Origin of the sequence: Sorangium sp. So ce693, assembly GCF_051521375.1 — a bacterium.
In the GTDB taxonomy this organism is placed as follows: Bacteria; Myxococcota_A; Polyangia; order Polyangiales; family Polyangiaceae; genus Sorangium; species Sorangium atrum.
Genome location: NZ_CP150347.1, coordinates 3,387,672 through 3,445,342, shown reverse-complemented (window position 1 = coordinate 3,445,342; position 57,671 = coordinate 3,387,672). Strand labels below are relative to the sequence as shown.

The window sequence follows — 57,671 nt, the reverse complement described above, 5'->3', positions numbered from 1 at the left end:
GCACCCGCTTCGGAGACGGGCCCATCTCGACGTTTTCGGTGCTCGGCGCACCGGAGTGCGCCTGCGCGCCGAAAACGCCGATCTGGATCCGTCTCCTGTGCGGGTGACCGCCGCTCTGTGACGCAGGGGGCCTGGGCGGGGAGATTAGAACGACTGATTTGGGACAGCTGATCTCGGGCCGCGCTGACGCGGGGCGATCGCTGTTCGCAGATAGGCGTGTGTCGTCATGCCGGCGATCCGCGCCATGAACGATGGCCCATTGAAGATGAGGATGAAATCCATGAATTCGATGTCGACAAAGTCCAGTACGCTGCTTCTTCTGATCGCCGCTGTCACCGCCGCGGCGGGCTGCGGGGAAGCTTCGATCGACGGCGGCGACGCGATCGAGGGCTCCCTCGGCGAGGCGGACGGCGCGATCGAGGGCGAGATCGAGGACGGCAGCGACAGCCCGATCTCGCCGCCCGTGGCGCGGGTTCCGACCGGCGTCGGGGTCTTCCGTGGGCCGAGCACCTTCGTGCTCGATCGCAACCGCAACGGGTGGGACGGCGACGTCGGGATCGGCTTCTCCGTCACCGGCAACACAACGCCTGTCGTGGGCGACTGGACCGGCGACGGCCACTCGAAGCCCGGCGTGTTCCGCGACGCCGACGGGATGTGGTTCCTCGATCTCGACGGCAATGGGTGGTCGCCCGGGGTCGATCGGCAGATCCAGTTCGGGCTGCCCGGCGACGTGCCCGTGGTCGGCGACTGGACCGGCTCCGGCAAGACGCGCGTCGGGGTCTTCCGGGCCGGCGTCTGGTACCTCGATCTCGACGGCGACGGCTACGACTCGTCCGATCGCGTCCTCCAATGGGGCAGTCCCGGGGATACGCCGGTCGTGGGGAGCTGGGACGGCAGCGGCAAGACGCGCCCCGGCGTCGTCCGCGTGCTGCCCGATGGCATGATGTACTGGCTCCTCAACCTGAGCAGCGATGGGCTGAACGGCTCCTACCGCGTGCTCCAGTTCGGCCTGCGCGGCGACGTGCCCCTCGTCGGCGACTGGACCGGCACCGGCAAGCCGCGCGTCGGCGTCTTCCGCAACGGGGAGTTCCACCTCGATCTCAACGGCAACGGGTACGACGGCGAGGTGCCCATCCTGCTCGGCCAGGCAGGCGATATCCCCGTGGTCGGACGCTGGAGCGGCACCTCCCGGAGCCTCGTGGGCGCCTGGCGGCCGGCGAACGGGATGTGGCTCCTCGACATGAACGGCAACGGCTGGGACGGCGCTGACCGCGCCCTCCAGTTCGGCCTCACCGGCGACGTCCCGATCACCGGCGCATGGTGATCGCTGGGAGGGCGCGCGCGTAGAGCCGCGCCACGGCCCCGGCCGGCGCCGCCTCGAGCCCGAGCCCGTCGAGCAGCGCCGGCGTCGCGAGGTCGAGCAGCGCCGGCGTCGCGAAGAGGCCGGCGGGCAGGCCCTCCGGGAGCCACGCCGCGACGTCGAGCAGCGGGCCCCCAGCCGGCGCGCCGCCGTCGAAGCGCGCCGGGGCGGCGTGCAGGCACAGCGCGACGTGCACCCGCGGATCGCGGGCGGGACGCGCCTCGAGCGCGCCGAGGAGCGCGCGCGCCGCGTCGATCGCCGACCGCCGCGCGGCGCGCTCGCCGCCGGGGAACCCGCCCGGATCGACGACGTAGAGCGCGGCGTGGCCGGCCTCGACCGCGGCACGGAAGCCGCGCTCGGCGAGCCACGCCTGGGCGGCGGGCAGGATCGCCTCCAGGTCGTCGAGCAGGCTCGGCTCCGCGTCCTCCAGCGCCGCCGCGTCGGCGCGCGCCTCGACGTGGAGGGCGACCGCGAGCCGCTCGGCGCCGGACGGGAGGCCAGCGCGACCCGCCGCCTCCCGGAGCTCGGCGAGCAGCGCCGCCGCGCCCTGCTGGCGCCGCCCCGGGTCCTTGCTGAGCGCCCGCAGCACCACCTCGTCGATCGCAGGCTCGACCGGCGCGCGCGCGCTCGGGCGCGGCGGGCGGGCGTGGAGGTGCAGCTGCGGGAGCAGCGCCGACGTCGCCGGGAAGGGCGGCTCGCCGGTGAGAAGGGCATAGAGGAGCGCGCCGAGCGCGTAGACGTCGGTGCGCTGATCCGTCGGCAGGCCGCGGATCTGCTCGGGCGCCATGAACGCCGGCGTGCCGACCATCTGCCGCGAGCCGGTGATCGACGGCCCCGGGTCGTCGAGCAGCTTGGCCACGCCGAAGTCGAGGAGCACGACGCGCCGCGCGCCGCCTTCGTCCGCAAGGAAGACGTTCGAGGGCTTGATGTCGCGGTGCACGATCGCCTGCGCGTGCGCGGCCGAGAGCGCTGCCGCGAGCGGATCGAGGATCGAGAGCGTCTCGTCGAGCGACAGGCGCCCGGCCGCCGCGAGGTGCGCCCGGAGATCCACGCCGTCGAGCAGATCCATCGCGAAGTACGGGTTCCCGTCCGGAAGCTCGCCGACCTCGTGGACGGCGATGACGTTGGGGTGCCGGATGCGGCCGATCGCGCGCACCTCGCGCGCGAAGCGGAGCGCCGCCTCGTGGCTCGAGACGAGATCGGCGTGGAGCACCTTGAGCGCGCGCGGGGCGCCGCCCCGCTCCGCGGGGACCACGCGGTACACAGCGCCCGCGCCGCCGTGGCCGAGCAGCGATGCGACGACGTAGTCGCCGACGCGATCCCCAGGCGAGAGCACGCGCCGGTCCCCGGAGGAGCATCCCCGCGCCACGACCGTGGTGAGCGGCACAGGGTCGGTCGCGTCGCACTTCACAAGACATACAGCGTAGCATGCGGGGCGCGCGGAGCGCCGCCGGGCGCGCTCCGGATCTCAGCTTCTCGTACTCTTCTCGTACTCTTCTCGTACTCATCCCCTCGCCCTCGCCCTCGCCGCACCGGACGCCGCCGCCCGAGAGGTCCTTTGCCTCGCTGCCCACGTTGCCACATCCGGGTCTCCGCCTCGCGCCCGTGTCCCCGCGACGGCTTCACGGCGCCCGCGGTCACGGAGGCGGGCGCCGGGGCGCCGTCGCGCATCGAGGGCTTCGCGGTGGGCGGCGAGCTCGGCCGGGGCGGGTTCTCGGTGGTCTGGGAGGCCACGCGCCGCGACGACGGCGCGGCCGCCGCCATCAAGGTCGCGCGCGCCAGCACCGGGCTCGCGCGGGCGCGCTTCGCGCGGGAGGCAGCGGCGATGTCCCGCGCCGGCGCGCCGCCCGCGCCCGCGCTCCACGCGCGCGGGCAGCTCGACGACGGGCGGCCTTACCTCGCGATGGAGCGGGTGCGGGCGCCGACGCTCGCCCGGTGGATCGAGGACCGCGCCGCGGGCGCAGGCGCGGCGGCCACCCCCGACGGCGCGCTCGCGGTGGCCGCGGCGGTGCTCGAGGCGCTCGGCGCCGTCCACGCGCGCGGCGTCGTGCACCGCGATCTCACGCCCGACAACGTGGCGATCGACGCGACCGGACCCGCCGTGCGCGCGACGCTGCTCGACTTCGGCCGGGCTTGCACGCTCGGCGTCGACGCCGCCTCCGCGACGGGCGACGGCGCGGCGTGGGCCGGCGCCGAGCGGACCGGCGCGGGCTTCGCGCTGGGGACGCCCGAGTACATGGCGCCCGAGCAGATCCGCGGCGAGGCGGCGGCGGACGCGCGGACGGACCTCTATGCGTTCGGCGTGATCCTCCACGAGCTCTTCGCGCTGAGGCCGCCCTTCGTCGGCGATCGCAGCGCGATCGAGCACGGCCACCTCCACCTGCGCCCACCGCGCCTGCCGGAGGAGGCAGGCGCCTCCGACGCGTTGCAGGAGCTCATCCTCGCCTGCATGGCCAAGGATCCGGCCGAGCGCCCGCCGAGCGCCGACGCCCTCCGGCGCGCGCTGGAAGACGCGCTCCCGCGCATGCTGGACGATGCGCGCCGCCGCGCGCCGTACGCCCTGCCCGTGGCCGCCGCCGCGCCCGCAGCGGCCGAGACGCCCGCAGCGGCCGAGACGCCCGCAGCGGCCGCAGCAAAGGCGCCGGCCGCGGCGCTCATCGCGGAGGGCCGCCGGCTGATGGCGCTCGTCGCCGTCGAGACCACGGCGGACGCCGCGCAGGTGAGCGCCGCCGTCGCGCGGCGCGCGGGCTTCGTGGCGCGGCGCCGCGGCCGACGCTTCGTCGCGGTCTTCTCGGGCGCCGACGTCGAGGCGCCGCTCGCGGCCGCGCTCGCCGCCGCCGAGGACCTCACCCGCGGCGGGGAAGCGCGCGCCGCGGTCCACCTCGCCCCGCTCCGCAGCCGCCCGCGCAGCGACGGCCCGCCCGCCGTCTACGGCGCGGCGGTGGAGCAGCCCGAGACCTGGATCCCCGAGGGCGCGGCGGGTCCCGTGGTGCTCACCGAGGCCGCCGCCCGCGCGCTCCCGGCGGCGCGCGCCGGCGCTGGCGCCGAGACGGACCTCCTGCGGCAGCGCGCGGGACCGCCGCTCGTCGGCCGAGACGACGTCCTCGACGCGCTCGCCGCCAGCGCCGGCGCCTGCTTCGCGCGCGGCGCGCCTGGGCTGTTCACGCTCCTCGGCGAGCGCGGCCTCGGCAAGTCCCGCCTCCTCGCGGAGGCGGCCGCGCTGGTGCAGCGCCTCTGGCCCGACGCGGCGGTGATCGCCGCCGCCGCGGAGCCGCCCGCGGCGGGGGATCCGGCGCGGCCGCTGCAGGAGCTCCTGCGCCAGGCGCTCGCCGGAGCGCCGCCGGGCGACGAGCACGGCCCGCGCGCGCTCGCCTCGGCGCTGCGCGCGCGCGCGCGCAGCGGGCCGATCGCGGTCGTCCTCGACGACGCGCACTGGGCGCCCGACGGCCTCCTCGACGCGCTCGAGGTCGCCACCCTGGACCGCGAGCGCGGGCCCTGCTGGGCGCTCGTCGCCGCGGATCCGCGGCTCGCCGCCGCGCGCCGGGGGTTCGGCGCGCGCGCCGCCCGGAGCGACGCGGTCACCCTGGCCCCGCTCGACGCGGCCGCCGGGGTCCGGCTCGCCGCCGCGCTCCTCGCGCCCGCCGAGTACCCGCCCGCGGCCGCGCTCGACCGGCTGCACGGCTGGGCCGCCGGCAACCCCGCGGCGCTCGTGGAGCTCGCCGCCGCGCTCAAGGAGGCCGGCATGGTGCGCCGGCGCGCGCGGACAGGCAGCTTCTACCTCGCCACCGCGGCGCTCGACCGCATCCCGCCCTCCCCCGCGTGGCAGTGGCTCGCCACGCGCCAGCTCGACCTCCTGCCGCGGGAGATCTCGGCGTGCGCCCGCCTGTGCGCGGTCCTCGGCGTCACCTTCAGCGCCGCCGAGGTCGAGCGCGTCCAGGGCGCGCTCGAGCGCGGCGGCGGCGCGACCACGCCCGTCGACGCGCGCGCCGGCCTGCGCGCGCTCCGCGACCACGGCCTGCTCGAGCAGCGCGCGCCCGATCGCTTCGCCTTCCGGAGCGCCGCGCTCCGCGACGCGCTGTACGGGATGCTCGACCCGTCGCACCGCCGTCGCGTCCACCAGGCTGCGCTCGAGGTGTGGCGGGACGCCCGGGATCCGGGTGCGGACGCGCTCGAGCGCCTCGCCCTGCACGCCGCGGCGGTGGGCGCGCGCGCGGAGGCCGCGGCGGCGTCGATCCGGCTCGCCGAGGCAGCGCTCGCGGCGCACGAGCACGTGGCCGCCGACGCCCATGCAACGCGCGCGATCGAGGTGATCGAGGTGATTGACGTGATCGACGTGGGCGACGTGATCGACGCGCCGGGCGAGGCTCCGGGAGGTGTGCCTGGCCAGGCGCTCGGCGGCGCCGACGGCCTGGCCAGGGCGCGCGCGCTCACGCTGCGGGGCGCGGCGCGCTACCGGATGTCGCGCACGCGCGAGGCGCTCGAGGACCTCACCGCGGCGGCCGCCGCCGCGCGCGCGTCGGGCGCAGACGCGCTGCTCTGCGAGGCCCTGCTCGAGGAGGCCGCGGCGCTCGATTGGGACAACGACTTCGCCGGCTCGGCGGCGCGCGTGGAGGAGGCGCGGCCGATCGTCGCGCGCCTCGGCGACCGCCGGCTCTCGCGCCGCTTCCTCGTGGCCGAGGGGCGCTGCGCGTGGCGCCACGCGCGCGTGCCCGAGGCGGTCGAGCAGCTCGGCCGCGGCGCGGCGATGGCCGAGGCGGACGGAGATCACGAGGCGCGCGTCGTCGCGCTCCTGCTGCTCGCGTGCGCGCTGGTCGTGGCCGGTCGGCTCGCGGAGGCCGAGGCCCGCTTCGACGAGGTGATCGCGCTCGCGGCCGGGGCGAAGGACAGCGTCCACCTCTGCGTCGCGTACTGCAATCGGTTCTTCCTGTGGACCGCGATGGAGGCGCTGGACCGCGCGATCGACGATCTCCGGCGCGCGGTCGATCTGGCGCGCGAGGTGGGCAACCCGTGGCCCGAGCGCGCGGCGACCGGCAACCTCGCCGAGCAGCTCTTCTGGAACGGGAGCGACGACGAGGCGCTCGAGCTCGCCCGCCGAGGCCGCGCGCTCGAGGAGCGCTTCATGGAGCGCCCGGTGGTCGAGCTCTCGCTGATGCTCGCCCGGCTCCACGCCGCGCGCGGCGAGGACGCCGAGGCCGCGGCGGCGGTCGCGTGGATCCGCGCGAGCTGCCCGCCCGGCCCGGCGGCGCCGAACGCGCAGGCCCTGCTGGACGCCGTGGCGCTCGCGATCGGCGCGCCCGGCGGCGCGAGCTGGGAGGAGACGCTCGCGCGCTCGCGCGGCCTGCTCCCGATCGAGCGGCTCGAGGCGCTCTACTTCCTGGCGCGCGCCGCCCGCCGCGCCGGCCGGGAGGCCGACGCACGCGCGGCCTTCGCCGAGGCCCGCCCGCTGCTCCCGTCGGGCCTCTCGTTCGCCCGGCGCTTCGCCGCGCTGGGGATCGACGGATAAGATCCCCTGATGCCGAAGGAGAAGGCCAGGCCGGGCGAGACGCTCATCGCGCGCAACAAGCGCGCAGGCTTCAATTACGACCTCGGCGACCGGTTCGAGGCGGGGATCGTCCTCAAGGGGAGCGAGGTGAAGATGCTTCGCGCCGGCAAGGCCGACTTGACCGACTCGTTCTGCACGGTCCTCCGGGGCGAGGTGTTCCTGCACGGCGTGAGCATCGCCGCGATGGCCAGCGCCGCCTTCGGCCACGTGCCGAAGGGCGCGCGCAAGCTCCTCCTCCACCGGCGCGAGATCGAGCGCATCGATCTCTCGATCGCCCGCGAGGGCATGACCGCCGTCGCCACCCGGCTCTACTTCAAGAGCGGTCTTGCCAAGGTCGAGATCGCGCTGGCGCGGGGGAAGAAGAGCCACGACAAGCGCGAGACCATCAAGGAGCAAGACGCCGAGCGCGAGATGCGCGCCGTGGTGGTGCACGGACAACGAGGGTACGGACGCGCGTGACGCTCCGCGAGCTCGCGGAGGACCCAGCTCGGGTGTCGATCGCAGGCCGGCAGCCACCCCGGACGAGGCGGCTCGTCTCGCTGGAGGTCTCTAAACGTCTTCGCGACGTTTTCGCGACGTTTTCCCCCGGAACGCCGCCCGCCGTGGAGCGCGCGGTGAAGTAGGATGCCCGCGTTGGCCCGCCCGAAACGCCCGCCGTCAGGCCCCCACCCGCTCGAGCTGCCGGGCGACGCCATGCGCGAGATGGTCGAGCTCGCGATGGACCGCATCGTCCAGCACATCGAGAGCCTGCCGGAGCAGCCGATGCACGCGACGCGGGGAGGCAAGCGGGTCGCGCGCTCGCTCCGCGAGCCGCTGCCGGAGCGCGGCGTGCCTTATGAAAAGCTCCTCCGGAAGCTCTTCGGCAAGCTCATCCCGATGAGCCTGAACACGGCGTCCCCCGGTTACATGGGGTACATCCCGGGCGGCGGGCTCTTTCACGCGGCCGTGGCCGATCTGATCGCGGACGCGGTGAACAGGTATGTGGGCGTCTTCCAGGCCGCCCCCCTGCTCGTGCAGATCGAGGCGAACGTGATCGCCTGGTTCTGCGCCATGCTCGGCCTGCCCGAGGGTTCGGGGGGGATCCTCACGACGGGCGGCTCGCTCGCGAACCTCGTCGCGGTGATCACCGCGCGCCGCGAGCGCCTCCCGCCGGACTTCCTGCGAGGGACCCTCTATGCCTCGGAGGAAGCGCACCACTCGGTGACGAAGGCCGCGCTCCTCGCCGGCTTTCCGCCAGAGGCCGTGCGCGAGATCCCGGTGGACGGGCGCTTTCGCATGCGGCCCGGCGCGGCGGCGGAGGCTGTCGCGCGCGACCGGGCGCGCGGCCTCTCCCCTTTCCTCCTCGTCGCCTCCGCGGGCACGACGGGCACCGGCGCGATCGACGAACTGCCCGCCCTCGCCGACCTCGCCCAGACCGAGCGCCTCTGGCTGCACGTCGACGCGGCGTACGGCGGCTTCTTCGCGCTCACCGAGCGAGGGCGCGCGGCGATGCGGGGGATCGAGCGCGCCGACTCGGTGACGCTGGACCCGCACAAGAGCCTCTTCTTGCCGTACGGGACAGGCTGCCTCGCGGTGCGCGATCGCGAGGCGCTGCGGCGCGCGCACGCGCTCTCCGCCTCGTACATGCCGCCGATGCAGGCGGAGGACGATCTCGTGGATTTCTGCGCGATCAGCCCCGAGCTGTCGCGCGACGCGCGCGGGCTGCGGGTGTGGCTGCCGCTCAAGATGCATGGGGCCTCGATCTTCCGGGCCGAGCTCGACGAGAAGCTCACGCTCGCCCGCGGCGCGGCCGACGCGCTCCGGCAGATGGCGCACATCGAGGTCGTGGCGGAGCCCGAGCTGTCGCTCCTCGCGTTCAGGGCGCGGCCGCCCGGCGTCGACGACGGGCCGGCGCTCGACGCGCTGAACCGGCGCCTCCTCGCGCGGGTGAACGCGAAGCAGCGGGTGCTGCTCACGGGGGTGGTGGCCGGGGGGCGGTTCCTGCTGCGGATGTGCATCCTGAGCTTCAGGACACACGCGGACCGCGTGAACGCGGCGCTCGCCGACGTCGCGACGAGCCTCGCGGAGGTGCTGGAAGAGCTCCGCGATGGGCGGCTTTCGCCCGCGCGCGGAAGCGATCGGCACGGAGGAGCAGACGACGACTGAAGGGGCGCAACAGCCCCGCTCGCCCGGCGATGGCTCAGCTCGGTCTCGTGGAACGGCCAGCCATCTCGACACCCACCGGCGAGGAGATCCCTAAGCTGCTCACGGTGGTTTGGCTCCGGCGATCCATCTACGATCGAACCGAGGAGGTTCTCCATGCGCACACAGCGACCTGTCTTGTTCGCGACGCTCCTATCGGCCGTCCCCGTCGCGATGTCCGCCGTGCCCGGATGCGGGGATGACGAGGCGCGGGCGCGGGCAGGCAGCGATTTCCTCTCCAGCTATGCGAAGGCCCTCTGCGACCGCACCTTCGCGTGCTGCGACGCGGCGACCCGCGCTGCGCACGACCTGGACGCGAGCTCCGCCGACGCGTGCGCCTCGGAGCTCGAGGAGATCCTCGTTGCCGTCAGCGACGGAGGCGAGGTGAAGGGCACCTTCGTCCCGGAGAAGGCGGAGGCGTGCCTCGCCGAGGTGGACGCGGCCCCCTGCGCCGAAATTCAGATCGTCAGCGTGCTTCTGGGGGTGAACGCCAAGTTCACGCCGTCCTGCCCCGGTGCGTGGGACGGCTCCGTGCCCGAGGGCGGGACGTGCGGCAACAACTGGGACTGCGCCCGGGACCGCTGTTTGCACACCGTCGACGCGAGCGGACAGTCGACGTCGGCGTGCAGAGCGAGGGCGGTGGCCGGAGAGCCATGCTCGTCGAGGTTCGACTGCGACGACGGGCTCCGGTGCGACCAGCCCTCGGCGCCCGACGCGGGGACGTGCGCGCCACGGCTCGCCATGGGCGAATCGTGCAAGGGAAGCCTCGACTGCCAGGACGAGCTTCGCTGCGGCGAGGACAGGACGTGCCAGGCGCGCGAGCAGGCGGGTGGTGCATGCGCGTCGGACGAAGACTGCGCGGCCGGCGCGGCGTGCGATGGCGCCACGTGCACGCCGCTCGGCGCCGCCGGCGCGCCCTGCTCCGCCGATTCGGACTGCGCGTCCTTCGCGTGTGCTGATGCGACGGGCACCTGCGCCGACGTGTGCAAGGGCAATTGATCTGGATCTCACCGGCGTCGAGCCCCGCGCCGGCGTCGTCGCGTCAAGCGGGCGCCTTGACGGGCGACGCCGCCTGGTCGAGGAGCGTGAAGGCGCGGAGCGCCTCGCCGACGCTCCACGCCTGGGCGATGCAGCCGCGCGGCACGAAGGGGGCGTCACCATCGAAGATCTCGCTGATCGAGCCGAGGCCGGCAGCGTTGATGTGATCGCCCATCGGCGCGAGCAGCCGGCGAGCCGCATCGGGATCGCGGTAGACGCGGAGGTGCGCCTCGATGAACGGGCCGATGAGCCACGCCCATACAGTGCCCTGGTGGTAAGAGGCGTCGCGGCGCTCCTGATCGCCGACGCAGACCCCCTGATAGGCCGGCTCCGACGGGGCGAGCGAGCGCAGCCCGTGCGAGGTCAGGAGCGCCCGCGCGCACGCGTCGACAACGGCGCGCTGTCGCTCGGGGGAGAGCGGGCTCTCGGGGAGCGACACGGCGAAGAGCTGGTTCGGCCGGAGCGCCGCCTCGGCGCCGGAGGGCCCGTCGAGGACGTCGTAGCAGTGGTCCGCGGCGGCGTTCCAGAAGCGCTCGAAGGACGCGAGGGCCCTCGCCGCCATCCCCTGATACGGCTCGGCGGGCTCGCCGAGGCGGGCGGCGAAGGCGACCATCGCCCGCAGCGCGTTGTACCAGAGGGCGTTGATCTCGACCGGCTTGCCGATGCGCGGCGTGATCACGCGATCACCGACCTTGGCATCCATCCAGGTGAGCTGGACGCCTTCCTGCCCGCCGCGGAGCAGACCATCGCCCGGGTCGACATGGATCCCGTAACGCGTGCCCTTGATATGCCAGTCGATGATGTCCTGCAGCACCGGGAACAGATCGCGCAGGAGCCCGTCGTCGCCGGTCGCCTCGTGACAGGCGCGGATGGCCTGGAAGTACCAGAGGGTGGCGTCCATCGTGTTGTATTCAGGGACCGTGGCACCGTCGGGGAACCGGTTGGGCAGCATCCCCTGATCCACGAAGGCGGCGAACGTGCGGAGGATCGGCGCGGCGATGCTCGCCTGTCCTGTCGAGAGCGCGAGCCCGGGGAGGCTGATCATCGTGTCGCGGCCCCAGTCCTCGAACCAGGGATACCCGGCGATGATGCTCTTGCCGGGGCTGCCGCCGGGGCTCTTACCGGGGCTGCCGCCGGGGCTCTGCGCGCGGTCTACGACGAACTGGTCGGCGGCGAGGACGAGCTGTGCGACCCAGCCGGGGGCGGCGGGCGCGCCCGACGGCCTCGCCCCGCTCCACGCCGCGAGGAGGGCCCGATCGCGCGCGCGGCGGCGCGGAAGCGCCTCCGGATCGACAGCGGTGGTGCCGTCTCCGGCGGCGGCGAGGAACACCACCGTCTCGCCGGGCAGGAGGGTCGTCTCGAAGGTCGCGACGTGGATGTGGTCGTCGCGATCGAGGAGCCCGCGCGCCGTCTCGGCCGGGAGCGCGAAGCCGCGGTAGAGCTCCGTCGCGGGGGTGGCCGCGCCGCCTTCCAGCTTGAGGAACAGCGGCAGCGCGTCGCCGGCCGTGACGACGCGGACGCCGCCCGAAGCGGCGCTGACCCCGGCCGGCCACGCGACGGTGCCGGTGTTGTGGAAGACGCGGTTGTTGGCGATGGCGCGCGCGGTGAAGCGCAACGGCTCGCGGGCCCGGAGCGCGGTGTAAGCGATGTAGGTGGTGTTCTGGCCGTGCTCCATCCAGATGCGCTTTTCGAGCAGCGCGTCGGCGCAGGCGTAGCGCCAGCAAGGGATCGAGCCGTCGAGCGCGAAGTGCTCGATGTTGACGAAGCCGCTCGGCGCGACGGCGCCGCTCGCCCAGCGGTTGGTCGCGAGGTCCCAGGCTGCGCCGCGGTACGTGACGATCTCGTCGAGCTTGACCAGCATCAGCCGCCGATCGACGGGCGGCCGGAGGGCAGCGACGAGGAGCCCGTGGTAGCCACGCGTGAGCGAGCCGGCCACCGTCCCGGAGCCATAGCCGCCGATGCCGTTGGTGACGAGCCACTCGCGCTCTTCGGCGATCCCCAGGTCGCCGCAGATCTCCCTCCCCATCCCGACCATGCGCTCCTCCTCCGGGACATCTATAGCTGACCGAGCGGGCTCGACGCGACCCTCGAAATCGCCGAGACGTCCTCGGTCGGCCTCGCCATCGGCCGGTCCCTCCCGACACCACGTTGCCCCCCGCGACGCGCCATCGCTCGCCGACGACGGGCGGCGACCGCTTTGTCACGCCATCCGCAATTGCGCCATGCCGGAAGGCCGGCTCCACCCTTCGCGGATTCACGACACACTTGTTACTCTCCGCTTTCGCGGCTGCCTGCTAGAGACCTCTCCTAGCTCGTTGACCACCAGCCCATGGAGAGAGACATGACTGACCGCAACTACACGACCACTTTCACGGTACCCCAAAAGCCAGCCGAGGTGTTCGCCGCCATCAACAATGTGCGCGCGTGGTGGTCTGAAGGCATCGAAGGCGAAGCCCATAGAATCGGAGCCCGATTCACGCACCGCGTGCTGAACCTGCACCGGTGCGATATCGAGGTCAAGGGCCTCGTCGCGGGCGAGAAGGTCGTCTGGACCGTTCTCGACAATCACTTCAGCTTCACCAAAGACGAAACGGAGTGGAAGGGCACCGACATGGTGTTCGAGATCGCCAGGAGAGGCGACAAGACCGAAGTGAAGTTCACCCACGTTGGGCTGGTGCCCGAGTACGAGTGCTACGAGGTCTGCAAGGACGGGTGGCGCACCTACATCAACAGCCTGTACGCCTTGATCACTACCGGAAAAGGACAGCCCAACGTCGGCGAAGCCAAGACGGAGAGCGAGCAGGCGCTCGCCCGTTCGGCAAAAGGTGTTTCGTGAGATCGATCCGGTTGCGAGCGCCAGGAGGCTTACACCAGCTCCACCTGGTCGAAGAAGATCGTCCCGAGCCGGGGCCGGGCGAATTGCTGATCAGGGTCCGGGCGAGCTCGCTGAACTTCCATGATCACATGGTGGTGCTGGGAAAGATCCCATGCGCCGATGACCGCATCCCGATGACCGATGGCGCTGGAGAGGTGATCGAGGTCGGCGCCGGTGTCGATGAATTCCATCCCGGGCAAACGGTCGTCAGCACCTTCTATCCGCACTGGCTGGCAGGCGAACCGACGCCGACGGCCAAGCGGGACATACCGGGAGAGATGGTGGACGGCTATGCCCGCGAGTATGCGTGCATGCCGGCGCACGCCTTCACGAAAGCACCGACCGGCTACACGCCTGTCGAAGCGGCGACGCTCCCCTGCGCGGGTGTCACTGCCTGGCGAGGCCTGGTGGTGGCCGGCCGGGTGAGGCCCGGGGACACCGTGCTGGTCCTTGGCACGGGCGCGGTGTCGCTCTTCGCGCTGCAGTTCGCGAAAGCCGCAGGCGCACTGGTCATCGCGACCTCTTCGTCCGAGGAGAAGCTGGAGAAGCTCAAACGACTCGGGGCCGATGCGGTCATCAACCACAAGGCCATGCCGGAGTGGGGTCGGAAGGCCAGGGACTGGACCGACGGACGCGGTGTCGATCATGTGATCGAGGTCGGCGGGCCCGCCACCCTGGCGCAGTCGATCGCAGCCTGCAGGACAGGCGGGCACATCGCCTTGATCGGCCTCTTGACCGGGTTTGTGGCAGAGGTGTCGATCCCGACCCTGTTTTCAAACCAGATTCGCATCAGCGGGATCTCCATTGGCAGCAGGGCAGACCAGGAGGACATGATCCGGGCGATAGAGGCCAATCGTTTGAAGCCCGCGATCGACCGCTCATTTCCGCTGCATGGAATCGCCGACGCCTTCAGACACTACGAATCTCAAAGGCACTTCGGGAAGGTTTGCCTCGAGCTTTGAGCTATCGCCGCGGACATCCCCGGGTTCAGCCGCCGGCCCGCAGCTCGATGAGCAGCTCGTCGCAAACGGCGATCCGCGGATCGGCCGGATTGCACACCCACCCGCCTATCACTGGCAGCGCGATCTTGGTGCCGCTCGGCCCGTGGGTGAACACCGACATCGTGCCGACTTCCAGCGCCCAATCGGCGAGCTCCGGCGCCGCGAAGTCGGCGACCTCCTCCAGGCTTCCCTCGACGCGCTCCTCCTCACCGCTCGCGAGCGTCCAGATCCGCCAGTCCTTGGCGCCCACGCGCGCGGCGACGCGCCTGCCGTCGAGCGAGAACCGCGGCGCCGGCTCGGAGAGCCGCGGCCGCCGGCCCGATGCCGTCGCCCGGCCGCAGCGCCGCACCATCGCGCCGTCTTCGGTGCGGACCTCGATCTGCCCGCCCTGCTGCACCGCGAGCATGCTCGCGTCCTCGGCCATCCCCAGCGCCCAGCCGGCGAGCTCGAACGCCACCGTGCGGGTGCAACGCCCGTGCGGCAGCTCGTGCAGCGCCACCGTCGTCTCTTCCTGGCGCAGCGCCGCCAGGCGCGACCCCTCGCGGTCGTACGCCAGCGTGTACCAGTGCGGAAAGCCGAGCGGCTCCTCCATCACCAGCGGCTCCCCGCTGCGCGCGTCCCACAGCTGCAATCCGCCGTGCGTGCAGATCAGGTGACGTGTCCCGAAGTGCAGCCATGGCTGCGCCGGCCCGCCCTCCAGATACGGTTCCAGCTCTGGACTGAGCCGCGCGATCCGCCGCCCGGTGCGACCGTCGAGCAGCTCCCGGTCGCACAGCAGCCGCTCGCCGCTCGGATCGAAGCGCGGCGGGAACCCTGGCAGCGGCGGCCGCGTCCTCTGGCGCACGAGCTCCGCCAGTGACCAGATCCGCAGCGCCGCCCCGACCGTGGCCACGTGTTTGCCACTCGGCGACAGGCAGATCGCATGGCCGCCGATCGGCAGCACGTGTGCGCGGCCGTCGATCCACCCGATCGTCCCGCTGCGGTACGTCGATACCACCATCTGCCCGCCGCCATCGGTGACATCGGAGACCGGCGAATCGGTTGCGAGCTGCCGCTCGACGGCCAGCGTCTCGGGATCGACGACGTACACGAATCCTCCGGCGTATTCGTCGAGCGTCCCGTACACGATCAGGCGCGAGCCGTCGGCCGAGAGCTGCGCGTGCGCGCTGCCCTCCTCCGGGCACGGCAATGCCACCCGCAGCGCGCCTTCCGACCGGACCAGATACGCCGGCCCCCACCCGTCCGTCACGAACCGCGGATACGCCGGCGCGGCCGCGTCGTCCGGCGGCTCCGGCTCGATCACGGCGCGGCTCTCGGTCCAGCGCCAGCGCAGACGCTCCCGCCGGCGCTCCTCGGGCGGCTGCGCGTTCGGGTGCAGCCGCCTCGCCGCCAGCACCACCTCGTCCTCCGACGCGAAGCGCGGCACCTGCAGCCCGGCGAGCGACAGCTTCTCGTCAGGGTACAGCTCGGCGAGCAGACCGTCGTGCATCGGCAGCCCGCGCAGCGGGCGGATCCACGGCCGCCCGCGCGCCGCGAGCTCCTTCGCCCACGCTTGGTGTAGCGATGCCAGCGCCTTGACGCCGAACGTCCGCGCCAACAGGCAGCTCCCCAGCGAATCGGGGTACTGCGTCCACAGCCTGCGATCGGCGTCCAGCGCGCGACGGATCTGCGATCGAACCGCCTCGTCGCGCAGCTGCGCCAACCACGCCTCGAGGGAGCCGGTGGCGAGGGCGGACTCGAGCGCAGCGAGGGCGGCGGGCATGCCTCGCTTATCGCACGGACCCGCCCACGTGAGCAGTCGTTCTCGGGCCTCCTCGGCACCTCCGCAGGCGCCAGCGAGGAGCGCCGTGAGGAGCAGGCAGGGGGGCCTTCATGGTACGACAAGCGCACCGTGCCCCAACCGACAGGGGCAGGCGAGTTCGCGACATGCTCGAACGCGTTTCACACGCGCGCTGGGCCTCTGGTAACCGGCGCGATTCGAGCGGTCAACTCATCGACACGTGCAGTCGACCGAGATGGTGTAGCTGCCTTCGGCCCCGGCGTAGCCGTCCACCACCAGGTAGGATGTCTGGCCTGGCGCGCTCGTCCAGCTCACGGTCTCGACGGTCTGTAGATCCTGCGGGGTCGAGGAAGCCATCTCGTTCGACCGGATGGGGTCGCAGGCGGAAAGCAGCAGCAGGTCCAGGTCCGTCGCGAGGTTCTCGAGCTTTGCGACCACCATGCACTCGGTCGTCGAGGAGAAGGCATAGACCGTCTCACGCCCGGACTCGGCACGAGCGGTCCGGCCGTAGCCCGTCCACACATTCGCGCGCCCCTGGCTCGTCGTGCTGTGATTCAAACGATCGCCACAGGTGATCGGCAACGCTCCCCCACACGGGTCGGCCGCACCATCCCCGCCCCCGCCCGCGACACCGCCCCCGGTGCCGCCCGGGTCGCCGCCGGCGCCGGTGCCGCCGTGGCCGCGCTCGCCGCCGGCCGTTCCCGCCGAGCCGGCGGCACCGCCCTCCCCGCTGTTCGCGACGGATCCGCCGCCGCCACCGGTGGCGCCAGAGCCATTGCCGGCAGCACCACCCGGCGCGCCAGCCTCGGGCACATCGTTGCCGCACGCTGCAACCATGAAAACCGCGTAACCAAGAGCCAGGTGAAATCGAAGCACATTGCCTCCTTCCGTTCCGCCTGCGCCCCGCAGCCTATCATGCCAATTCGGTGATCTGCCCCGAGGCGTTCCTTGCCGAGCGCGGCCTCCTGCGCGCTATGCTCGGTCATGCTCGCGTCCAGAGGTCACCTCATGTCCCGCGCGCATATCGCAGCGGTCCTCCTCGTTCTCCTCCTGCCAGCCGCGTGCGCTCACGGCCCGGCGCCGTCGCAGCCCGCCGACATCGCGGCGCTGCGACTCGCGGACTGGCAGCCCACACCGCTTGTGGCGCTCGAGCGCACCGCGATCACCCACCTGGCCGTGCCCGCCATCGATGTCCACACGCACCTGCGCCGGGTCGTGGACGTGGCCGCCGAGGTCGCGCGCATGGACGCGTTTCACGTCGAGACCATCGTCAACCTCGATGGCTTCTCGGGCAAGCGCCTGGCGCGCGAGCTCGAGCGCTTCGACCGCGCATATCCAGGGCGCTTCCTGACCTTTGCCAACCTCGACCTCACGCTCGTGGGCGGGCCGGGGTGGGGCGAGCGCGTGGCCGCTCAGCTCGCGACCGACTTCGAGGCCGGGGCCAAGGGGCTCAAGATCTTCAAGGAGCTCGGGCTCACGGTGCGCACGCCCGAGGGCCGGCGCGTCGCGCTCGACAGCCCGGAGCTCGAGCCGGTCTGGCGCACGTGCGCGCGCTACCGCAGGCCCGTGCTCTGGCACGTGGCCGACCCGGCGGCGTTCTTCGTCCCGCTGGACGCGAAGAACGAGCGCTGGCACGAGCTGCGCGAGTTCCCGGGCTGGTCGTTCGCAGACCGGACGCGCTTTCCCACGCGCGCGCAGCTCTTCGAGGAGCGCAACCGCGTCCTCGAACGCCACCCCGACGTCACCTTCGTGGGCGCGCACATGGGCAGCTCGTCCGAAGACCTGAAGCAGCTCGCGGGCTGGCTCGATCGCTTCCCCAATTTCAACGTCGACATGTCGGCCAGCATCAGCGAGCTGGGCCGGCAGCCGCGCGCGGCCCGCCGCTTCTTCGCGCGCTACCAGGACCGCGTGCTCTTCGGCACCGACCTCAAGAGCGCAAAGACAGCAGGCTACGAGGTCTACGCGCGCTTCCTCGAGACCGAGGACGACTACTTCGACACCGAGGCAGCGAACGGCCGCCAGGGGTTCTGGAGGATCTACGGCATCCAGTTGCCCGCGCCCGCGCTGCAGAAGATCTACCGCGACAACGCCCGCCGCCTGCTCTGGCCCGCAGAGGCCGATCGGCCCGCGGCACGCCCGTGATGCTCGGCGCCCGGCGCGATATACGATGTTCCGTCCGGCGCGACACGCGATGTTCCGTCCGTCGTTCCGCGCGGTGTGCGTCGCTCCGCCCGTCACGCGCGTTGTTTCACTTGCCGTTCATTCCATCGTCTGCTCGCTCGTTTCGCCCGTCCTCCTGGCCGCGGCGAAACGCTCGATCGCCATGCCGGCGGCCATCGCCGCGACGAACGCGAGGACGGCGCTCGATCCGGTCGACAGCGAGACGAGCGCCGGCCCCGGGCAGTACCCGGCGAGACCCCAGCCGACACCGAAGAGCCCGGCGCCGGCGACGAGGCGCGCGTCGATATCGGCGCGCGTCGGGACGACCGCCCGATCGGCCAGGAGGGGAAACCTCGGCGCGCGGGCAAGGCCGGGCGCATCGGCGCTGCCCCCGCGCCGCCGCCGGCGAAGGACGCGGTACGCCAGGAAGTGCACGGAGACCGCGCCGGCCATCACGAACGCGAGGCTCGGGTCCCAGTCGCCGGCCACGTCGAGGAAGGCGATGACCCTGGACGGCTGCGTCATGCCGGAGACGCCGAGCCCCACGGCGAACAGCAAGCCGGCCAGGAATGCGGCCGCGCCCTGCCTCATCGCGCCGCCCCGAGCAGGTGCCGGCTGACGTACACGGTGACGGCCGCGGTCGCCATGAACGTCACCGTGGCGACGAGAGACCGGACCGAAAGGCGGCTGAGGCCGCAGACTCCATGGCCGCTCGTGCACCCGCTGCCGAGCCGCGCGCCGCACCCGACGAGCAAGCCGGCGACGATCACGAGGCCGAGCGAGCCGCCGCCCCCCGCCGGAGGGAAGGCGCGCGGGTGCGCGGCGACGAGCGCGAGACCGCCGAGGAGGAGGCCCCCGACGAACGCCGCACGCCAGGCGGTATCGCCAGGCTTCCGGAAGAGGAGCCCTCCGAAGACGCCGCTGATGCCAGCGACCCTCCCGTTGAAGAGCAGGAGGAGAGACGCGCCCAGGCCGATGAGCACGCCGCCGAGGAGGGGGCCTATCGCGCCTATCGCAGTGAATTCATTCACGATGAGACCTCGCTGAGGAACCGGTGGCCAGCATAGCAATGCGCGTCATCCACGGAAGACGAACCACCACGCGGTGCGCAATGCCGGAGCCCGCTCGGCGTGTGTCGACCGGCCCCGCCGGCTCGCGCGCCCCTCGCCCCTCGTCCACCGCCGCTCGCCGCGCAGCCGCTGCTGCCAGCGCGCGGTGCCACACCCCGCCACGATCGCCGCCCGACAGAGCGGGTGGGGCTGGAAGCGGGCGTATCGCACACGGCGCCGGCAGGCGGCCGAGATTCTGCCGGGTCCCAGAGGTGCTGGTGTATACTGACGGCCGATGGCCCACGCAGGCTCGGACGCGGCGGAACCGGCTTCATGGCGCAGGATTCCGCGCGTCGGGGATGTCGTCGGCGGCAAGTACCGCGTCGAGCGGGTGCTCGGACGCGGCGGCATGGGGATCGTCGTCGCGGCGCACCACCTCTCGCTGCGCCATCGCGTCGCGCTGAAGTTCCTGCTGCCCGAGGGGCGCACAACCCCCGGCGCCACGGAGCGATTCTTCCGAGAGGCGCAGGCCGCGGCGGCGATCGCCAGCGAGCACATCGCCCGCGTCATCGACGTGGGGCAGACCGACGACGATCTGCCCTATTTCGTGATGGAGTACCTGAATGGCATCGATCTGGAGGCGCTGCTCGAATCGCGGGGCCCGCTGCCCGTGGAGCACGCGGTCAGCTACGTGATCGAGGCCTGCGAGGCGCTCGCCGAGGCGCACTCGCTCGGGATCGTCCACCGCGACCTCAAGCCGGGCAACCTCTTCCTCGCGAGCCGCAAGGACGGCTCGACCCTGATCAAGGTGCTCGACTTCGGCATCTCGAAGGCGTCCGAGGAGGGCGTGCTCGGCTTGAACGCCCAGCTGACCGCATCCGCCGTGGTGCTCGGCTCTCCCCGCTACATGTCGCCGGAGCACATCCGCAGCACCCGCACGGTGGACGCCCGCAGCGACATCTGGGCGCTCGGCATGACGCTCTATCAGCTCCTGACAGGGCGGCTGCCGTTCGAGACCGAGTCCGTCTCGGCGCTGTTCGTCAGCATCGTGACCGACGTGCCCGTGCCGCCGCGCAGCCACCGGCCGGAGATCCCGCTCGCGCTCGAGTGGATCATCCTGATGTGCCTCGAGAAGGATCCAGCGCGCCGTCCCCAGACGATCGCCGAGCTGGCCACGCTGCTCGAGCCGCTCGGGTCGGAGTACGCGCGCCAGACGGTGGCGCGCATCCTGCGCAGGGCGATGGGGAACGAGGCCGTCGACGCGCCGCCTCCGCCGGATCGCCCGCGGGCCATCGACGAGGAAGCCGAGACCCTGACCGGGCCGATCGGCCCCACGCGTGGGTCCCGGCACAGCTTGAGCGAGCAGGCGAAGGAGCGCGCCCCCTCGATGCCGCCCACGCAGGCGTCCGTCGCTCCACCCGCCCTCGCGATGGCGGCCTCGCCCTCGATGCCGCCTGCGCGGGTGTCCGTCGTTCCTCTCACGCTCACCGCGACAGCCTCGCCGTCGGTGACGCCCGCGCGGGCGTCCGTCGCTCCTCTCACGCTCACGGCGGCGGCCTCGCCGTCGGTGCCGCCGGCGCAGACGTCGGCTGCCGGACCTCCCTCCGTGCACGCGTTGCCCCCGGACGAGTCGCTGGCGCCGACGGCGGCGCCGTCCAGGCGGGGCGAGCGCGTCGCCGCAGGGGATCCACAGGAGCGGCGCCGGCGAAGCATGGTCGCGCCCATCGCGGCGGCGGCGCTCGTCGCGCTCCTCGGGGGCATGGCGGCGACCGCGTGGCTCGGGCGCGGCGCGGCGCCGGCCGCGGGCGCGCCGCCTGCCGGCGAGGCGGCCTCGCAGGTCGCGCCGGCGCAGGGCGAGCCTTCTGCGCCCTCGAGCGAGGATCCCGGGCCCTCGTCCCTCCCGCCGTCCGAGGCCGCCTCGCCGCCCACGGCCGCGGCGGCCGCCGCGGCGAGCGGGTTCGCCACGGCCGGGGCCGCGCTCACGCCGCTCGGCTCGGCGAGGGCGGGCCGCCCGCGCGCGGTGCTCGCGCCGTCGTCGCCGTACCCGGCCAGCAGCGAGCCGGCGCCGACGAAGGCGACGCGCCTGCGCGAGCACCGCTAGCGGCATGCGTCGAGCGCCCTCGAGCACGCGCGCTCGCCGGTGGAGGCTCGCCGCGGTGCCCCTCCTCGCGGGCGCCCTGCTCCAGGCCCCCGCCGCCCGCGCCGACGGCGAGGGCCAGGCCGACGAGGCCGACCTCCACTTCGACCTGGGCCGCGATCTCTACAAGCAGGGGCGGTTCCAGGCCGCCCTCGAGCACTTCCTCGCGTCGAACCGGCTCGTGCCGAACCGCAACGTGGTCTTCAACATCGCGCTCACCTACGAGGAGCTGGGCCGCTTCGCCGACGCGCACCGGTACTACGACGACGCGCTCGAGGGCGAGACCGATCCGGAGGTCGTCGCCGAGCTCCAGGCCGCGCTCCAGCGGATCGCGCCGCGCGTGGCCGTGCTCCAGATCGTCACGTCGCCGCCGGGCGCCAGGATCTACGTCGATCGCAAGGACCTCGGCGCGCGCGGCACGGCGCCGCGCCGGCTCGCCATGTCCGAGGGGCGCTACCGGATCCTCGTCGAGCTCGCGGGCTACGAGCCCGTGGCCGTGGACGACGTCCCGGTGAAGCTCGGGCAGAGCAAGGAGGTCCTCATCGTGCTCCGCCGCATCGTCGGCACCGTGCGGGTGGACGTGCGCGGCGCGAGCGAGGCCACGGTGCACGTCGACCACGAGGGCGCGCCGCCCGCCTGCACCGCCCCGTGCGATCTCGATCTGCCGCCGGGCCGCCACGTGCTCCATTTCTCGCGCCCGGGCTTCGAGGCGGCGCCGCAGCCGCTGACGCTCGCCGCGCACGAGACGGTGCCGATCACGGCGACGCTCAGCCCGCTCACCGGCTCGATCCTCGTGCGCGCCGACGAGCCCGCCGCCCTCGTCGAGATCGACGGCCGCCCCATGGGCTTCACGCCGTCGGTGATCCAGGGCGTCCCCGTGGGCCGGCGCCGCGTCCGCGTCAGCCTGCGGGGCTTCACGCCCGTCGAGCGGACGATCGAGGTGGCGGCCGGCCAGCAGGCGGAGCTGCGCGACGTCACGCTGGCGCCGCTCCGGGAGGTGTCGTCGGCCTCACGCGTCCTCGAGCGCCTGGAGGACGCGCCCGCATCCATCAGCGTCATCGACCAGCAGGAGCTGCGCGCCTTCGGGTACCCGACCATCGCCGAGGCGCTGCGCGGCACGCGCGGCGTCTACCTCTCGAACGATCACGTGGTCTACTCGGCCGGGATCCGCGGGCTCGGCGAGCCGCTCGACTACGGCAACCGGCTGCTCGTCCTCTCCGACGGCCACTCGACGAACGACAACGTGCTGAACGCCTCGTTCGTGGGCTCCGACGCGCGCGACGACCTCCACGACGTGGATCACATCGAGGTCGTCCGCGGCCCTGGCTCGCTGCTCTACGGCACGGGCGCGCTCTCCGGCATCGTCAACCTCGTCCCGCGCGGGCGCGACGAGCCCACGGCCGCGCACGTGGCGGCCGGCACCTACTACGACGGCGTGGGCCACGCGCGCGCCGGGTTCCACTACAACGCCCGCAAGGACGCGGGCGTGCGGGCGAGCGTCACCGGGGCGCGCTCCGACGGGTTCGACGTCCCGGTGTCGCTGCGGGACCCCGGCGAGGGGCCGCGCGCGCAGATCGCCGAGCGCGCCGAGACGTTCCGGGCCGGCGGCACGTCCGGGCGCGCCTGGTACGGGCCGTTCACGGCGCAGTGGATGTACCACACGCGCGAGCAGCTCGTCCCGACCGGCTACGTGGGCACGCGGCTCAACGACCTCGGGACGAGCTACGAGGACGCGCACATGATGGCCGAGCTGCGCTTCGAGCCGCGGCTCGCGCCCGATCTGCAGCTCGTGGCGCGCGCCCACGTGAACCGCTTCGTCTGGCGCGGCGTCTACGCGTTCGAGGAGGAGACGATCTTCGAGCAGCAGCACGGCACCTGGCTGGGCGGCGAGCTCAGGGCGGCGTGGACGCCGCTCCCCTGGCTGAGGGTCACCGGCGGCGGCGAGGTGCAGGCGCACCCCGAGGCGACGCTGGGCAGCGTGCTCGGGGACGGCCGCGTGACCACGAAGCCCGAGCCGTACCGCTTCGGCGCCGGTTACCTCATCCTCGACAGCTCGCCCGCCCCGTGGGTCCGCCTCTCGTGGGGCGCGCGCCTCGACGTCTACAGCACGTTCGCGCCGATCGTCGTGCCGCGCGCCGCGATCATCCTCCGGCCCGCGCCGGGAGGGGTCCTGAAGATCATGGCCGGGCGCGCCTTCCGCGCCCCGAGCATCTCCGAGCAGTTCTACACCGACGGCAAGACGCAGGTGCCCGCCGTCGACCCCGCCCGGGGCCTCGTGCTCAAGCCGGAGTCCATCGCTTCGGCCGAGATCGAGTACTCGCAGCGCCTCGGCGACGACTGGACCGCGCTCGGCGCCGTCCACGCGAGCAAGCTGTCGGCCCGGATCATCTCCGCCGAGGACAGGCCCGGGGTGCCCGGCGTGGTGCGCTACGTGAACAGCCGTCCAGACGCGTTCGTGGCGGGGGGTGACGTCGAGCTCCGCCGCGAGTGGCGGCAAGGCTGGATGCTGGCGGCGACGTACGGCTACCAGCGCGGCGAGCTCAGGCGCGGAGAGCGGCTGATCAACGCGCCGGAGCACCTGGCGTCGTTTCGCGGCGTCGTGCCGGTGGTGGAGCGGCTCGCCGCCGCCGGGCTCCGGATCAACCTGGAGGCGCCCCGGCGCATCGCCCGCAGCTCGGCCGACGAGACCGCGGGCGCGATCGTCGCGGACCTCACGGTGTCCGGGGAGCTCCAGCGCTTCCACAGCCGCTATGTGATCGGCATCTACAACGCGATGGACACGCGGTACGACTACCCGGCCGCGGAGAGCTACCTCTCGACCACGAGCCGGCAGAACGGCAGGACGTTCCTCGCCGAGATCACCGTCAGCTATCCCTAGTTTCGCCCGCCAGGGGTCCAGCCAGGGATCCAGAGAGAGATTTCAACGCAAAGACGCGAAGGCGCAAAGACGCAAAGAAGAGCAGATTATTTGTATTTTTGCGCCTTTGCGTCTTTGCGTCGAAATCTCTTCGTTCGCGCTACAGATCCCTGGTTGGACTTCTGACAGGCGGAGCCAGTTCGGTCGATCGGACTGGCGACCAGCGAGCACGGAGAGCGATCAAGAGCGCAGAGGGCGCTGGCCCAGGTCGGTGAAGAACCGCAGGAGATAGCCGTCAGGGTCGGCGACGACGAACTGGCGGTTGCCGAGCTCTGTATCGCCCTCACGGTACCATCGATCCTCGAAGGGGATCACGATCTGGAAGCCGCCTGCGCACACGCGCTCGTACAGCGAAGTGACGTCGGCGACCTCGATCTGAAAATTGACGCCGCGCCCGTAAGGATGCTCCAGCGGCGCGGTGCGGAACCTGCGGCCCGGCCCTGCCGCCTCCTGCAGCATCAGCTGCGCGCCCTCGAGGTCGATGAAGGCAAATCTCTCCTCGGGCCTCTCGAACCGCAGCGTGCAGCCGATGACGCCGACGTAGAAGCGGAGCGAGGCGCCGAGATCCGCCACGTCGAGCTCCGGGATGAGCCTCTGCCCGTTCATTGTCCTTCCCAAGCGAGATCGACCGATGGCTCGAGCCACGCCGCCGTTTGTCGCAGCGCGAGGAGCCGCATGCTGAGCGTGGATTTCGCGCCCAGGGGGGCACGAGCGAGCCGAAGGCGCCGTGCGAGCGGCGCTCGGCCAAGCGCGTGCGGTTTAAACTACAATTGGCTGACGCCCAGAGCGTCACGAAGGCGCACGCCCCCCTTACCCCCCACGATCATTTCGGCTGGTTTCATTTTCAATTGAGCCAGCGGGCGAGCTGCGAGCACGTCGGCACGTGCAGGGTCGTGCCCCGACCCGACCGGGCCAACCTTCCCGGAACGAGGATCAGCGCGCGGCGCAGCCACGGCGTTCGCCAGCTCGCCAGGTGCGGAACGTGCTCCAGCACATAGCGGCGCATCAGGTTGGCCGTCAGCAGCTTCAGCAGCAGCGCGGCATGATTGGCGTTGAAGCAGTGGCTCGGCACGCGACCGCATCCCCACCCGTGCTTGAGCTCGCCAATGAGCGGCTCGATGCCCGCGCGCAGGTCATACCGCGCCGCGACGTCTTCCGGCGCTTCGACCGGCTCGTTGGTCAAAAAGACCTGCACCGTGTAGTCGAGCCCCTCCCAAAGGTTGATCTGCTTGCCATTCTCCCGGTCGCGTGTGCGTACGGCGATGACGCGGACCCCATCGGGCCAATCGCGGCGCCGGAAGAGCACCTCGGTCACCTGCCGTCGAGGACGACCGTCGGCATCTCGGTCGATGGTCCGCCATCCGGTGGCGTACGCGATCCTGCCCACCAGATCGGGGCTCATCCGCGCCTTGGTCAGGAAAAAGCATCCCTTCGCAGCAACGGCGTGCATCAAGGCGCTGCAATCCCCAGCGCCATCGATCCGTACGTAGATGGCTGCACTCGGAGCTGCGGCGCGCGCGCGATCAATGCACTTCTCGACGAAGGGCACATCGGCTTCGCCGAAGCTCGTGTCGCCCGGTCGCAGCTTGGCCCCGACGATGGCGTCAACCTCGGCGATCCGCGCCAGGATCGGATGATAGCTCGGCCGGCCGTGGTAGCGCGGGTTCGGGCCCGGCCGCGCCCCCTCCTGCATTCCGAAGAGCGGCTCCACGGTGGTGTCGACGTCGATATGCACGAATCGGTGCTTTCGGCGAGCAACCAGGGCAAGCCCGTGATCGACGACCATGCTGTGCAGCGCCTCGAGCGCATCGTCGTCGAAGCGGCACAGGTCCCGGTAGACGGTGTCGATGCTCGGGACGACCCCGCCGGCGAGGCGTACGAAGAGCGGATCGACGGCGAGCGCCTCGATGCCGAAGACGCGCTCCTCGCCGGCGAGCGCGCCGTCCATCAGCAGGCGCATCTGCGCGGCCATCGGGTAGATAACCGAGCGACCCGACTTCAGCCGGAAGAACCTGCGGCTCAAGGCCGCGTCGACGCCAAGCTCCCGGATGAAGGCGCCGAATGGGGCAAGCCCTGCGATGCCCGTCAGATTCTTCTCCGTGGGCGCGATGTGAATCATGGCAGGGTTTGGCCGCCGGATTCGCTCCTGGTGCCGCCCGTCGCCTTTCCTCTTGAACCCGAGTTCGCGCCGGCGCACCTTGGAGGTGCTCGGCGTGTGCCTTCGTTTGGTCATAGCAACCCGGACGGGTCGCCACGCCGAGCCTTTCTTTCAAGGCGTTCCTTTTACAGCGCCGGATTTCTCACGCCCCGGATCGGATTTCTGGGCGCGAAATCCACGCTGAGAGCGTACCGAACGCTCGGGCGGGGCTGCCAGTGCCATCTCAGCAGCGACGGAGCTCCGCTCGCGCCCCAGCGGCGCGCTCGCCTCAGCTCTTCAGGGCGGAGGAGCCGGCGGGCGCTCCGGCGGGTTCAACGTCCCGGCGGCGCTGAGCGACCCCCGCGCGGACCGCGCATTCTGGCCCACGATCCCGGGTACGGGCGTGCAGGTGCACGGTGGGGTGGACGCCCCCCCACGATCGACATCCCCCTGCCCTGAGCGCGAAACCGCCGGTCGCGATCTGCGTAGGTGCCGGTGCGTGGACGAGAAGAGCACGACGCGGCCCGCGCCTTTGGCCAGGCGCGGAGCGCCAACCACCTCTGCGACGATCGACACCAACGAACGAGGAACCCACCATGAAACGGACGCTCTCGCCCCCCCATCACTCCCTCCTGCTCCTCGCCGCCCTGGGCGGGCTCGCAGGCGCACCTGCGTGCGCGGCGCCTCCAGACGACGGAGAGGTAGACCGCGTACCGCTCGAGGAGAAGGTCGCCGGAGAGGCGGCGCAGGCGCTGGGCACGGGGTCTCCGCGATTCAACGAGGTCGTGAGGAAGGGGACCCACAACTCGTACTTCACGGCACGGTGGATCAACGAGGAGTTCGGCGCCAGCGGGGCGGCCATGCCGCTCCTCGATCAGCTCCTGCACGAGCACGTGCGCAGCATTGAACTCGACATCTCGCGAGATCACGACCTCGCCGGCCAGTTCGTGGTCCGGCACTCCTACAACCACCTCGATCCGTTGCTCGCGGGCGCGGTCGCCCCGCTCGCGGGCCTGCCGCCACCGTTCGATCCGCTTTTCGCGTTCACGGTGCCGCCGCTGCTCGACGACATCAGCCACAAGAACACGCAATGCACGCACCTCTTCGATTGCCTCCAGATCCTCCGCAAGTACGACTACGCCCTGCCGAGCCACGAGGCGACGGTCGTCCACCTCGAGTTCAAGGAGATGAACATCTTCACCCAGGCGCGGCGCATGTTCGACGCGAGCCACTCCGCCGCCGACCTCGACGCGACGCTGTGGGAGGGGCTCGGCACCCGCCTGTACACGCCGCGCGAGATGCTCTCCCGGCCAGGGTGCCAGGGGAAGACGATCCGGCAGTGCGTCAAGGACGCCGGCTGGCCGACGCTCGAGGAGCTGCGGGGGCGCTACCTCGTCACCGTCCACGCGAACTGGGGGGACAATTACTGGGACTGGCTCGATTATGCGTCGGGCGACATGATGACGCACGTCGCGTTCCCGATGCGGGAGTTCTTCGCAAAGGACGCTTTGGGGCTGCCCGGCGACGTCCAGGCGAAGCTCCGCGTTTGTCCCGAGCACGACCCCTGGATCGAGATCAACGCCCAGTCGCTCGAGCTCAACAATGGCAACCCGAAGGTCGCCGACGTCGCCTGCGAGCCCTGGTACGCGGACGCGATTGAGAGGGCGCGTGAGAGCTCGGTGTTCGCGGGGGTCTGGCTGGACTCGCTGGACGCCACGGAGCGCGACAAACTGGTGAACGAGGGGGTCGTCCTGCGCTCCGACAGCGTGGCCACGACCGCCAGCACGAAAGTGCAGACCGAGCACGTCGACGCGGGCTTCCGGCTCATCACGAACGATCAGCCGTGGGCGTTCGCCGGGGATACGGGCAGCGCGCCCCTGCCCACGGACCCGGGGAACGCGGTCTTTCTGCCGTCGCCGCTCGGTCCGGCTCCGGCAATCCGGGAGCCGGGGCAGCGCCTGTACCTCCACTTGACGGGCCTCCCGAGCCCGGCGGCGTACGCCGGCACGACGCTCCCGATGCGCGGGTCGCCCACGCTCGATGCCTGGGAGGTCCAGCCCTCCACGACGCGCGGGCCTATCTCGCCCGAGTACGCCGCGAAGCTCGGCGGCCCGGGTACGCCGGCGCCGAACGCGGCCGTGCCCGGCGAAGGGTGCCTGTTCGCGGCGACGCCCGATCACGCGACCGAGGTCCGCCTCTGCCGCGATACGCGCGGCGAGGACGGCGCGCACGACGATCTGCTGCGCACCTGGCTGACGTTCACCGTCATCCGTCCCGGCCAGGCGCCGCAGACGACGCGCTGGCAGCTCCCGCATGGAACCTACGGCCGGTACCGGGGCGATCTCCTGCGGCTCCAGGTGACCCGCACGTCCCAGGGCGGCGTGGTGACCAGCACGGTGTTCCCGATGTCGGCGGGCGAGATCGGTGAGAGCGGCGTGCCCGCGTGGGAGCTCGCCGCCTTGCAGCTCGACTTCTCCGCGGATCTCTCCTTGCAGGGCATCTACGGGACGAACGACGTCGAGTTCGTGAAGCTGACGCGAAACGGCACGGAGGTCCCTGCGTCCATGCTCGCGACCCCCCACGCCGATCGGCTCGTGGATCTCTCGACACCGGCTTTCGGCGAGCCGAGGTGGAAGGGGACGAAGCTCGTGCTCTGGAATCAGTTCGGCAGCGCGTTCACCGGGGTGCACCGCGCCTTCGGCACGCGCGCGGGCCAGGGCCGCCACCTGTACACGACGGACCTCCACGAGGCGCGGACCGCGGGCGTCACGGCCGAGGCCGAGGGGTATTTCTTCCTGGCGCGCGATCCGGGCATGAGCGGCACGACCGCGCTGCTCAGGGCGCGCATCGGGCCGAAGACGCTCCTCACGACGTCCCCCGACTGCCAGCTTGGCACCGAGGAGGCCGCGCGCATGTGCGCCGAGCGCGTGGGGTACATCGCGACATCGCAGCTCCCAGGCACGACCCCGCTGTACCGGCTGCACCGCAACGGCGGCAACTACTTCAACTCCGGCGATTACCTCTACACGATCTCGAGCGCGGAGCAATCGAGCGCGATAGCGCAGGGGTACAAGGACGAGGGGATCATCGGCTACGTGTGGACTGCCGGTACGCTCGACGGCCTGCCGGTCCACGCGACCTGCAACACGCTCGCGCCGCCCGACTTCTGCACGCCGCACGTGTTCAACGGCAGCAGCGCGCACCAGATCGAGGAGGATTACATCGAGCCGCACGAGGCCATCTGGTACGCGTTCCAGGTGCCGTCGGGCGGGATCGTCGAGTCCTACCTGAACATCGTGGGCCCCGAGGACGTGGATCTCGCGCTCTTCGCTGATCCCGCCGGATGGCCGGTCAGCAGCAGCAACGGCTACAGCAATGTCGAGCTCGTGCGGGCGAGCCTGCCGCCTGGGTCCTGGGCCTACCTGCGGCTGAAGAGCTACGCGTCGAGCGCCGGCTACTACCGGCTGAGCCTCTCCGAGCCCGGCGCCGAGAGGGGGGAGTCGTCTCACCTCTGGCCGGGCAGCTATGGCTACCCCGCGCTCCAGCACCCTGCCCGCTTCCGCGTGGACGCGAACGAGGTCGATTACTACGCAGTGTCGAGCTGGAACGGAATCGGGCAGATCACTGTCGAATTCAACCACGCGGCGGGCGACATCGACGTGGCCCTCTACTCCTGGACGGGGGCCATCGTCGCCTCCAGCACCGGCGTGACGAACAGCGAGACGATCACCCTGCCCACCGCGCTCGACGGCCCCCACTTCCTGAAGGTCTATGGCTATCTGGGGGCCGTGAACGACTACTCCCTGATCGTGACCCCCCGCTGAGCGACCCGGGGGCCGGCGCGAGCGCATCGCGCCAGCCCCGCACGGCGATCCGCAAGCCACGCCGAGCGCATCGCACCGGCCCGGGTCAGCTCTGCAGGGCGGGAGACCCCGAGAGGCCGTCCCCTGCCCGCCCGCGCCGCGGCGGCGGCGCGCCGTGGCCCGCCGCCTGCGCCACGGGCTCGCCCGTCTCGAGGTCGATCTCCTTCTTGGGCCCGTCGTGCCGCGGGGCCCTCGAGTCGAGGAGCGTCACCCGGCGGTACCCGAGCGCCGCGAGCTCGCGCGCAGCCACGGCGAGCTCGAGCCCCATGGTGACGTCGGCTCCCGCGGCTGTCGGCTCGGCCGGCGGGGGCACATAGACCACCGCGCCGGCGCCCGCGGCCTCGATGTCTCGCAGGGCGTCGAACAGATGGGCGTCGCCGAGGAGGTCCGAGACGAATGCGGCGCGGTGGGTGTACACGAGGGCGGGGTCGCCGGCGTGCGCCGGCGCGCCGTGCGTCAGGAGGAGCAGCTGCCTCTCGCGACGTAGCGTGTACGTGTGCGCCCGCCACTCGCCGCTCGGGCTTCCTGCGGGCCGGAACGGGGCGCTCCGGACGCGCGCGGCGACGTCCTCGGACCGCACCCGGCAGCGGATGAGGTCATCGATGGAGACGAGCGGCAGCCCCTGTCGCGCCGCGAAGCGCGCGAGGTCCCGGCGGCGCGCCATCGTCCCGTCGTCATTCAGGATCTCGCAGATCACGGCGGCCGGCAGCGCCCCGGCGAGCCGCGCCAGGTCGACAGCGCCCTCGGTGTGCCCCTCGCGCTCGAACACCCCGTCCCGGCGCGCCCGCAGCGGGAACACGTGCCCTGGCGACACGACGTCTCGCGGCGACGCGTCCCGCGCGATCGCGGCCGCGACCGTGCGCGCCCGGTCGCGGGCGCTGATGCCGGTCGTGACGCCCTCGCGCGCCTCGATGCTCACCGTGAACGCCGTCGACCGGCGGGCGCCGGGCCGGGTCGCCATGAGCGGCAGCGCGAGGCGGTCCACCTGGTCCTCGGTGAGGGCGAGGCAGATCAGCCCCCGGCCGTGGGTCGCCATGAAATTGATGGTGGCCGGCGTCGCGTGCTCCGCCAGGACGACGAGATCTCCCTCGTCCTCGCGCGCCTCGTCGTCGACGAGGATCACCATACCGCCGGACTGGAGCTGCTCGACGGCAGCCTGAACACGCAACGTGGATGTCGAAACGGCCATGGATTCCTCTTCGCTCAGCGGGCCGGGAGCGGCGCCAGTCGATCGATCTCTTCCAGATCGGCCCCGGTCAGCCGGAAGCCCACGGCGGCGGCGTTCGCGCGCACCTGCTCCGGCGACGTCGCGCCGGCGATCACGGAGGCCACCGCAGGCCTGCTGGCGAGCCACGAGAAGGCCAGCTCCAGCAGCGTGTGGCCCCGGGACGCCGCGTAGGCGCCGAGCGCCGCGGCGGTCTGCCGGTTCCGCTCGGTCAGGAAGCGCGCGGAGAGCGCCGTGTCCTGCGACGAGAGCCGCGCGCCGACGGGCGCCGGGGCGTCGGGCCGGTACTTGCCGGAGAGCAGCCCGCTCGCCAGCGGGAAATAGGGCAGAAAGGCGATCCCGAGGCGCTTGCTGTCCGAGAGCACCTCGCGCTCGGGCTCGCGCTGGAGCAGGCTGTACTCGTTCTGGACGCTCACGAAGCGCGCTTTCCCCGGGCGGATGGCCTCCTCGGCGACGCGGATCTGCGCGGCCGAGAAGTTGGAGCTGCCGATCTCGCGCACCTTGCCGGCGCGGACCAGCGCGTCGAGCGCCTCCAGCGTGTCCTCGATCGGCGTCTCGGGATCGGGGCGGTGCAGCTGGTACAGGTCGATCCAGTCGGTGCCCAGCCGGCGCAAGCTGTCCTCCACGGCGCGCTGGATGTACGCCGGCCGCGCGCCGCCCCTGCGCTCGTCGTCGAGCGGGACGCCGAACTTGGTCGCGATGATCACCGAGCTCCGCCGGCTCCCGAGGGCCTTGCCGAGCAGCTCCTCGCTCTTCGTGCCGCCGTAGACGTCCGCCGTGTCGAAGAAGTTGATGCCGACGTCGAGCGCCGCGCCGACGACCGCCGCCGTCCTTTGCTCGTCGATTCGACCGCCGAAGTTGTTGCACCCCAGGCCCACGACCGACACGTCGAGCGAGCCAATCCGCCTCTTCTCCATCAGGTCATTCCTTGCAGCAAGTTGGGTTCGAGCGAGTCGCCAGCGCTGGCGGCGCAGGCCGCGCGTCGCGGCCCGCGCCCGCGTGCCGTCAGCCCTTCGGCTTGCCGTTCGCGTCCCACTCCGCCCAGAAGCGCTCGAGCCCGGTGTCCTTCAGCGCCCGGTTGAGGAAGCGCCGATCGGTCCAGGGCTCGACCTCGAACGTGCTCCTGATCAGGCCGTACTTCTTCGAGTCGGCGACCGCCGACCTGTACCGGGCGATGGCGTACTCGTCGAGCAGCGGGCTGGCGTTCTGCTTCATGTCCTCGCCCTGCTGCGCTTCCTTGTAGTTCGCGAAGGGCGTGCCGGACTTCGACCAGAGCTGGAAGGCCTGCGTGCGGTTCTTCTCGTCCGAGACCCACGCCGCCGACTTCACCGCGAGCGTGATGATCTTCTGCACGACGTCGGGGTACTCGTTGATGAAGTCCTCCCGCGCGATGATGCCTGAATTGCTCGGGTAGGTAGGGGAATCCCCCTTGGTCGTGTAGACGATCTTCCCGATCCCCTGGTCGCGCAGCGAGAGGTAGTCCGTGCCGCCGAACACCGCGTCGATGTCCTTCGTGGCGATCGCCGCCTTCGCGGTGGAGGCATCCATGCTGATGGACCGGATATCCTTCTCGGTCAGCCCGTGGCCCTCGAGGATCCGGTTCGCGGACAGCTGCGAGGCCGTGCCCTTCTGGAAGGCCACCTTCTTGCCGCGCAGATCCTTGACGCCGGTGATCGGCGAATCGGCGGGCACCACCAGGTAGGCGTGTCCGCGCCGGCTGGCGCTGGCCAGGAGCCGCGTCTTGAGGCCGCTCGCCCGGCCGACCACGGAAGGCAGGTGACCGTGAGTCCAGATGTCGAGCAGGTTGTTCGCGACCGCCTCGTTCACGGCCGGGCCGGCGCCGCGGAAGAAGTTCCACTTCACCTCGATGCCGTCCTTCTTGAACTCCTCGGCCAGGGTCCCCTGGAGGTGCAAGAGGGAGAAGAAGCTGCCTCCGGTGACGGGGCGATTGCCCACGCCGACACCGGGCACCCCGACGCGGATCACGCTGGGCCCGGCGGCCCGGGCCCTGCCTGCCAGAAGCGCCGCCGACACCGCTGCAGCGGCGCCTCCCAAGAACTGACGTCTTTGCATGGCGCCGTGATGTGCACCGTGCGTGCCATTCCATGAAACGCTTGGAATCAAGGGTCTGCCGCGCGGCACTGTTGCCAGGGAAGCACCCGATCCGCAGGGCTGCTGGCCCAGCGGTCACCACCGTGAACGTGGTCGTGGTCGTGAACGTGGTCGTGGTCGTGGTCGTGGTCGTGGTCGTGGTCGTGGTCGTGGTCGTGGTCGTGGTCGTGGTCGTCGACGACACGATCGTAGACGTGAACGTTCCGCCGGTACCTTGGTCGACGAGTGTCGCTGCCCCCGGCGACTTCCGGGGACGTTCACGTTCACGACAAGCCGTTGACGACCACGACCACGACCACGTTCACGACCACGACCACGTTCACGTTCACGACCACGTTGGTGACCGGGGGGGCGGGCTTGGGGCTCCACGGCACTGCCGCGCATCGGGTGAGCCGCGGGGGCCGCGTCAGCCGCCGAGCCCTCCCGGCCGGGCGCTCGCGAAGATCGCGACGTTCCTCGGCGTCACCTCGGTCTCGAACACGAGGGCCGCCTCGACCTCGTGCCCTCGCTCGCCGAGGGCCATCGCGCGATCCAGCGCGACCGCGACCTCCGTGAGGCGGGCCAGGAGCGCGCGCGGCAGCGTGAGCCGGCGCATCCGGCCGAACGCCGCGCGCGCCGCGACCTCGCGCTCGCGGAGCTCGGCCTCGGTCGCCGGGCAGAGGCCCCGCAGCGCGAGCGCCCGGGCCGCGAGCTCGCGCAGCCCGCCGTGCGCGCGCCGCCGGTTGATCCCGCGCATCTCCTCGCCCAGGGCGACGTCGAGCCCGCGGCCGCGGAGCAGCGACAGCAGCGCGTGCCGCCGCTCGCGCGCCAGGAGCTCCTCGTCGAGGCTGGCCTCGACCCCCGCGGGGCGCGCCGTCAGGTTGGTGAGCCCCAGCGCCTCGCGCTTCAGGACGAGCCCCGCCGCCCTGGCCGCGGCCGAGAGCGGGGCGCGGGCCGGCGCGCCGATCTTCTGAAGGCAGCACGAGACGAGCGCCAGGTCGCAGGGCGCCTCGGCCACCGCCGTCACCGTGCGGTCCCCGAGCTCGCCGCAGGCGTGCAGGCCCACCGCCAGGTCGTCCGGACCGAACGCCAGCGCCTGCTCGAAGGCGTCGAACGCCACGAAGCGCGCCCGGCCCCCGGCGGCCAGCGCGGAGGCGGTGGCCACGCGGTCGGGCTCACGCTCGAGGCCGATCGCGTCCCTGTCGAAGCGCGCGGCGGCCAGGCGGGTGAAGTGGCCGTGCCCCGCGCCCACGTCGACGAGGCGGCGGGCGCGGGCGGCCATGGGGGCCACGGCGCCGAGCAGGGCCTCCAGCTGGAGCCGCTTGCGCGCGGGCACCGCCCGGAGCTCGTCCAGCGACGCCGGCGGGAGCGGCTGGACAGGCCGCCGCGGCAGCCTCGCGGCCTCGTCCGCGGCCCGCGCCAGGGCCACGAGGCTCGGGGGCGGGCGCTCGAGGCCGTCGATGCACGTGGCGAGCCCCTCGGCCTCGCAGCGGGCGAGCTCGGCGTCGGAGAGCGACAGGAGGAAGCCCGTCCAGCCCCGCGCCTCGCACCAGGCCGGCGGCGCGCCCTCGTCGACCCGCGCTTCGACGATGTCGAGCGCCGGCACGAGCACCGCTAGGGCGCGCGCGAGGCGCTGGGCGACGGAGGGAGGCGTGGTCGACGGGGGCATGCGAGAGCCGGAGGCCGGGCGAGGACTACCGGATCCGCGCCGCGCCAGGAAGGCGCCTCTGGCGCGTCGCCGGGGGAGATCGCCGAGGCCTGAGCTCGGCTCAGATCGAGATTCGCCCGTGCACGGGGCTGCCGCAACAGGCGCTGGATCCCTCGGCTTTCCCCCTCCCCTCACCGCCGCGCCGCCCCTACACCACCGCGAGGCGCGGCACCACGCGGCGGCGCTGCGCCGTCGCGTAGAGAACCGCGCCCTCCAGCGCCCCTGCGCGTGCCCGCCGCCCACGAGGATCCATGGGACGAACCTTCTCCGAGCTGGACGACGACCTCATCGGCTTCCTCGCCGAGCAGCGCCTCTTCTTCGTGGCCTCCGCCCCCTCGGGCAGCGGCGGGCACGTCAACCTGTCGCCGAAGGGGCACGACACCTTCCGCGTGCTCGACCCGCGGACCGTGGCCTACCTCGACCTGACCGGCAGCGGCGTCGAGACCATCGCGCACCTGCGCGACAACGGCCGCATCACGCTGATGTTCTGCGCGTTCGACGGCCCGCCCCGCATCCTGCGCCTCCAGGGCCGCGGCGAGCCCGTCTTCCCCGGCGACCCGCGCTTCGGCGCGCTGGCGGACCTCTTCCCGCCGTTCCAGGGCGTCCGCTCGGTGATCCGCGTCGAGCTCGAGCGCGTCGCCACGTCGTGCGGCTACGCCGTGCCGCGCATGGCCTACGAGGGGGAGCGGGACACGCTGTCGAAGTGGGCGGAGCGCAAGGGGCCTGAGGGCCTCTCGCGCTATCGGCTGCAGAAGAACACGACGAGCATCGACGGCCTGCCGGGCCTGCCGCCGCCGTCGGAGGACGCGTGATCTCAGAGCCTGCGGGTCTCGCCGACGTCGAGGATCCAGAGGCGATCCATGTCGCCGCGGCCCTTCAGGAAGGCCTCGCGCGCGAGGACCGGCGGCTCGCCGATCGGCTCGTCGGTGAGCTTGTACGTGCCCCAGTGCATCGCGACGAAGGTGCGCGCGCCGAGCAGCTTGGACGCCTGCACGGCCTCTTCCGGGCCCATGTGCTGCGGCTCCATGAACCAGCGCGGGGCGTAGGCGCCGATGGGCAACATGGCCCAGTCGATGGATCCGCCGTTGCGCGCGCCGATCTCGGCGAAGCCGTCGAAGAAGCCGGTGTCGCCCGAGTGGTATGCGGTGCCCTCGGGGCCGCGGATCACGAAGCCGCCCCAGAGCGCCTCGTTCCTGTCCCAGGGCATGCGCATCGACCAGTGCCGCGCGGGCACGAGCGTGATCTCGACCTGGCCGACGTGGACAGACTGCCACCACGCGAGCTCGTCGATCGCGCCTGCGCCCAGCTTCGCGAGGAGCGCGCCGTTGCCCTGCGGCACCACGAAGCGGGGCCGGAGCGGCGAGCTCTTCTTGCCGAGCTTGCCCGGGTGCACCGCGTGCGCCGCGAGGATGCGCGACAGCGTGGGCGCGTCGAGGTGATCGCGGTGGTTGTGCGTGATCAGCACCAAATCGATCTCGGTGAGGTCCTCGAGCGGGATGCCCGCCGGGGCGAGCCGCTTCGTTGTGCCGAGGCCCGTCGCGAGAATTGGATCGATCAGGATGCGCAGGCCGCCGAGCACGAGCAGGAACGACGCGTGGCCAATCCACGTGAGCGAGGCGCGGCCGCTCTCGACGAGCGAGCGGTCGTACGTGCGGTGCGGCGTGACGAACCCGTCAGCGACGGCCTTCTCGCGGGCGCCGAGCTTCCACTTGAGGACGTCGGCCGCGCCGCGCGCGGGCGTGGTGGCAAGATGATCGAAGCGTCCCACGCAGGGGGGTATACCACACGGAGCGAGGCGGCGATCGTGCCAGCCCGGCGCGCGAAGCCAAGCGCCGCGGCGCCCCGGGCGCCTGCCGCGGGATGCGGACCAGCCGAAGGCGTGAGGGTCAGCCCGCGTTCGCGAGAGACACGGGCGCTCGCCGCAGCGCGAGCTTCTTCAGGAACGTCACCGGGTCGAGGTAGTACGGATTCTCGTGCACGTGGCCGCCGATGATCACGTGCGAGTGCGTGGCGAGCACATCGGCGATCACCCGGCCGCTGAAGCGATTGACGTCGTAGCAGCAAAGAAGCGTGCAGTCGTGCTTGGGAGCCAGCGTGTTCACCTTTGCTTCGTAGACCATCAGGTCCTCGGTGCCCGGCAGGCTCTTCAGCGCCCATTCCATGTCGCCGCAGGTGCGAACGGACTTGAACTCGCCTTCGGCTGCGCCCTGGAGCACGCCCTCGAGCGTCGAGAGCATGCGGTCCGCGACGAACACGTTGTCCTGGAGGTACGTCTGCTCGGAAGGCACGACCTTGAGCTGGCCACGCTGAATCGCATCCTGCACGGGCACGCCGCCCTTCTGCATCCGATCCACATGGTCGTCATGCACGCTCGACTCGAGGATGGTCACCACCTCGTCGCCGATATCGATTCCTTCCTGGAAGTACGGATTGAGGACGTCGTACATTTCCTTGCGCGAATCGAAGAACGCGCAGATGTGCTGCAGGCCATGCAGCTCCGTGCCGCAGAGGCTCACTTTTCGCGTACGTGTTGGCGCCATGTTTCACTCCTAGGGCTCGTACGCTTACCACCTAGTCGCATCCGCGTCGACCCACATCTCGGCGGCGTTCAGCCAGCTCGCGTGCTTCGGCGTGTAGTGGAATTCGAAACGCGAGGCAAGCGCACGGCCCCGCTCGGCCCGGAGGCCTCGACGAGCATCGCGAGCTCTGCCATGCATTCGGCCTCAGCCGTGCTGCGACCGCGGCGGCCGTCTTCGCAAGGAGCACCGCATCTCCCTGAAGCGCTCGATTCGGTACGGGCAGCGCTGATTGGGGGAAGAGGCGTGCGATGGACAGATGGAGGCGTCAGCCCTTTCGACACGTCGACCGTGCGCGTCGAGCCGTACAAGCTCGGGTGGACGCGCGAACCCTGCTGCGCCACGAACATGGATGGAAAGCCCGGTGCATGACGAAAGGTGCATGCCGGGTTTGGACGTGGCGGCCAAAGACCGATGCGGCGCAAGCCGTGCACGGCGCCGGCCGTCCACCGAACTACGAATGCGACAGCCGCGCCCTCTCGCCGGAGACGCCATCCTGTGCCCGGCGTCGCGGTCGGCTGTGATGCACGACAGATCTACACGACAAGGACCATGGCGGGGACACCGAGGCAAACGCGCATATCCGTCACGTCCGTTGCATCCGTCATGTCCGTCATGTCCGTCATGTCCGTCATGTCCGTCATGTCCGTTGCAAAGGACACACCGTCCGTTATAGTGGACACATGCTGCTCGCCTCGCTCGTGCAAGCCACCGCCGTCGAGCTCCTCGCGCTCTATCGCTCCCGCAGCGCCTCCCCCGTCGAGGCGCTCCGCGCCGTCCTCGCCCATGTGGAGCGCCACGGAGCCTCGCTGAACGCGTTCGCGCTCCTCGACGAGGAGCGGGCCCTGGAGGCCGCGCGGGCGTCCGAGGCGCGCTGGGCTCGAGGCGAGCCGGTGGGGCGCCTGGACGGGGTGCCTGTCTCGGTGAAGGACCTCCTGCTCACGCGCGGCTGGCCGACCCGGCGGGGCTCGCGCACCGTGGACGCGGCTGGCCCCTGGACGGAGGACGCGCCCGCCGTCGCCCGCCTGCGGGAGCACGGGGCGGTGCTCTTCGGGAAGACGACGACCTCCGAGTTCGGCCTGAAGGGCCTCGGGGACAGCCCGCTGACCGGGATCACGCGCAACGCGTGGGACCCACGGCGCACGCCGGGCGGCAGCAGCGCCGGCGCCGTCACGGCGGTGGCGGCCGGCTTCGGTCCGCTCGCCGTCGGAACGGACGGCGGCGGCTCGATCCGCGTGCCGAGCGCGTTCTCCGGGGTGGTGGGGTGCAAGCCGACCTTCGGTCGGGTGCCCGCGCACCCGGCGAGCGTGGTGGGGGTGCCCCCGCACGTGGGGCCGATCGCGCGCACCGTCGGCGACGCGGCGCTGCTCCTCTCGGTCCTCTCCGGTCCTGACGACCGCGATCCGTTCCGGGCCCCGCCGCCACGCGAGGACGCGCTGTACCTGGGCGCGCTCGTCGCGGTCGACGCCTCCGACGCCCCCGACACGTCCGACACGCTCGACGCGTCCGACCCGCTCAATGCAAGGTTCCTGCGCCGCGTGCGGGTCGGCGTGAGCGCCACGCTCGGGTACGTCGATCTGCCGGGCGAGACGCGGGCCCGCTTCGACGCGGCGGTCGCGCTCCTGCAACGGCTCGGCGCCGAGGTGGAGGAGGTGGCGCCGCCGTTCGTTGACCCGGGGGGCGTGCTGCGGACGCTGTTCGCGGCGCGCGCCGCGCACACGGTGCGGGAGCTCGGACCGGAGCAGCGCGCGCTGCTCGATCCGGCGGTCCAGAGCGCGGCAGCCCAGGGAGAGGCGCTGAGCGCGGTGGCGTACCTCGAGGCGGAGCGGCAGCGCGCGGAGCTGGCGCTGACCATGGCCGCGTTCCACCGCCGCTTCGATCTGCTGGTGACGCCGACGTCGGCCGGGGCCGCGCCCCTGATCGACGGCGGCGCGCTCCCCCCCTCCTTCGCCGCGCCCTTCAGCCTGACGCGCCAGCCGGCGATCAGCGTGCCGATGGGCCTCACCAGCGCCGGCCTGCCGCTCGGGCTGCAGATCGTGGGGCGCCACTTCGAGGAAGCGCTGGTCCTGCGCGCCGCGCTCGCGCTCGAGCGCGAGAGCGCCCCGCTGAAGGCGCCGCCGCTCCGCGCGAGCTGAACGGTCGCGCGAGGCCGCGACCCGATAAGCGCGGCGGTCCGCTTCGTGTCGATTCGATCCTCCTTCCCACTGACCCTGATCCAACGCTCGAACGCGTGCGGCACGAGGCGGGCAACCTCGTGCTGGCCCCCCGAAGCTCGCGGTCCTTCAAGCAACGCGGCCTGCCGCGGGGCCCGAGCTCGCGACCGCAGCCTGGGACCGGCGGAGCGCCCGCGATGCGCGACTACGCGCACACGTGAGCGAGGTTTCGCTCAACCACGCGCGCACGTGAGCGAGGTTTCGCTCAACATGCCCACGCACGCCTCCAAGGAATGGCCCGAAGAAGCAGGGGGTTTGATGCGTGGGCACCTGCCTTGCTCTGAGGGAACAGCGAACCCTCACAAGGAGCAGCTCAGATGAAGAACACCATTCGCGCCGCGCTCGCCGTCCTGTCTCTCGCCTCCGGCCTCCTGGCCGGCTGCGTCGTAGCCCCCGAAGAAACGACCACTCCGGAGGAGACGACGGCCGTGACAGAGGCGCTCGTGAACAACGGTGGGGGCACGGGTTCGCTCAGCTGGTGGTGCAGCGAAGACGGAAGCTGCACGTGCGAGGGTGGAACGCTGTCGTCTGACTGCTGGGGGCTCTCTCCATACTGCATCGACAGATTCGAGTGTCGCATCAACCCGCCGTACCTGTGCTATTGCCACTGGAAGTCCGTGCGGCAAAACCCGGGCGTCAAGGCGACGACCGGGACAGTCGGGAACGCGACAGTCGGGACAGCGATCAGTCCGTGAGCGCCCGCGCGGCGGTCAAGGAGACCAGCCGAGCGGCGCGGGGGCGCGCGCGGGCTCCACACGGGACGACGAAGGCGTCGACAGGTGCCCCACGAGCGCCTGCGGGGGGGGGCCTGCGGGGGGGGGGGGACAACGACCGCTCCGTAAGCCGAGCTCGCACCGCGGCCCATCCTCACCCTGGTCGCACGCCTCCGCGCACAAGCTCTTGGGCCGCGCCTCTCGCTCTTCCTTCTTGCAACGGGCCAGCGAAGGTGGCCTCCTGAATCCTGGGGACGACTGGCCTGGTTGATGCTGGTCGAACACCACGGGAGGAGCGCGCCATGCAGCCTCGAACGACAGCGAGCAACGCACCCATCGCCCCGGTTCGCCGGTCCGGCGCGCCGCCCATCGACATGGCGCTGAACCACGGCACGTACTGTTCCGAGCGGTGCGCGGACGTCCTGCGGCGACACGCCGGCAGCATCTCCCTGCGGAGCTACCCGGCCGGAGACAACGGAGATCTCCGGCGCGCGCTCGCCGCGGACGCGGGCGTCAGGCCGGAGAACGTGCTGGTCGCCAACGGGAGCGGCCCGCTGCTCAAGACCTGCATCCCGTCCCTGATCGAGCGCGAGATCAAGCGTTCGGCGATGCGAACGCTGCGCTTCTTGCTGAAGCGCACGGCGTATCCCATCATCACCACGCGGCTCACCTACTCCAAGGTGCCTGCCTCCGGCGTCCGCGTGAGGCTGCGATGCGACCTGCTCCCGCTCTGCCCGGAGAACGGCTTCGCGCTCGACATGAACATGCTCGAGTCGCGCCTCTCGCGGCAGGACGGCCTGGTTTACCTCTGCAACCCCAACAACCCCACGGGCAACGTCCTCATCACGAGGCAGGAGCTCGGTCCGCTGCTCACCCGGTTCCCGAAATCCCTCTTCTTCATCGACGAAGCCTACGTGCACTACCTCGAGGAGAGCCCGAACACCCGGATGGCGGACCTGGTGCTGCGCCATCCCAACCTGATGGTGCTGCGCAGCTTCTCCTTCGCCTACGGGCTCGCGTCGGTGCGCGTGGGGTACGCCATGGGGAACGCGAAGGTGGTGGCGCAGATGGAGGCCAAGATGACGCCGCACCGGGTCGGGCAGCTGGCAGCGGAGCTCGCGATGGCGTCGCTCCAGGACAGCGGACACCTCGGATTCGTCCGGCATCAGACGGCGAGGGAGCGAGCCAGGCTGATGGCAGCCATCGGAGCTCATCGCGCTCTGGAGGCTTATCCGTCACAGACCAACTTCATCCTGTGCCGCGCGCGCGGGGCGTGGTCCGGGGCGAAGATCCACGACGCGCTGCTCGCCCGAGGCGTGAAGGTGAAGGCCTTCGAGCCGTTCGGCGACGAGCGATACGACGAATACTTCCGCGTGACCGTCGGCCTGCCGGCGGAGAACACCTGCTTCATCGAGCAGCTCGACGCCCTGATGAGCCCGCGCCGCAGGGAGGGGCCTTCCATGACGGCGGCGCCGGCGGTGCGCCAGGTCGAGCTCTCGGAGCTTGCTTAGCCGAGAATTTGCTCAAGGTTCCGGGAATGGAGCCCCGAGGACCGAAACCCGTCCCTGCCTGCCTGACCGACACGCAGCGGGAGATCCTGGAACCCCTGGTACCAGCGCCTGAGCCCGCTCTCCAGCCTGTATGAAGCATGCGGAGCAGGTGACGCTGATACGGCGCACGCTCGATCTGATCCAGCGGCGGACCACGGACATGGACGCGGAGCCGGAGCAGAGGCCGGTGGACATCTACACATCACCGACGCGGCTCGAGAGGGAACGAGGGCAGCTGTTCCAGCGCTACCCCATCGTCCTGACGAGCGCGGCGCTCCTGCAAAGGCCGGGCGATTACGTCACCCACGACGGGCTGGGCGCGCCGATCCTGCTCTGCGTCGACAAGGAGGGCCAGATCAGGGGGTTCTTGAACGTCTGTCGCCACCGAGGTGCCCGGCTCCTGGACGGCCCCACGGGCGTCGCCCGGAGCTCCTTCACGTGCCCTTTCCACGGATGGACCTATGGGCTCGATGGCAAGCTGCTGAACGTCCCGCACGCCTACGGCTTTGCCGAGGGGCATTGCGAACGCACCGCGCTCACCCCGTTCCCTGTGCGGGTGAAGTTCGGCATGGTGTGGACCGATCCTGGGCCGGATCTGGATGCCTTTCTGGGTCCCCTCGCGCAAGAGCTCGCCGGCTGGAACCTCTCGCGCCTCCAGCCGGCATATCAGCTCACCTTCTCGCCCAACGCGAACTGGAAGCTCCTCATGGAAGTGGCATTCGAGGTCTATCACTTCCGGAAGACGCACGCGCAGACGATCGCACCCTGGCTATACGACAACATCGCCCTGCATGACGACTTCTATCCCCACCAGCGCATGATCGTCCCCAGAAACAGGATCAACGCGTGCCTGGACCGCGATCCAGCGAGCTGGGATCTCCTCTCCGTCGCGAATGTCGTCTATCTGATATTTCCAAATACGGTCCTCATGCTGCGAGAAGGACCGACCATTCTCCAGACGGTGTTTCCGAGCAGCCTGGATCGGACGCTCTGGCGCACGTGGGCGAGCGCCGCCCGCGTCCCGCAGACGGAGCGCGAGGTGCGCCATACAAGAGCAGACAGAGAGAGCTTCGAGACGACACTGGACGAAGACTTCAGGAGGGTGACGTCGATCCAGAGCGGGCTGCGCTCCGGCGCGAACCAGGTCGTCACGTTCGGCCGCTTCGAGCTCGGGCCCATCCGGTTTCACCGCGCGCTCGACGACTTCCTCGCGAGGTGAACGCGCGTGTCCACCGGCACGCAACGGCTCCGGAGCTCGGTCGCCGGTGGATCAGGAGGAATCAGGAGGAAGACGATGACATCCGCGGTCACGCACAAGGAATGGTCAGCGGACAGCTTCGACGCGCTGGATCCCGCCTTCGTGGCGGACCCCTACCCGTTCTACGCGCGCCTCCGGGCGGAAGCGCCGGTCCATTTCGTCGCCTCGGTAGGGGAATGGTGGATCACGAAGTATTCCTACGCGAAGCTCGTCCTGGCCGACAAGCGCTTGACGACACAACGTGAAAAGGTCATGGCCGTCGTCCCGCGCCGCGGCTCCGGATCCTGCCCATGGACCCCGAACATGATGGAGCTGGATCCACCGGAGCATGACCGGGTGCGCGCCCTCGTCGGCAAGGCGTTCACGCGCGAGGTGGTCCAGCGCCTCCGGTCGAGGATCGAGGAGATCGCGCACGAGCTCGTGGACCTCGTCGAGGGGCACGGGCGGATGGACGTCGTGGCCGACTACGCGTATCCCTTGCCGACGTTCGTGCTCTGCGAGCTGATGGGCTTGCCAGCGTCGGAGCAAGAGCAATTTCGCGCGTGGACGACCCGGATTCATCTGAAGTTCGACCAGGCTCAACCGCCGGAGGTGCGGCAGCACGGCGAAGAGGCCTATGACGCTGCGCGAGAGTACCTGAGCGGGGTGATCTCCGAGCGGCAGGTACGCCCGGGGGCCGATCTGATCAGCGCGCTGATCTCGGCCGACGACAACGGCGATCGGCTCGCGCTCCCGGAGCTCTTGTCGAACCTCACGTTCTTTCTCTACGCCGGCTTCGAGACGACGGCCCGGATGATCTCGGCTGGCGTGTACACCTTGCTCTCGCATCCCGATCAGCTGACGCTGCTTCGAGGCCACCCGGAGCTGACGCAGACGGCCGTCGAGGAGCTGCTGCGCTACACGTCGCCCGGGCAGCGAGGGATGGAGCGCTGGGCGCTCACGGATCTCGAGCTCGGGGGCAAGCAGATCCACAAGGGGGATCGGCTCTCCGTCGTGCTGGGCGCCGCCAACCGCGACCCCGAGGTGTTTCCGGAGCCCGATCGGCTGGACATCACGCGGAGGCACAACCCGCACCTGGTGTTCGCCCGGGGCACGCACGCGTGTCTGGGCTCCTTCCTCGCCATCACCGAGCTCGAGATTGCCTTCTCGGTGCTGCTGCGCCGGCTGCCGCGGCTCGAGCTCGCGACCCCGGAGCCGACATGGGAGCCCAACACCAAGCTCCGCGGGATGGCGGCGCTGCACGTCCGTTTCTAGGCCGGAGGAAGAAGATGACATCCGCGGTCACGCACAAGGAATGGTCAGTCGACAGCTTCGAAGCGCTGGATCCCGCCTTCGTGGCGGACCCCTACCCGCTCTATGCACGCCTCCGGGCGGAAGCGCCGGTCCATTTCGTCGCTTCGGTAGGGGAATGGTGGATCACGAAATCTTCCTACGCGAAGCTCGTCCTGGCCGACAGGCGCTTGACCACACAACGTGAAAAGCTCATGGCCTTCCCCCCGCGCCACACCTCCGGATCCTGCCCGTGGGCCCATAACATGATAGAGCTGGATCCACCCGAGCATGACCGGGTGCGCTCCCTCGTCGGCAAGGTGCTCACGCGCGAGGCGGTCCAGCGCCTTCGGTCGAGGATCGAGCAGGTCGCGCATGAGCTCGTGGATCGCGTCGAGGGGGACGGGCACATGGACATCATGGCCGACTACGCGTATCCCCTGCCGACGAACGTGCTCTGCGAGCTGATGGGCTTGCCGGCATCGGAGCGAGAGCAACTTCGCGCGTGGATGCCCGGAATTCATCTGCAGTTCGATCAGGCTCAACCGCCGGCGGTGCGACAGCAGGGCGAAGCCGCCGATGGCGCCGCGCGAGAGTACCTGAGCCGATGGATCGCCGAGCGGCAGGTGCGCCCGGGCGCCGACTTGATCAGCGCGCTGCTCTCCGCCGAGGACCACGGCGATCGGCTCGCGTTTCCGGAGCTCTTGTCGAACCTCAGCTTGCTCCTCTACGCCGGCTTCGAGACGACGGCCCGGATGATCTCGGCTGGCGTGTACACCTTGCTCTCGCATCCCGATCAGCTGGCGCTGCTTCGAGGCCACCCGGAGCTGATGCAGAGCGCCGTCGAGGAGCTGCTTCGCTACGCGTCGCCTGTACAGCGGGGCGTAGAGCGCTGGGCGCTCACGGATCTCGAGCTCGGGAGCAAGCTGATCCGCAAGGGGGATCGGCTCTCCGTCGTGCTGAGCGCCGTCAACCGCGACCCCGAGGTGTTTGCGGAGCCCGATCGGCTGGACATCACGCGAAAACACAACCCGCACCTGGTATTCGCCCGGGGCACGCATGCGTGCCTCGGGTCTTTGTTTGCCATCACCGAGCTCGAGATCGCCTTCTCGGTGCTGCTGCGCCGGCTGCCGCGGCTCGAGCTCGCGACCTCGGAGCCGACATGGGGGCCCAACACCAAGCTCCGCGGGATGACGGCGCTGCACGTCCGCTTCTAGTTCCGCGTGTCAGAAATCCCGCCAGGATTTCTGCGACGACGAGGCGGAGGCGGACGAAATATCAATAATTTCAATCTGTTCTGTCGGATTCGCGGCCGGGTCGCTCGCCGGCGTGGCCCAACGCGGGCCCAACGGGCCGCCTGCAGCCACCGGGGCGCCCGCTGCGGGCTGGCCGGCGTGGTCAACTACCGCGCCCGGCGCTCGGTGGTGCAGCGCGCGGACAAGGGACGCGCCGTTGCTCGGCGACGGCGAGCTCGCCTCCGGTCCCGCGGACATGGGATCACCGCCACCTAAACGGCTGCCCCTGCCGTTCAGCTCGGGGATCGCCTCGTCCAGAGGCGCGAAATCCCCCAAGCCGAGCTCAGCAACCTTGCGCGCCGCGCGCTTGTAGTGGTGGATCTGACGGCTCGACTTATGCCCGGTCCGATCGGAGATCCACGTCTCCGTGCGGCCGTTCGCGAGCTTGATCGTGATGAAGGTCGCGCGGGTGTCGTGCAAGCGTATATTCAGCCGTGACTGCGTGGTCTCGAACAACTCGGGCCGATCGATGCCAGCACGGCGCAGGTGATTTCGAAAGTTGTGCGCCCCACTGCGCCCCGGAAGCGGCCCGCTCGGCCCAATGAAGACACGCTCCTTCGGGGGACATATAGCGAAATAGGCCCGAAGCGCGCGCACGACGTCGGGTGAGAGTGCCCAGGCGCGTGGGTCATCCGTCTTGTTCTCGTCGAGCACCACGGCGCCGCGCTCGAGATCGAGGTCGGACGGCTCCAGCCTTCCGGCCTCGTCTGCCCGCATTCCCTCGCGAATCAGGAAGCCATAATAGATCCGATAGGACAACGGAATATTCACCGCCGCCATGAGGCGACTATCCTCGTCGGGATAGAGGGAGCCTTTGGCCTTGTTGTCCTCCGCCTTGGGGATCCATCCACGCGGCAGCGGATTGCTGGCGATGATGCGCGCCGGATAGGTCGCGAGCGCGAGTATCCGATGAATGACCTTTGCGACTCCTTGACGCGAGGAGTCCTCAAGATGTCCTGGCAGCATGGAGATCGCTCGATCCGCATGATCGAGCGTCAAACGAGGGAGAGGAACGGGGCCGAGTACCCGTAGGACGTGGTTGAGCTTATGCCGGTATTGCTCGGGATGGCGCAGCGCTTTCACATGCAGTGGGTATTGCTCGGCGAGCCTTCCAGAAACAACCAACTCGGCGAACTCAGCGAAGGTTGTTTCGCCGGATGCGCGAGCACGCGCTTCGCCCCTGCAGAGTTGCTCGATGGCAAGCCGGACGTCGCGGAGCGCGCTGCCCTCGCGCGCAGCAGCCCGCTCCAGCAGCGGCAAGCCGAGGACGATCTGGCCGGCTGCGAGCAGACGCCCGGCGAGATCAGACAGCACCTCCAGGCGCGCGTTGGCTTCCTGCTCGGTCCGGCACGTCGGCAAGCTGAACGTGGATCGACCGGCCTCACCGAGGCTGAGGCGCGCGGTCCACGTCTTCCCGCGCAGCCGGACGGACCCGGAGCCGTTGGCGCGCTTTTCTCCTGCTGGACTGCCAGGGGCGCGGGCGGCCAGCTTCGGGCGATCCGTCGTGCTCGCCGAACTCGGCGAGTCTGCGACAGGCACAGCTGCCTCTGCGGCCGGAGAGGGGCGCCCGCCAGAGCGGCTCGAACGCAAACGCCGATCGGTCGACGCCGGTGCAGGGAGGGATGTGGTGGGGAATGAAGCCGAGCGCTTGGCGCGCGCCCGTCGCTGGGGTACGTCGGTCATGGATCGGTCTCCGGTGATGCGGGGGTCGATCAAGGGCCCGTCCGGCGTTCGCTGCGCCGAGCGGGCCCGCTCTACTTCGGCGGCAGCCTAGCACGGCTTGCTACTGCGGAAGGAGCGCTCGCCCGGCCGGAGCGCGGACATGGAACAGATTCGAGGCCGACAGAGGCCAGCACGGCGGCAACCCGCGTGCGCTCATCCACCTCTTCGTCACGGCGCGATTCTGGGTCACCGGCCAGCGCCTGGAGGTAGGCGACGAATGCTTCGCGCTGGACGAGGCGCAGCTTGCCAAGCCTCGTGACCGGGAGCGGGAAGCCCGATCCGCGGATCGTGTCGAGGTAGACGCGTGCCGGGATCCCGGTGACCGACTCGACGTTCTTCTGCGAGAGCATCTCCGGCTGCGGCGCTGTGAGTGTGAGCCCCTCCAGCGGGATCGCGAGCGTTGCCGTTGCTGTGACGGGATGGGCAAGCCCCCTCGGGGGGCACGATCCTCGGGCAGGCACGTCCGGGAATGTCCTCTCGACCACGCGCGTGCCGTTGTCCGCCTGACGAAGAGCAAGGGGTGCCGATACACGGGCGAGAGCCGCTCGTGTCATGATGTACCTCCATCCGTGTTGGATTCGTTCGCAACCGTGACCGACGCCGCCGGAAGGGGCACGAAACGGTAGTTCTGCGCTCCCGGTAGTTCGCCGCGAACTACCGGGCTACGCGCCCGGAAAGAATATCGAGCCGTATCGCGAGGTTAGGTGTTCTGGGATGCGTCGCTGAGGGGCCGAAAAACGGGGAAAATGAAGGGCTCGATTTGGTAGTTCTGCGCGCCCCCTCAGCGACGCGCGCGGAGGTGACACCGAGGAGGGGCCTAAGGTAGGCACACCGCGCAGAACGCGACCCATGCGCACCGGGCGAACGGGTTCGACCGGTCCGCCTTCGCCTCCGAAGCTCCACGCCCCCGTGCCGGCTACCGTGTCAATGATGCCGTCGGGCGCCACACGACGGACGCTGTGATTGCCCCTATCGGCGATGTAGACGCTGCCGTCGAGCCCCACCGCGATGCTGAACGGACTCGTCGATGTGGCCAGCGTGGCGGGGCCGCCGTCCCCGCTGTACCCGGCCGCGCCGATACCGGCCACGGTCGCGATCGTCCCGTCGGGTGTACCCCGCCGCACGCGATTGCCGCCCTGCTCGGCAATGCGCAGGCGGCCATCAGGCCCGAGCGCGAGCCCGCGCGGCACGTCGAGCTTGGCGGCGACCGCAGGCCCGCCACGAGAACGTCGTCTCGCTGTTCGGCTCGCAGGGGCAGGCGAATCGCTTCTTGAAGCGCCGACCGGCGATCTCGACGACCAGGTCGATGCGCTCGAGCGAGGCGGGCACGCCGCGGCGGCTGAGCGGGATCGTTAGGGCATCAGGCCGAGCGCGAAGAGGGCGTCGGACCAGAGCGGCCAGAGCGTGCGGTACGGGTGCGTGGCCAGCATCACGCCCCCGCTCGGCAGGCGGCGCACATGGAACCGGGCGTGGTCGACCAGGAACTCGAAGTGGTCGAGGGTGATCTCGACCTGCGAGAGCGGCGAGCCGTTGTCTGTCTCCGTGCCCCGCTCGTCGCGCCCCCTGAATGGGAGCGTCCGCTCGTAGATCTCGCGCGCGCGCGGCTCTGCGGCGCGCCACGCGCCGTCGGGCACCTCTGCTGCTGCTTCGAGCGCCTCGAGCAGGGCGGAGGGCGGAGTTTCCAGCGCCTTGAGGACGGCTTCACGGGAGAGCGAGCTCGAATGCGCGCTGCTATGTCTCAACGCGACGCGCGCGCCAGGCGGCGCGGCTCCCACACGCGCGCGGAGCGCTTCCAGCGACAGGCCCGCGGTGCGCGACACCCTGTCCTTGTCGTGGAGGCAGAGCCACGAGAGGGCGAGATCGCGCGCGATGTCGCGGGCGTCCGCGTTGTACGTGGCGCACATGGCGACCGGCGCGAGCCAGGTCCGCGCCGTCGTGCAGCCGCCGGTCGGGACGCGCCCGCTCGCGTCCGGCGCGCAGAGGCGGAGCAGGACGTCGTCGATGTCCTCCACGGCCATGTGCCACGCGAGCACGGCCTCGGCCTGCACGGAGCGCGGGCCCCTCCCCAGGGCGAGGTCCATGTGCATGGGGGCAAAGGCCTCGATCCGGCGGCCGTGCATGTGGATGGGGCCCATCGGCTTGAGACGCTCGCTCTTGTCGGTGAAGCAGCGAAGGATGCAATGGACGAAGTGTTCCTGGCTCAACGCTGCGACGAAGTAGGCTTCGGCGTCGGTGCGCCCGAAGTGGGCGCGGAGCATGGCGACCACCTCGTCCACGGAGGTCGTGTTGCATTCCGTGTCGCGGTCCATGATCGCGCGGATACTGTACTGTGGCTCCTTGATGAGGGCCGACAGCGCCGCGCCGAACGCATCGACCCTCTGTGCCTCGTCACACCAGGCGAAGAAAAACGGCCCTTCTCTCATCGCTCGATCATCCTCATGAGGTAGCCTGCGTCAGGACATGAGGCCGAGCACGAAGAGTGCGTCGACCCAGAGCGGCCAGAGCGTGCGGTACGGGTGCGTGGCCAGCACCACGCCGCCGCTCGGGAGGCGGCGGACGTGGAAGGGGGCGTGCTCTTCGAGGAAGCGGGTGTGCTCGCGCGTCGTGATGTCTACCCAGAAGGCGGGTGGGACCTCCCCCGCGGCTTCGTCGTCAAGTTGGCGGCGTAGCTCCATGAGCTCGCGTGCCTTCGGCTCGGCCGCGCGCCACGCGTCGTCGGGCACCGCCGCGGCCTCGAGCGCTTCGAGCAGCGTGGCCGGCGGCGTCCCGAGCGCCTTGAGGACGGTCTCGCGCGAGAGCGAGCCCGCGAGCTCGCTCGTGCCTTTCATGGGCACGCGCGCGCCGCGCGGCGCTGCGTCGACGCGCGCGTGCAGCGCCTCCAGCGACGTGCCCGCAATGCGCGAGACGCTCTCCTTGTCGTGCAGGCTCACCCACGACAGGGCGAGGTCGCGCGCGAGTTCCGCGCCGTTCGCGTTGTATGTCGCGCACATCTCAACCGGGGCGCTCCAGTCCTCCTCGCCCGTGCAGGCGCCGGTCGGGACGCGCCCGCTCGCGTCCGGCGCGCAGAGGCGCAGCAGGAGGTCCTCGATGTCGCCCTGGACCAGGTGATAGGCGACCACGGCCTCGGCCTCCACGGAGCGGGGGCGCCTGCTCACGGGGATCTCGTAGGGGTAAAAATCCCGCTTGCGTTCGCCCGCATCCACCCTGAGGGGGCCGTAAGGATGGCCACGCTCACTTTCTTCGGGGTAGCACGCGAGGTCGAACCTCATGACGCGCTTGGAACCGTTCGGGCTTACGCTGGAGCCCACGTGAGCGCTCTTCAAACCTCCGAAGTGAGCGCGCACCATGGCGAGCACCTCGTCGATGGAGCACGTCCTGCACGTCAGGCTCGCGCTCATCCCCAAGCTGATCATATACCCTGGGATGACCAGCGCGGACAGCGCCGCCGCGAACGCACAGATCCGTTCTGGCTCGTCGCACCAGGCGACGAATTGAGGTCCTGAATAGCTCATAGCCGGATCACCATGATAGGTTTGTTGAAGCCCTCGAGGGTAACGGTCTCGCCAGCATCCCAATCGAACAGGTAGCCGTCCTTCACGGTAAACTTCGTCGGATCGAACTTCGCCCCCTGCTCGATGATGATCTCGACCCGCGCCACGTCTCCATCGAGCCTCCTCTTCTTCAACGCCTCCATCGCGTTCAAAAGCTGATCGCGCACCTTGAAGAAGGGGATTTTTTCGCCGCCCTTCGCCTCGCTCACGATCAGCTTGTGCCCTCTGGATATCGACAAGAAGTCGGGCGCTGCCCCCTCGCTACCCCCAGGGCTCGATTCCCTCGGAATCTTGAGCACGTCGCGCACGCCGTCGTCGCCGACCCCGATGAGCGATCTTCCGTCGTCCACCAGGAACTTGGCCGCCTTCTTCTCGAAGATGTCCACCTCGAACTTGGTGATGGCCCCGGTAAGCCCCTTGTACCCTCTGACGCGGTTCGTCTTCACGATCTTGGCGAACACCTCCTCGATCTCGGCGATCTCCCCCGCCACCCGGATCGCGGCCGGCCGCAGCCCACTGCTGGTCTTGACCGCGCGCCACATCGGCCCCACCGCCCCGAGCCCGAAGCCCAGCCCCGAGAAGATCCGCTCCTCGTCGCTCAGCTCCTGCCCCGACGGCAAGCACCACGCCTTCCCGGTTACGGCCTCGCACAGGTCGAGCGCCGGCCCGACCACCGGCACGAACCCGACCCCGAGACGCGTCGTCGCGTGCACCAGCGTCTGCATCACCTCCGCGTACGCCTCGAAGCCCTCGCCGACCGTCGAGATCGCCCCCGCGAACGCGCTGATCGTCTGGTAGAGCTGCGTCTGCTCCAGGTCGAACCCGTCCCCTGTCCACAGGTTGAGGTTGTCCTTCATCTGGTCCGCGAGCGCGTCGAACCGCGGCTTGAGCACCGTGTCCACCTGCGCCCGCAGATCCGGCGGGATCGGCGAGTCCTCGAACCAGTCCGACGCATCCATGAACTGCCGCACGAACCCGGTGATCCGGTTCTGCGCGTTCAGGAACGCGTTGGTCTCCGCCAGCGACACGCCCATCCGGTCGCGCAGCGCGATCTCCAGCGCCGCGCTGTTGGCCCGCCACGCCCGCACGTTCGACACGAAGTCCGCCCGGAGGACCACCACCCGGCCGCTGACGTCCGCCTCCAGCGCCGCGAGCACCGCGTCCGCGTACGCCGCGTAGGGATCCCGCCCCTCCTCGAACGCGCCGTCCACCTCGGAGATGTCCGGCACCTCGACCCACGGCACCTCGCTCTCCCCGAGCGCGTACGCTTGCGGATCGTCCGGATCCCACCCTTCGGCGCGCGCGTCTTCCGTCGCCAGGTCCACCACCTCGTCCGCCTGCGCGCCGAACTCGTCTATCAGCCGCGCGAGCTCGTCCTCGAGGTCGCTTACGCTCTGCTTCAGGCCGTCGACAAGCTGCTCCATCGCCGCGCGCGTCTCCGGCGCGACCGCGTCCTCGTACCGGTCCAGGATCGCGTCGAGGTCGGTCCGCGAGATCTCGTCCAGCGGCCGGCCGACAAGGTCCTTGAGCTCGGTGTCGAGCTGCTGGAGCAGGTCCATCTTCTCCGCGAGCAGGCCCACCGCCCGCGCGTTCGCCACGAGCGCCGCGCGCTCCTTGGCGATCTCGGCCAGCAGGATCTCGATGTCGCGCGCCAGCGCCGGGTTGACCTCCGCGAGGCTCAGGTCGAGGGTCGTGGCGCCGGAGAACGCCGTCCCGCTGCGCCGCACATGGAAGAGCGGCTTGTTCAGGCCGAGCGGCTCCGAGACGAGGCTCACAAGCTCGTGCGCGTCGGTGCACCAGTCGTCACCGCCAGCGTTCCGCACACCGAAGTGGAAGTCGTTCGCTCCGAACCGGAGCAGCACCGAGTCGAACTCCGCCTCCGCCTGGTGGCTTTGCGAGCCGTCATCGTGGGTCACCAGCGTGTCCGGAACCTCGTAGGTGGGGAGCGGCGTGTCGTTCACATGGAAGTACGTCCCTCCGTTGTGAGCGAGGAAAGGGGCCTCGCACGACGCGCTGGATTCCGTGCTAACCCAGTCCAGCCTGTACGGCGTGCCGGCCCACGCGAACGAGGGCGCCACTACCGCCAGCACCGTGACCAGCGCGACGAGCCTCTGGAACACTGCGGCGCTCCGGCCGCGCAGCGCAACGTCCTTGGAGCCTCTCATGTCCCCTCCGCGCCGCGCACCGCGGCGTCATACGCGATCGCGGCGCCCTTCACGTCCCCCGCGTCGAGCCTCGCCTGAGCCGCGTCGAGCTCCGCCGCGGCCATGCCCTTCTCCCGCAGCGCCGCGAGACCCGCCGCGATCTTCTGCGGCACCCCCGTCCTGAGCTCGGCCTCCGCGGCGTCGAACCTTCCTCGAAGCTCGGCGCACCCGGCCTCGCGCCAGGACGACCCCGCCGCCTCGCAGAGCGGTCGCAGCTGCGCCAGCGCCAGGAGCTCCCCGCACCGCTCGGCCAAGAGCGGCAGCCCGAGCTTCTCGCTCACCGGCGGCGCCGCCGACAGCGCCGCGACCTGCGCGCGCGCACGCTGCTCGAAGGCGTCCGATGCCTTGCGCGTCCGCGCCCCCGCGACGGCCTCGCGCGCCCCCTCGTCCATCTGCAGCACGCGGAGCGCCTGCCGGCGCAGCGCGATGCCGCCGAGCAGCGCCGCCGCGGTCGCGTCGCTCCGGGCGACGCGACCCTTCACGTAACCCAACATCGCGTTCAGCGAACGCAGCGCGCCCGACGTCATGTCCGGCAGCACCGCGCCGTGCGTCGCGAGCAGCTCCCTGCGCGGCGCCATCGCCTCATCGAAGGAGGCCGCGAAGACCTGGAGCGTCGCCGACCAACTCAGGATCTCCGCGGTGAGCTCGCCGGGCGAGCGGCTCGCCTCGCGCGCCGCCGCGAGCACTGCCTGCTCCGCGCTGTCGAGACCGTCGATGTCCGACCGCGACGCCTGCTTCGAGAGCGTCGCGTACGCCGCCGTCTCCGCCGCCTCGGTCGCGCGGTACGCGGCGAAGCGCGCAGCGACGCCCGCGTATTTCGATCGCAGCGGCGCGACGTCGCTCCGGGCCTGGTCGAAGACCGCCTGCACGGCCGCCATGGCCTGCCTGTCGGCCGCGAGCGCGGCGGCGAGCGGCTCCCGCTCGGCGCTGGCCTTGTCGATCATTGCTTTCTTGAAGTTGCCCGGGGCGTCGACCGGCGCCTCCGCGAGCAGCACCCTCTGGCGGTCCCTCGCCTCGTCGAGCAGCCACGCGAGCTTGCCCGCGAGCGTTGCCCGCAGCGACTCGGCGTTCCTCGCGTCGTCGCGCACGTACGCGATCGCCTCGTCGATGTGGCCGAACCAGACGCCGAGCGAGGTTTCGCTCGCGACGATCTCCTCCGGCGTCTTGTTGTTCGGCCAGGTGGCCCACATCTCGATGGGCAGAGCGCCGTCCTTCTCGGCCTGGGCCCACGCGGCGCCCGGCCCCTGATTCTCGCCCACGCAGTGCTCCTCGCCGCCTACCGCCGCCGCGCAGAAGCTCCCGAACGTGTCGTCCCCGAACTTCCACAAGCACCCGGCCCCTGCCGCGCCGAGCGCCAAGGCGGCCACAGCGACCGCAAGGATCGTCCTCCGTCGCCTCGGTCTGGATCTTTCGCCCATGCTCATTGCCTCCACCCCGCGATTTTTCTCGCTCGCGCACGCTCGCCCGCACGTTTTCCAGAAGCAAGCGTCCCCACCAAAGCGCTAGGACATTGCTCGGCCCTGGATGGCGCCCCGAGCGCCAGGTTGTCCGTCCTCAATGCGGACAGTCGCCGAACCGGAGAGGTGTGCTTGGGGGTGCGTGGCGCCACGGCCTGCGGACCGGCCGCGAGCTCGAGGCGGACGCCGCTGAGCTCGTGCCCCTCGCCGGCGAGCTCCCCGAGCGAGGTCTCGGCGTCGTGCTCCTGGGGCACCGCGCGGCTGTCCACTTCGCCACCAGCAGGCCCGCGGGCGCCCTCGTGGAGCTCCGGGCGTGCCTCCGTCGGCGCCCTGTCACTACAGGGTTCGCCTGAAGTGTCGTGATCCTAATCAGGGAAACGCAGCGTTTCGACCCGGGTGCCGTCCTCCCCCCGGATCTCTTCGCCAGACCAATCCCAGCTCACGCCGCCCTTTCCCGGCGGTCCCAGCTCGTAGGTCACGCCCTCCAGCGTGAGCTGGTCCTCGTCGAGGTAGGCGATGCCGATCGAGTCGCCGCCGCGCCCCGGGCCGCCGTAGCCGCCGTCGCCTCCTCGGCCTCCCTCGCCGCCGCCACACGACCAGGTGCCGTCCCCCACAGCCCCGCCCGGTGCGCCTCGGCCGCCGTCGCCGCCTTCCTCGGGTGGCCCTCCATCGCCGCCCGGCCCCGCAGCCAGCGTCTCGATCACGCTGTCGCGGACCGTCAGCTTGGCGTGAAGGACGGCGATGCCGATGCTCGGCTGGCCGTTCCCGCCCCCTCGGCCGCCTCGACCACCGCAGCCCCCTGCGCCGCCGGAGCCGCCGCCGGCGCCTCCCTTGGAGGCCACGTCGCACACGGCGAGTCCGCCGCGACGCCCGCCTCCCCCGCCGCCGCCCTGGCCCGGCATGCCGTGGCCGCCCTCGGCTCCCTTGTCGCCCTCCCATCCGGTCTCGGTGAGCCGCCCGATGCCCTCGCCAGGTGCGCCGGCGGCGCCCCACATGCCGCTTTTCCCATTGAAGCCGTCGTAGCAACCGACGTCTGCACGGTTGCCGAGTCCTCCTTGCCCATCGTGGCCGGGGTCCGGCGCGGGTACGGGCTCGCCGGCCTCCCCATCTCCAGCGCCGTCGGCACGCCCGTCGCCTCCCTTGCCACCGACGCTCGGGATCCCGCCCTCGCACGGGTTCACCACCGCGGGCCCGCCGGCGACGGTGCCTGCCGAGCACGCATCCCCGCCGTAGATGCCGTGCGGCCCGTCGGGTGCCTGATTGAGCCCGGGCCAGCTCTCGCCGTGGCCGCGCCCATATCCGTAGGATGAGCGGATCTTGCCCCGGGTGACCTCCACCGCGGTGCCCGATCGAACGAGCATCCCGATATGGAGCCCGCCCGCGAGGTCGATGTGGTCGATCGTCGAGACTCCATCCGCCGCCCCAGTGTCGTCGGCGCCCGCCGGCTCGACGGTAAGGACAATGGCGAAAGGCTTCTCACGGACGATGATGGTGGTCGTAACATCCTCATTGAAGCGTTCAAATGTTTGGCTATCGAGGCCCCCGTACAGGTCCACGCCGGACGGTAGGACGACGGCTCCTTCGAACGCGTCGTTGCACGCGAACACCCTTCCTCGACCGACGCGTGCCAGGGCGATGGCGCGATGGAGAGAGCGGACCGGCTTGTCCTTCGTGCCTGGATTCGCATCGTCGCCGCCAAAGAAGGGCCCGGTGACGAACACGCCACAGCCGTCGTCGAACCGATCGGCCGCAAGGTGCTCGAGACAGACGGCTTCCGGCGGTGCTTCGTCCTGGCACGACGATGTGAGCACACACGGCGGCTCATCGGTATCGATGGGGCCTGGCGCGCTCCCGCATCCGAGCGTGGCGACAGGAAGAGCAAGGAACAGGATCATCGTGCCTTTTAACATCATCGGTATTCCTCGACGGCGGCGCCGCGGTGAGCAACTCAACGGGGCAGCTCGTTCGCCGCACCGAAACGATAGAGTTGACCCTGTGGGCCGGCCGCGCCTCTGCCCACCTCGTCGCCTAATGCGGCATTTCCTGCATAGCCGCCTCCTCCGGGGTGTCCAATCTCGAAGGTCGTGCCGGGCAGGATGGTCAGATGGGGGACCACGTACGCGATGCCGATGGCAGCACCGCCGAGCCCGCCGCCGGCATCACCGCCACGGCCGCCGTTACCTCCACGGCCGCCGTCGCACGCTCCCCACATTCCGGTATCAGTCAAACCGTTGCCGCCGTGCCCGCCCCATCGCCCAACGCCGCCTGGTTGGCCGGTTCCGCCGGCCCCACCGTTGCCGCCGTTGCCCGCGACAACCTTCGTGGCGTCGAGTTCCAGCTCCGAGTCCTCCAGCGCAACGATGGCGATGCTCGCGCCGCCATAGCCGCCGCCCCGGCCTCCCTCGCCGCCGCAGCCCCCGCTCCCCCCCGAGCCGCCGGCCGCACCGCTTTGGGGGCGGCCTACAGGGCACGCAACCATATCCCCGCGCGACTTGCTCCCGCCACCGCCGCCTCCCCCTTGGCCGGCGCCGCCCTTCATCCCATCCTTACCCTTGCCGCCGACCCATCCGTGGATGTCGAGGTAGCCTTCACCTACCGCGCCGTCGGCGCGGCCACTGCTGGCACCGGGCGCGCCGTCAGCGCCAGCTGTGCAAATCTCGCTGCCCGCGCCGAGCCCCGCAGCCCCGAAGCCTTGCGGATTTTCCGCGGGCTCGGGCTTTCCTGGCGCGCCATCGCCGCCGCCGTCAAGTCCGCCGTCGCCGCCATATCCGCCCGTCGACTCGATGCCGTCATCGCAGA

At 71.1% G+C, this 57,671-nt stretch carries 40 protein-coding genes (1 of these 40 only partly in view); 18 read left to right on the top strand and 22 right to left on the bottom strand.

The features are described 5' to 3' along the window. Positions 1 to 280 precede the first annotated feature (280 nt). A complete protein-coding gene (locus WMF14_RS13230; protein WP_437801337.1) occupies positions 281 to 1,324 on the top strand; it encodes a hypothetical protein in 1,044 nt (347 codons plus the stop codon). Here the strand turns inward: WMF14_RS13230 and WMF14_RS13225 are convergent. Further along, positions 1,308 to 2,771, bottom strand: a complete 1,464-nt coding sequence (locus WMF14_RS13225; protein WP_437801336.1) for a serine/threonine-protein kinase — start codon at positions 2,769 to 2,771, stop codon at positions 1,308 to 1,310. The genes WMF14_RS13230 and WMF14_RS13225 overlap by 17 nt on opposite strands. Positions 2,772 to 2,918: 147 nt before the next feature. On the opposite strand from WMF14_RS13225, the gene WMF14_RS13220 reads away from it, so the two are divergent. From WMF14_RS13220 to WMF14_RS13205, 4 genes are all read left to right on the top strand, one after another. Beyond that, on the top strand, positions 2,919 to 6,863 hold the full coding sequence (locus WMF14_RS13220) for a protein kinase domain-containing protein (RefSeq protein ID WP_437801335.1): 3,945 nt from the start codon (positions 2,919 to 2,921) through the stop codon (positions 6,861 to 6,863). Positions 6,864 to 6,872: 9 nt separating this feature from the next. Next, entirely contained in the window at positions 6,873 to 7,361 is a 489-nt protein-coding gene (gene smpB / locus WMF14_RS13215) for an SsrA-binding protein SmpB (RefSeq protein ID WP_012234932.1), read from the top strand. Between the two features lie 174 nt (positions 7,362 to 7,535). Next, positions 7,536 to 9,047, top strand: coding sequence for a pyridoxal phosphate-dependent decarboxylase family protein (locus tag WMF14_RS13210; protein WP_437801334.1), 1,512 nt, complete (start codon positions 7,536 to 7,538; stop codon positions 9,045 to 9,047). 153 nt (positions 9,048 to 9,200) lie between these two features. Further along, positions 9,201 to 10,082: a hypothetical protein gene (locus tag WMF14_RS13205; RefSeq protein WP_437801333.1), complete on the top strand. Its 882-nt coding sequence runs from the start codon at positions 9,201 to 9,203 to the stop codon at positions 10,080 to 10,082. A 43-nt stretch (positions 10,083 to 10,125) separates the two neighbouring features. Here the strand turns inward: WMF14_RS13205 and WMF14_RS13200 are convergent, their stop codons facing one another. Continuing rightward, positions 10,126 to 12,156 (bottom strand): amylo-alpha-1,6-glucosidase, encoded by a 2,031-nt coding sequence (locus WMF14_RS13200; protein WP_437801332.1) that lies wholly within the window; start codon positions 12,154 to 12,156, stop codon positions 10,126 to 10,128. A 306-nt stretch (positions 12,157 to 12,462) separates the two neighbouring features. Here WMF14_RS13200 and WMF14_RS13195 point away from each other — a divergent pair, with 306 nt between their 5' ends. Continuing rightward, on the top strand, positions 12,463 to 12,957 hold the full coding sequence (locus tag WMF14_RS13195) for an SRPBCC family protein (protein ID WP_437801331.1): 495 nt from the start codon (positions 12,463 to 12,465) through the stop codon (positions 12,955 to 12,957). Further along, complete coding sequence (locus WMF14_RS13190; RefSeq protein ID WP_437801330.1) at positions 12,954 to 13,958, top strand: zinc-dependent alcohol dehydrogenase family protein; 1,005 nt, start codon at positions 12,954 to 12,956, stop codon at positions 13,956 to 13,958. Before WMF14_RS13195 ends, WMF14_RS13190 begins: the two co-directional genes overlap by 4 nt. 25 nt (positions 13,959 to 13,983) lie before the next feature. On the opposite strand, the gene WMF14_RS13185 is transcribed toward WMF14_RS13190, so the two are convergent. After that, positions 13,984 to 15,759, bottom strand: a complete 1,776-nt coding sequence (locus WMF14_RS13185) for a hypothetical protein (RefSeq protein WP_437801329.1) — start codon at positions 15,757 to 15,759, stop codon at positions 13,984 to 13,986. 228 nt (positions 15,760 to 15,987) lie between these two features. After that, a complete protein-coding gene (locus WMF14_RS13180; protein WP_437801328.1) occupies positions 15,988 to 16,653 on the bottom strand; it encodes a hypothetical protein in 666 nt (221 codons plus the stop codon). Between the two features lie 132 nt (positions 16,654 to 16,785). Here WMF14_RS13180 and WMF14_RS13175 point away from each other — a divergent pair, with 132 nt between their 5' ends. Continuing rightward, positions 16,786 to 17,919, top strand: a complete 1,134-nt coding sequence (locus WMF14_RS13175) for an amidohydrolase family protein (RefSeq protein ID WP_437801327.1) — start codon at positions 16,786 to 16,788, stop codon at positions 17,917 to 17,919. 117 nt (positions 17,920 to 18,036) lie between these two features. Here the strand turns inward: WMF14_RS13175 and WMF14_RS13170 are convergent, their stop codons facing one another. Beyond that, a complete protein-coding gene (locus tag WMF14_RS13170) occupies positions 18,037 to 18,528 on the bottom strand; it encodes a DUF6691 family protein (protein WP_437801326.1) in 492 nt (163 codons plus the stop codon). Continuing rightward, positions 18,525 to 18,968 carry a YeeE/YedE family protein gene (locus tag WMF14_RS13165; RefSeq protein WP_437801325.1) on the bottom strand — a complete coding sequence of 148 codons (444 nt, stop codon included), beginning with the start codon at positions 18,966 to 18,968 and terminating at the stop codon, positions 18,525 to 18,527. The genes WMF14_RS13170 and WMF14_RS13165 overlap by 4 nt, the downstream gene beginning before the upstream one ends. A 313-nt stretch (positions 18,969 to 19,281) precedes the next feature. Between WMF14_RS13165 and WMF14_RS13160 the strand changes: the two genes are divergently transcribed. Further along, complete coding sequence (locus WMF14_RS13160) at positions 19,282 to 21,087, top strand: serine/threonine-protein kinase (RefSeq protein WP_272103100.1); 1,806 nt, start codon at positions 19,282 to 19,284, stop codon at positions 21,085 to 21,087. Positions 21,088 to 21,142: 55 nt separating this feature from the next. Continuing rightward, positions 21,143 to 24,001, top strand: a complete 2,859-nt coding sequence (locus WMF14_RS13155) for a TonB-dependent receptor domain-containing protein (RefSeq protein WP_437801324.1) — start codon at positions 21,143 to 21,145, stop codon at positions 23,999 to 24,001. 219 nt (positions 24,002 to 24,220) lie between these two features. Here WMF14_RS13155 and WMF14_RS13150 read toward each other — a convergent pair whose 3' ends face one another. Continuing rightward, entirely contained in the window at positions 24,221 to 24,646 is a 426-nt protein-coding gene (locus WMF14_RS13150) for a bleomycin resistance protein (RefSeq protein WP_437801323.1), read from the bottom strand. Positions 24,647 to 24,884: 238 nt separating this feature from the next. Beyond that, the gene (locus WMF14_RS13145) at positions 24,885 to 26,273 is read right to left on the bottom strand and encodes an IS1380 family transposase (protein WP_437789980.1); all 1,389 of its coding nucleotides are present in this window, start codon (positions 26,271 to 26,273) and stop codon (positions 24,885 to 24,887) included. A gap of 500 nt (positions 26,274 to 26,773) precedes the next feature. Here WMF14_RS13145 and WMF14_RS13140 point away from each other — a divergent pair, with 500 nt between their 5' ends. Continuing rightward, complete coding sequence (locus tag WMF14_RS13140; protein ID WP_437801322.1) at positions 26,774 to 30,001, top strand: Ca2+-dependent phosphoinositide-specific phospholipase C; 3,228 nt, start codon at positions 26,774 to 26,776, stop codon at positions 29,999 to 30,001. 85 nt (positions 30,002 to 30,086) lie between these two features. On the opposite strand, the gene ribB is transcribed toward WMF14_RS13140, so the two are convergent. From ribB to WMF14_RS13120, 4 genes are all read right to left on the bottom strand, one after another. Further along, positions 30,087 to 31,229, bottom strand: a complete 1,143-nt coding sequence (ribB, locus tag WMF14_RS13135; protein ID WP_437801321.1) for a 3,4-dihydroxy-2-butanone-4-phosphate synthase — start codon at positions 31,227 to 31,229, stop codon at positions 30,087 to 30,089. A gap of 14 nt (positions 31,230 to 31,243) precedes the next feature. Then, entirely contained in the window at positions 31,244 to 32,182 is a 939-nt protein-coding gene (locus tag WMF14_RS13130; RefSeq protein ID WP_437801320.1) for an aldo/keto reductase, read from the bottom strand. Between the two features lie 88 nt (positions 32,183 to 32,270). Next, complete coding sequence (locus WMF14_RS13125; RefSeq protein ID WP_437801319.1) at positions 32,271 to 33,338, bottom strand: ABC transporter substrate-binding protein; 1,068 nt, start codon at positions 33,336 to 33,338, stop codon at positions 32,271 to 32,273. A gap of 445 nt (positions 33,339 to 33,783) precedes the next feature. Continuing rightward, positions 33,784 to 35,025 (bottom strand): methyltransferase, encoded by a 1,242-nt coding sequence (locus WMF14_RS13120; RefSeq protein ID WP_437801318.1) that lies wholly within the window; start codon positions 35,023 to 35,025, stop codon positions 33,784 to 33,786. 290 nt (positions 35,026 to 35,315) lie between these two features. Between WMF14_RS13120 and WMF14_RS13115 the strand changes: the two genes are divergently transcribed. Further along, a complete protein-coding gene (locus WMF14_RS13115) occupies positions 35,316 to 35,876 on the top strand; it encodes a pyridoxamine 5'-phosphate oxidase family protein (protein ID WP_437801317.1) in 561 nt (186 codons plus the stop codon). 2 nt (positions 35,877 to 35,878) lie between these two features. On the opposite strand, the gene WMF14_RS13110 is transcribed toward WMF14_RS13115, so the two are convergent. Both WMF14_RS13110 and WMF14_RS13105 read right to left on the bottom strand, forming a co-directional pair. After that, complete coding sequence (locus tag WMF14_RS13110; protein ID WP_437801316.1) at positions 35,879 to 36,832, bottom strand: MBL fold metallo-hydrolase; 954 nt, start codon at positions 36,830 to 36,832, stop codon at positions 35,879 to 35,881. Positions 36,833 to 36,950: 118 nt separating this feature from the next. Then, a complete protein-coding gene (locus WMF14_RS13105) occupies positions 36,951 to 37,604 on the bottom strand; it encodes an MEDS domain-containing protein (RefSeq protein ID WP_437801315.1) in 654 nt (217 codons plus the stop codon). Positions 37,605 to 38,323: 719 nt separating this feature from the next. Between WMF14_RS13105 and WMF14_RS13100 the strand changes: the two genes are divergently transcribed. The 6 genes from WMF14_RS13100 (at position 38,324) to WMF14_RS13075 (ending at position 45,860) form a co-directional block, all read left to right on the top strand. Then, positions 38,324 to 39,775 (top strand): amidase, encoded by a 1,452-nt coding sequence (locus WMF14_RS13100; RefSeq protein ID WP_437801314.1) that lies wholly within the window; start codon positions 38,324 to 38,326, stop codon positions 39,773 to 39,775. Positions 39,776 to 40,170: 395 nt separating this feature from the next. Continuing rightward, complete coding sequence (locus WMF14_RS13095; RefSeq protein WP_437801313.1) at positions 40,171 to 40,548, top strand: hypothetical protein; 378 nt, start codon at positions 40,171 to 40,173, stop codon at positions 40,546 to 40,548. A gap of 320 nt (positions 40,549 to 40,868) precedes the next feature. Continuing rightward, positions 40,869 to 42,077, top strand: a complete 1,209-nt coding sequence (locus WMF14_RS13090) for a pyridoxal phosphate-dependent aminotransferase (RefSeq protein WP_437801312.1) — start codon at positions 40,869 to 40,871, stop codon at positions 42,075 to 42,077. A gap of 148 nt (positions 42,078 to 42,225) precedes the next feature. Continuing rightward, positions 42,226 to 43,335 carry an aromatic ring-hydroxylating oxygenase subunit alpha gene (locus WMF14_RS13085; protein WP_437801310.1) on the top strand — a complete coding sequence of 370 codons (1,110 nt, stop codon included), beginning with the start codon at positions 42,226 to 42,228 and terminating at the stop codon, positions 43,333 to 43,335. 75 nt (positions 43,336 to 43,410) lie between these two features. Then, complete coding sequence (locus WMF14_RS13080) at positions 43,411 to 44,628, top strand: cytochrome P450 family protein (protein ID WP_437801309.1); 1,218 nt, start codon at positions 43,411 to 43,413, stop codon at positions 44,626 to 44,628. 14 nt (positions 44,629 to 44,642) lie between these two features. Continuing rightward, positions 44,643 to 45,860 (top strand): cytochrome P450, encoded by a 1,218-nt coding sequence (locus tag WMF14_RS13075; RefSeq protein WP_437801308.1) that lies wholly within the window; start codon positions 44,643 to 44,645, stop codon positions 45,858 to 45,860. Between the two features lie 9 nt (positions 45,861 to 45,869). On the opposite strand, the gene WMF14_RS13070 is transcribed toward WMF14_RS13075, so the two are convergent. The 8 genes from WMF14_RS13070 to WMF14_RS13035 form a co-directional block, all read right to left on the bottom strand. After that, positions 45,870 to 47,297 (bottom strand): tyrosine-type recombinase/integrase, encoded by a 1,428-nt coding sequence (locus WMF14_RS13070; protein ID WP_437801307.1) that lies wholly within the window; start codon positions 47,295 to 47,297, stop codon positions 45,870 to 45,872. A gap of 395 nt (positions 47,298 to 47,692) precedes the next feature. Then, complete coding sequence (locus tag WMF14_RS13065) at positions 47,693 to 48,010, bottom strand: hypothetical protein (protein ID WP_437801306.1); 318 nt, start codon at positions 48,008 to 48,010, stop codon at positions 47,693 to 47,695. 1,002 nt (positions 48,011 to 49,012) lie between these two features. Next, complete coding sequence (locus WMF14_RS13060) at positions 49,013 to 50,083, bottom strand: hypothetical protein (RefSeq protein WP_437801305.1); 1,071 nt, start codon at positions 50,081 to 50,083, stop codon at positions 49,013 to 49,015. A 30-nt stretch (positions 50,084 to 50,113) separates the two neighbouring features. After that, complete coding sequence (locus tag WMF14_RS13055; protein WP_437801304.1) at positions 50,114 to 50,815, bottom strand: hypothetical protein; 702 nt, start codon at positions 50,813 to 50,815, stop codon at positions 50,114 to 50,116. Between the two features lie 353 nt (positions 50,816 to 51,168). After that, positions 51,169 to 53,376 (bottom strand): hypothetical protein, encoded by a 2,208-nt coding sequence (locus WMF14_RS13050; RefSeq protein ID WP_437801303.1) that lies wholly within the window; start codon positions 53,374 to 53,376, stop codon positions 51,169 to 51,171. Next, positions 53,373 to 54,782, bottom strand: a complete 1,410-nt coding sequence (locus tag WMF14_RS13045) for a hypothetical protein (RefSeq protein ID WP_437801302.1) — start codon at positions 54,780 to 54,782, stop codon at positions 53,373 to 53,375. The genes WMF14_RS13050 and WMF14_RS13045 overlap by 4 nt, the downstream gene beginning before the upstream one ends. 455 nt (positions 54,783 to 55,237) lie before the next feature. Further along, complete coding sequence (locus tag WMF14_RS13040; RefSeq protein WP_437801301.1) at positions 55,238 to 56,785, bottom strand: hypothetical protein; 1,548 nt, start codon at positions 56,783 to 56,785, stop codon at positions 55,238 to 55,240. A 35-nt stretch (positions 56,786 to 56,820) separates the two neighbouring features. Beyond that, positions 56,821 to 57,671, bottom strand: partial view of a hypothetical protein gene (locus WMF14_RS13035; RefSeq protein ID WP_437801300.1) — the 3' portion only. It continues 598 nt past the right edge of the window; the window shows 851 of its 1,449 coding nt (coding positions 599-1,449); the start codon falls outside the window, past its right edge — the gene reads right to left on this strand; it ends in the stop codon at positions 56,821 to 56,823.

Coding starts and splice junctions, on each gene's coding strand:
- WMF14_RS13230 (WP_437801337.1), top strand. CDS start 281: ATGAATTCGATGTCGACAAAGTCCAGTACGCTGCTTCTTCTGATCGCC.
- smpB (WP_012234932.1), top strand. CDS start 6,873: ATGCCGAAGGAGAAGGCCAGGCCGGGCGAGACGCTCATCGCGCGCAAC.
- WMF14_RS13205 (WP_437801333.1), top strand. CDS start 9,201: ATGCGCACACAGCGACCTGTCTTGTTCGCGACGCTCCTATCGGCCGTC.
- WMF14_RS13200 (WP_437801332.1), bottom strand. CDS start 12,156: ATGGTCGGGATGGGGAGGGAGATCTGCGGCGACCTGGGGATCGCCGAA.
- WMF14_RS13195 (WP_437801331.1), top strand. CDS start 12,463: ATGACTGACCGCAACTACACGACCACTTTCACGGTACCCCAAAAGCCA.
- WMF14_RS13185 (WP_437801329.1), bottom strand. CDS start 15,759: ATGCCCGCCGCCCTCGCTGCGCTCGAGTCCGCCCTCGCCACCGGCTCC.
- WMF14_RS13175 (WP_437801327.1), top strand. CDS start 16,786: ATGTCCCGCGCGCATATCGCAGCGGTCCTCCTCGTTCTCCTCCTGCCA.
- WMF14_RS13170 (WP_437801326.1), bottom strand. CDS start 18,528: ATGAGGCAGGGCGCGGCCGCATTCCTGGCCGGCTTGCTGTTCGCCGTG.
- WMF14_RS13160 (WP_272103100.1), top strand. CDS start 19,282: ATGGCCCACGCAGGCTCGGACGCGGCGGAACCGGCTTCATGGCGCAGG.
- WMF14_RS13150 (WP_437801323.1), bottom strand. CDS start 24,646: ATGAACGGGCAGAGGCTCATCCCGGAGCTCGACGTGGCGGATCTCGGC.
- WMF14_RS13145 (WP_437789980.1), bottom strand. CDS start 26,273: ATGACCAAACGAAGGCACACGCCGAGCACCTCCAAGGTGCGCCGGCGC.
- WMF14_RS13140 (WP_437801322.1), top strand. CDS start 26,774: ATGAAACGGACGCTCTCGCCCCCCCATCACTCCCTCCTGCTCCTCGCC.
- ribB (WP_437801321.1), bottom strand. CDS start 31,229: ATGGCCGTTTCGACATCCACGTTGCGTGTTCAGGCTGCCGTCGAGCAG.
- WMF14_RS13130 (WP_437801320.1), bottom strand. CDS start 32,182: ATGGAGAAGAGGCGGATTGGCTCGCTCGACGTGTCGGTCGTGGGCCTG.
- WMF14_RS13125 (WP_437801319.1), bottom strand. CDS start 33,338: ATGCAAAGACGTCAGTTCTTGGGAGGCGCCGCTGCAGCGGTGTCGGCG.
- WMF14_RS13120 (WP_437801318.1), bottom strand. CDS start 35,025: ATGCCCCCGTCGACCACGCCTCCCTCCGTCGCCCAGCGCCTCGCGCGC.
- WMF14_RS13115 (WP_437801317.1), top strand. CDS start 35,316: ATGGGACGAACCTTCTCCGAGCTGGACGACGACCTCATCGGCTTCCTC.
- WMF14_RS13105 (WP_437801315.1), bottom strand. CDS start 37,604: ATGGCGCCAACACGTACGCGAAAAGTGAGCCTCTGCGGCACGGAGCTG.
- WMF14_RS13100 (WP_437801314.1), top strand. CDS start 38,324: ATGCTGCTCGCCTCGCTCGTGCAAGCCACCGCCGTCGAGCTCCTCGCG.
- WMF14_RS13095 (WP_437801313.1), top strand. CDS start 40,171: ATGAAGAACACCATTCGCGCCGCGCTCGCCGTCCTGTCTCTCGCCTCC.
- WMF14_RS13090 (WP_437801312.1), top strand. CDS start 40,869: ATGCAGCCTCGAACGACAGCGAGCAACGCACCCATCGCCCCGGTTCGC.
- WMF14_RS13080 (WP_437801309.1), top strand. CDS start 43,411: ATGACATCCGCGGTCACGCACAAGGAATGGTCAGCGGACAGCTTCGAC.
- WMF14_RS13075 (WP_437801308.1), top strand. CDS start 44,643: ATGACATCCGCGGTCACGCACAAGGAATGGTCAGTCGACAGCTTCGAA.
- WMF14_RS13065 (WP_437801306.1), bottom strand. CDS start 48,010: ATGCTCTCGCAGAAGAACGTCGAGTCGGTCACCGGGATCCCGGCACGC.
- WMF14_RS13060 (WP_437801305.1), bottom strand. CDS start 50,083: ATGAGAGAAGGGCCGTTTTTCTTCGCCTGGTGTGACGAGGCACAGAGG.
- WMF14_RS13050 (WP_437801303.1), bottom strand. CDS start 53,376: ATGAGAGGCTCCAAGGACGTTGCGCTGCGCGGCCGGAGCGCCGCAGTG.
- WMF14_RS13040 (WP_437801301.1), bottom strand. CDS start 56,785: ATGATGTTAAAAGGCACGATGATCCTGTTCCTTGCTCTTCCTGTCGCC.